General features: G+C 67.9%; 37 protein-coding genes (1 of these 37 cut by a window edge). 22 read left to right on the top strand and 15 right to left on the bottom strand.

What is annotated here, in order from left to right; all coding sequences use genetic code 11:
- The first annotated feature begins 323 nt into the window (after positions 1-323).
- From SB751_RS19810 to SB751_RS19780, 7 genes are all read left to right on the top strand, one after another.
- Positions 324-713: an OsmC family protein gene (locus SB751_RS19810; RefSeq protein WP_144203306.1), complete on the top strand. Its 390-nt coding sequence runs from the start codon at positions 324-326 to the stop codon at positions 711-713.
- 384 nt (positions 714-1,097) lie between these two features.
- On the top strand, positions 1,098-1,919 hold the full coding sequence (locus SB751_RS19805) for a hypothetical protein (RefSeq protein WP_144203304.1): 822 nt from the start codon (positions 1,098-1,100) through the stop codon (positions 1,917-1,919).
- A gap of 337 nt (positions 1,920-2,256) precedes the next feature.
- Positions 2,257-2,916 (top strand): response regulator transcription factor, encoded by a 660-nt coding sequence (locus tag SB751_RS19800; protein WP_144203302.1) that lies wholly within the window; start codon positions 2,257-2,259, stop codon positions 2,914-2,916.
- 20 nt (positions 2,917-2,936) lie between these two features.
- Positions 2,937-3,392 (top strand): Hpt domain-containing protein, encoded by a 456-nt coding sequence (locus tag SB751_RS19795; protein WP_410748310.1) that lies wholly within the window; start codon positions 2,937-2,939, stop codon positions 3,390-3,392.
- Positions 3,393-3,507: 115 nt separating this feature from the next.
- Positions 3,508-4,485, top strand: coding sequence for a DedA family protein/thiosulfate sulfurtransferase GlpE (locus SB751_RS19790; protein ID WP_211943573.1), 978 nt, complete (start codon positions 3,508-3,510; stop codon positions 4,483-4,485).
- A gap of 72 nt (positions 4,486-4,557) precedes the next feature.
- Positions 4,558-7,293, top strand: coding sequence for a hypothetical protein (locus SB751_RS19785; RefSeq protein WP_144203297.1), 2,736 nt, complete (start codon positions 4,558-4,560; stop codon positions 7,291-7,293).
- 118 nt (positions 7,294-7,411) lie between these two features.
- Entirely contained in the window at positions 7,412-8,428 is a 1,017-nt protein-coding gene (locus SB751_RS19780) for an LLM class flavin-dependent oxidoreductase (protein ID WP_144203294.1), read from the top strand.
- An 81-nt stretch (positions 8,429-8,509) separates the two neighbouring features.
- Here SB751_RS19780 and SB751_RS19775 read toward each other — a convergent pair whose 3' ends face one another.
- Positions 8,510-10,072, bottom strand: a complete 1,563-nt coding sequence (locus SB751_RS19775) for a methyl-accepting chemotaxis protein (protein ID WP_144203293.1) — start codon at positions 10,070-10,072, stop codon at positions 8,510-8,512.
- A gap of 136 nt (positions 10,073-10,208) precedes the next feature.
- Between SB751_RS19775 and SB751_RS19770 the strand changes: the two genes are divergently transcribed.
- Complete coding sequence (locus tag SB751_RS19770; protein WP_410748309.1) at positions 10,209-10,988, top strand: lipoate--protein ligase family protein; 780 nt, start codon at positions 10,209-10,211, stop codon at positions 10,986-10,988.
- Here SB751_RS19770 and SB751_RS19765 read toward each other — a convergent pair.
- Positions 10,985-11,695 (bottom strand): DUF3047 domain-containing protein, encoded by a 711-nt coding sequence (locus tag SB751_RS19765; protein ID WP_244844862.1) that lies wholly within the window; start codon positions 11,693-11,695, stop codon positions 10,985-10,987. The genes SB751_RS19770 and SB751_RS19765 overlap by 4 nt on opposite strands.
- A 342-nt stretch (positions 11,696-12,037) precedes the next feature.
- On the opposite strand from SB751_RS19765, the gene SB751_RS19760 reads away from it, so the two are divergent.
- The 3 genes from SB751_RS19760 to SB751_RS19750 all read left to right on the top strand — a co-directional run bounded on the left by SB751_RS19760 (position 12,038) and on the right by SB751_RS19750 (position 15,527).
- The gene (locus SB751_RS19760; protein ID WP_410748308.1) at positions 12,038-12,943 is read left to right on the top strand and encodes a polysaccharide deacetylase family protein; all 906 of its coding nucleotides are present in this window, start codon (positions 12,038-12,040) and stop codon (positions 12,941-12,943) included.
- 104 nt (positions 12,944-13,047) lie between these two features.
- Positions 13,048-15,153, top strand: coding sequence for an elongation factor G (gene fusA / locus SB751_RS19755; protein WP_144203287.1), 2,106 nt, complete (start codon positions 13,048-13,050; stop codon positions 15,151-15,153).
- 122 nt (positions 15,154-15,275) lie between these two features.
- Entirely contained in the window at positions 15,276-15,527 is a 252-nt protein-coding gene (locus SB751_RS19750; RefSeq protein ID WP_144203285.1) for a GlsB/YeaQ/YmgE family stress response membrane protein, read from the top strand.
- Here SB751_RS19750 and SB751_RS19745 read toward each other — a convergent pair.
- The 3 genes from SB751_RS19745 to SB751_RS19735 all read right to left on the bottom strand — a co-directional run bounded on the left by SB751_RS19745 (position 15,489) and on the right by SB751_RS19735 (position 20,958).
- On the bottom strand, positions 15,489-18,587 hold the full coding sequence (locus SB751_RS19745; RefSeq protein WP_211943576.1) for a transglycosylase domain-containing protein: 3,099 nt from the start codon (positions 18,585-18,587) through the stop codon (positions 15,489-15,491). The genes SB751_RS19750 and SB751_RS19745 overlap by 39 nt on opposite strands.
- 269 nt (positions 18,588-18,856) lie before the next feature.
- Positions 18,857-19,882, bottom strand: coding sequence for an aldo/keto reductase (locus SB751_RS19740; protein WP_144203281.1), 1,026 nt, complete (start codon positions 19,880-19,882; stop codon positions 18,857-18,859).
- 161 nt (positions 19,883-20,043) lie between these two features.
- Positions 20,044-20,958 (bottom strand): LysR family transcriptional regulator, encoded by a 915-nt coding sequence (locus SB751_RS19735; protein WP_144203279.1) that lies wholly within the window; start codon positions 20,956-20,958, stop codon positions 20,044-20,046.
- 102 nt (positions 20,959-21,060) lie between these two features.
- Here SB751_RS19735 and SB751_RS19730 point away from each other — a divergent pair, with 102 nt between their 5' ends.
- A complete protein-coding gene (locus SB751_RS19730) occupies positions 21,061-22,323 on the top strand; it encodes an SGNH/GDSL hydrolase family protein (RefSeq protein WP_250025721.1) in 1,263 nt (420 codons plus the stop codon).
- Positions 22,324-22,376: 53 nt separating this feature from the next.
- Here the strand turns inward: SB751_RS19730 and argG are convergent, their stop codons facing one another.
- On the bottom strand, positions 22,377-23,702 hold the full coding sequence (gene argG / locus SB751_RS19725; protein ID WP_144203275.1) for an argininosuccinate synthase: 1,326 nt from the start codon (positions 23,700-23,702) through the stop codon (positions 22,377-22,379).
- A gap of 285 nt (positions 23,703-23,987) precedes the next feature.
- Between argG and SB751_RS19720 the strand changes: the two genes are divergently transcribed.
- The 3 genes from SB751_RS19720 to SB751_RS19710 all read left to right on the top strand — a co-directional run bounded on the left by SB751_RS19720 (position 23,988) and on the right by SB751_RS19710 (position 25,365).
- Entirely contained in the window at positions 23,988-24,419 is a 432-nt protein-coding gene (locus SB751_RS19720) for a VOC family protein (protein ID WP_144203273.1), read from the top strand.
- A gap of 63 nt (positions 24,420-24,482) precedes the next feature.
- On the top strand, positions 24,483-24,686 hold the full coding sequence (locus SB751_RS19715; protein WP_144203271.1) for a SlyX family protein: 204 nt from the start codon (positions 24,483-24,485) through the stop codon (positions 24,684-24,686).
- A 91-nt stretch (positions 24,687-24,777) separates the two neighbouring features.
- A complete protein-coding gene (locus SB751_RS19710; RefSeq protein WP_144203269.1) occupies positions 24,778-25,365 on the top strand; it encodes a DUF1439 domain-containing protein in 588 nt (195 codons plus the stop codon).
- A gap of 6 nt (positions 25,366-25,371) precedes the next feature.
- Here SB751_RS19710 and SB751_RS19705 read toward each other — a convergent pair whose 3' ends face one another.
- Together SB751_RS19705 and SB751_RS19700 are read right to left on the bottom strand one after the other, a co-directional pair.
- Positions 25,372-26,202: an NAD-dependent protein deacetylase gene (locus SB751_RS19705; RefSeq protein WP_144203267.1), complete on the bottom strand. Its 831-nt coding sequence runs from the start codon at positions 26,200-26,202 to the stop codon at positions 25,372-25,374.
- Between the two features lie 10 nt (positions 26,203-26,212).
- Positions 26,213-26,419 carry an oxidoreductase-like domain-containing protein gene (locus SB751_RS19700; RefSeq protein ID WP_144203265.1) on the bottom strand — a complete coding sequence of 69 codons (207 nt, stop codon included), beginning with the start codon at positions 26,417-26,419 and terminating at the stop codon, positions 26,213-26,215.
- Positions 26,420-26,657: 238 nt separating this feature from the next.
- Here SB751_RS19700 and SB751_RS19695 point away from each other — a divergent pair, with 238 nt between their 5' ends.
- A complete protein-coding gene (locus SB751_RS19695) occupies positions 26,658-29,030 on the top strand; it encodes a patatin-like phospholipase family protein (protein WP_410748307.1) in 2,373 nt (790 codons plus the stop codon).
- A 271-nt stretch (positions 29,031-29,301) separates the two neighbouring features.
- On the top strand, positions 29,302-30,150 hold the full coding sequence (locus SB751_RS19690) for an IclR family transcriptional regulator C-terminal domain-containing protein (RefSeq protein WP_144203263.1): 849 nt from the start codon (positions 29,302-29,304) through the stop codon (positions 30,148-30,150).
- A 44-nt stretch (positions 30,151-30,194) separates the two neighbouring features.
- Here SB751_RS19690 and SB751_RS19685 read toward each other — a convergent pair whose 3' ends face one another.
- Positions 30,195-30,989 carry a flagellar brake protein gene (locus tag SB751_RS19685; RefSeq protein WP_144203261.1) on the bottom strand — a complete coding sequence of 265 codons (795 nt, stop codon included), beginning with the start codon at positions 30,987-30,989 and terminating at the stop codon, positions 30,195-30,197.
- A 193-nt stretch (positions 30,990-31,182) separates the two neighbouring features.
- Positions 31,183-32,052: a LysR substrate-binding domain-containing protein gene (locus tag SB751_RS19680; protein WP_144203315.1), complete on the bottom strand. Its 870-nt coding sequence runs from the start codon at positions 32,050-32,052 to the stop codon at positions 31,183-31,185.
- A 131-nt stretch (positions 32,053-32,183) separates the two neighbouring features.
- Between SB751_RS19680 and SB751_RS19675 the strand changes: the two genes are divergently transcribed.
- Positions 32,184-32,810, top strand: coding sequence for a LysE family translocator (locus SB751_RS19675; RefSeq protein WP_144203259.1), 627 nt, complete (start codon positions 32,184-32,186; stop codon positions 32,808-32,810).
- A 37-nt stretch (positions 32,811-32,847) separates the two neighbouring features.
- On the opposite strand, the gene thpR is transcribed toward SB751_RS19675, so the two are convergent.
- The 3 genes from thpR to SB751_RS19660 are packed head-to-tail and all read right to left on the bottom strand — an operon-like array spanning position 32,848 to position 35,501.
- Complete coding sequence (gene thpR, locus SB751_RS19670; protein ID WP_313819029.1) at positions 32,848-33,393, bottom strand: RNA 2',3'-cyclic phosphodiesterase; 546 nt, start codon at positions 33,391-33,393, stop codon at positions 32,848-32,850.
- Between the two features lie 21 nt (positions 33,394-33,414).
- Positions 33,415-33,966, bottom strand: coding sequence for a methylated-DNA--[protein]-cysteine S-methyltransferase (locus SB751_RS19665; RefSeq protein WP_410748306.1), 552 nt, complete (start codon positions 33,964-33,966; stop codon positions 33,415-33,417).
- Positions 33,963-35,501: a DNA-3-methyladenine glycosylase 2 family protein gene (locus SB751_RS19660; RefSeq protein WP_313819028.1), complete on the bottom strand. Its 1,539-nt coding sequence runs from the start codon at positions 35,499-35,501 to the stop codon at positions 33,963-33,965. Before SB751_RS19660 ends, SB751_RS19665 begins: the two co-directional genes overlap by 4 nt.
- A gap of 154 nt (positions 35,502-35,655) precedes the next feature.
- Between SB751_RS19660 and SB751_RS19655 the strand changes: the two genes are divergently transcribed.
- Complete coding sequence (locus SB751_RS19655) at positions 35,656-38,538, top strand: M16 family metallopeptidase (RefSeq protein WP_211943580.1); 2,883 nt, start codon at positions 35,656-35,658, stop codon at positions 38,536-38,538.
- Between the two features lie 153 nt (positions 38,539-38,691).
- Entirely contained in the window at positions 38,692-39,063 is a 372-nt protein-coding gene (locus SB751_RS19650; RefSeq protein ID WP_144203249.1) for a PHA-granule associated protein 4, read from the top strand.
- A 102-nt stretch (positions 39,064-39,165) separates the two neighbouring features.
- Here the strand turns inward: SB751_RS19650 and SB751_RS19645 are convergent, their stop codons facing one another.
- Positions 39,166-39,744, bottom strand: a complete 579-nt coding sequence (locus SB751_RS19645) for a hypothetical protein (protein ID WP_144203247.1) — start codon at positions 39,742-39,744, stop codon at positions 39,166-39,168.
- Between the two features lie 78 nt (positions 39,745-39,822).
- Complete coding sequence (locus SB751_RS19640) at positions 39,823-40,980, bottom strand: acyl-CoA dehydrogenase family protein (protein WP_144203245.1); 1,158 nt, start codon at positions 40,978-40,980, stop codon at positions 39,823-39,825.
- Between the two features lie 415 nt (positions 40,981-41,395).
- Between SB751_RS19640 and SB751_RS19635 the strand changes: the two genes are divergently transcribed.
- Both SB751_RS19635 and SB751_RS19630 read left to right on the top strand, forming a co-directional pair.
- Positions 41,396-42,709 carry an MFS family transporter gene (locus tag SB751_RS19635; RefSeq protein WP_144203243.1) on the top strand — a complete coding sequence of 438 codons (1,314 nt, stop codon included), beginning with the start codon at positions 41,396-41,398 and terminating at the stop codon, positions 42,707-42,709.
- 107 nt (positions 42,710-42,816) lie between these two features.
- A protein-coding gene (locus SB751_RS19630; RefSeq protein WP_144203241.1) for a LysR family transcriptional regulator crosses the window boundary here: on the top strand, positions 42,817-43,297 show its 5' portion. Its footprint extends 458 nt past the window's final position; 481 of the gene's 939 nt are visible here — the first part of the coding sequence; the start codon lies at positions 42,817-42,819; its stop codon lies beyond the right edge, outside the window.

The following is a 43,297-nucleotide window of genomic DNA, read 5'->3' as shown; positions in this document are numbered from 1 at the left end:
CGAGATTATGAAGAACAACCTGCGTTTCGTCAACAGGTCAGCGAAGTTTTTTTCGCTGCGGTCAGCGCTGCAAAACTGCTCAGCCCGACCACCCATCAACCCCGCAACCCTTGTCGCTGCTGCGTTTGCAGCGCGGTTTGTGTTGCGAGGGGGCGAATATTAAGGGAGCCAGCGCAGGCTGGCAAGGGGTTTGTCATCAAAACTTCAGATTTTTCTGGAAATGACGATCACGGCACCTCCTCGGCGCGATGTCGGCCCCCTATATATAGAATCATCAGTCCGGGACCGGTTCCCGCCCTCCCATCTCCTGAGGACAATCACCCATGACAATCGAAGCAACCTGGCTGGCCGCCTCGGGCGCGAGCGCCTGCGACCTGCGCAATGAGACCGCCACGTGGCGCGCGGACCTCGATGCCCCCGCAGGCGACCCGTCGCTGCCGAACCCCCACGATCTGCTCGACTCCGCGCTGGCAGCATGCACCACGCTCACGCTCCAGGTCTACGCCAAGCGCAAGGGCTATGACCTGCGCGAGGTACACGTCTCGGTCCGGCACGAGGAGGCACCAGGCACCTACAAGATGATCCGCACCGTCAGAATCGATGGCGAGCTGCCGCCGAACGTGCGCGAAGATCTGCTACGCGTGGCCAACAAGTGCCCGGTGCACAAATCGCTGTCCGCCCAGATTTCGATCGAGACCACGCTCACCGCCTGAAGGCGACGTCGTATTCATTGACCCGGCAAATGATAATGGTTATCATTTGAGTTCTCGGGTTTCTGACACGACCTGAGTCAGCAAATGGGTTACCGGACACGTTTCGTGTCCGGCCTTTTTTGCTGGCGGCTCCAGCGGCCGCTCCCCCCCGTCATCATCCTGACCCAACCGTCGCGCAACGTTGTCCTACAGCGCGATCCACATCCCGCGATCCCCTCATACGTAGGGCCATCTGGTCTCATTGGTTCGCTCGCCAACCAAGCCTGTGTTGTAACGCGCTCCGGACGCCACTTGGGCGCTTTCTTAGCCATGTACCGCGGCTTAACATGAAGCCAAAACAAGACATGGCAGCAAGCAGCAGGGAAGCATTGGAGCGGGGACATCTTGGCGAACTACATCGAAGAGTATTGCGCGCGCATCCGGCGTGGCGGCGCGCGAGCCATTGCGGACAAACCCGTGATGGTGGATCAGGACGGGACGTACACCATGGCTTACGTGCCGTTCGAGCATCGGAACGCCGGTGCGCGCCTGGTGCTGGTGAGCACCACGCCGGGCCACACCCACGTGCGGCTCGCCGCGTCGGTCACGGAGGAACTGCTGCTCGCGCATACGCCCGGGCGGAGCATCCAGCGCGAGAACAAACGGCGCGTGGAACTGGGCGGCCGGCTCGTACGGCCCAACCTGATCCGCATGCTCGACCACTTCCGCGTGCCCGAGCTGATCGGGCAACCGCACGCGGCCGCCTTGTGGAACGATGGCTTCGACGCCATCCAGCCGCTTGCGCTCCTGCCCCATGCCACCACGCGGCGCGGGCTCGCGTTCGACGGCCCGCTCGACGAACTGCTCGATGTGCCCATGCTCCGCACCGTCTTCGAGTCGCTCTTCCTCGCGCGGCTCGGGCAGTGCCATCGACGCGCGCTCTATATTGGTCTCGGGCGTACGGCGTGGGCGGGACTGCGGCATGCCGCCGGGCTGGGTCTGATCGATCGGAGCCAGATGCTGGGCATGATGCCGGTGCCCGCGCGCGCCGGCAGCATGGTCCGGTATTTCCTGCGCGAGATTTCCGCCCACGATCTGTCACCTAACGACCCCGTGCGCCACCGCATCGCGTGGCTGGACGCCGCGCACGCGGAGATGGAAGCCGGCGTGCGGCGCGTGCGGGCCGCGACGGGGCCGGCCAATCATCCGGATCGGCTCATCGCCTGACAGAGGAAGGTCGTGTGACGCTGGCCCCACCTAAGTAGGGATTAGCGTCGCCCTGAGGTGCCGATAACACTTCTTGAGGATTCTGACCTCCTCGCATTCCCGATTTGCGGCCCCCCATGTTGGTGGAGGGCCGCTATTTTTTTGGGATAACCCGTAGCCTATGGGTGACAAAAAATGTGACGCGAACATGATCTGGATCTAGTGCGGCCCAATTGGGGAAATTTCACACAGCGATTGCGGAAACTTCCCACAAACGGAGCGGCGCTATCTCCATATACTGCCCAGTCAGTGATGACCCCTGGCCCGCCCGCGTGGCGCGGCCGCAAGGCAGTAACGCATGACAACCATCCTGATCGTTGACGATCACCCCGCGCTGCGGCTTGCCATGTGCGCCCGTCTCTCGCAGCTGCTGGGCGTGAATGTGCTGCTCGAAGCCGACAACGGCCAGAGCGCCATCGAGGCAGTGCGTCGACACAAACCCGACCTCGTTGTGCTGGATCTCGACATCCCCCGCATGAGCGGGCTAGATGCCACGCCGCGCATGCGCGCGCTCCACCCGGGCGTGCGCATCCTGATCCTGACCGCCCAGAACCCCACGCCGTTCGCCGCGCGCGCCTACCAGGCCGGCGCGCAGGGCTTCATCAGCAAGACGCAGGACATGGACGCCATCGTCCGCTGCGTGGAAAGCGTGCTCGGCGGCTTTACCGTGTTCCCGAACGGCGCGAGCGCCAATCCCGCCACGGCCATCTCGTTCAGCGACTCCTCGCGCGAGTCCCGCATGGTCAGCGACGACGAAGGCCTGCGCAAGTTGTCGGACAAGGAAGTGGTCATCCTGCGCATGCTCGCGCGCGGTATGAGCAACAAGATCATCGGCAACGCGCTGTTCATCAGCAACAAGACCGTCAGCAGCTACAAGGCGCGCATCATGGCCAAGCTGCGCGCCGAATCCCTGGTCGATCTGGTCGACTTCGCCCGCCGTTGCCACCTGACGCCTTGACTCGCGCCATGACTCGCGCCATGACCCACGCCGGGGCCCGCCGGGTTCTGCCCCGCGCCGAACGCGAGGCCATGGGCACGGCGGTGGCCAACGCGGCGCGGGACGACCCCGCGCTCTACCGGATGCTGCTCGCGCGGCTGATCGAGACCAACGAGGCAGACATGGCCAACCTGCAGCGGACGGTGGCAACGGGCGACTGGACCGGCGTGCAGCGCGCCGTGCACCGCACCAAGGGCAGCGCCGCGCTGGCCCGCTGCCCGACGCTCGTGGCGGCTGGCAAGTCGCTGGAGTCCGCCGCGCGCCAGGGCAAACGCGCCGTGATCGATGCGCTACTGCCGCGCTATGTCGCCATCGTGACCGAATTCAACGACGCGCTGATCGCCCTGCAAGCGGCCGCACCCGGCGCCCCCGCCCACGCCGGCAGCCCGGATCCGGGCGATGGCACGTCGCCGTCCAGCCACATTCAAGGAACTTGATGACCCTGTCCGCATCATGGCAGTGCACGCCGCCCGTGGCGCTGGCACACTGTGGGTCCATCCGGCCGCCCCCCTTCTTTTCGCGCCGGACCCCTTTTCTGGCGGGAGACATGTCGTGGGTGATTTGCAGGCCTTGCTGGACAGCCACGGGCTGTCCCTGGTGTTCCTGAGCGTGCTGGCCGAGCAGGCCGGCCTGCCGGTGCCGGCCTATCCGATGATGTTCGTGGCGGGTGCGCTGTCGATGCAGGAGTCTGGTCCGTCGATTGGCGCCGTGCTGTTCGCGGTGATCTCCGCCTGCCTGATCGCCGATACGGCGTGGTACTTCGCCGGCAAGCGGCTGGGCCAGCCGATGCTGCGCACGATCTGCCGCGTCTCCCTCTCCCCCGACACCTGCATCCGGCAGACCCAGTCGCTGTACCTGCGCGTGGGGCCCCGCTCGCTGGTCTTCGCCAAGCTGCTGCCCGGCGCCGGGGCGCTCTCCACGGCCATGGCCGGCATGACCTCCACGCCGTTCATGACCTTCCTGTTCTACGACGCCCTCGGCGCGCTGGTCTGGGCCGGCGGGGCCCTGCTGGCGGGCGTGGTGTTCAGTGATTTCGTCGATACGATCCTGGCCGCGTTCAGCACCTACGGCCATATCGCCGTGCTGGTCGCGGGCGGCGCGTTCGCGCTGTTCATTGCCTGGCGCTTCTGGCTGCGCTGGCGCCTGCTGCGCCGCACCGGCCGGATTCCGCGGATGACGGTGATGGAGCTGGAGTCGCGCCGCTCGGCGGGCGCGCCGCCACTGGTGGTGGACGTGCGCGCGCATGGCGTGGCCCCCATCGAGCGGATTCCCGGCGCGCTGGTCATGGAGCTGCACGCGCCGCTGGAAGCCCTGGGCGAACATTCGCCCGAACATGACATCGTGGTCTATTGCGCCTGCCCTCATGAGATGTCCGCCGCCGTACTGGCGGAGCGGCTGCGTGTGGCGGGATACCGCCGCACCTGGGCGCTGGCGGGCGGGTTCGACGAATGGAAGCGCCTGCAGGGCGCCTTGTCGACCCAGTCCGACGAGGCCAGCAACGACCCCACCAAGCAAGCCGCCGCGCACTAATCCACCCGCAGTCCCCCCGGATCAACCGCCGCTTCCTATACTTGGCCCAGGCCATTGTGCAGGGAGGGCGGCATGCCAGGCGAAGACCCGGGTTGGGACGATGAAGCCGCGCGCGTGGCGCACCGCCGGCGCATGCTCGAGATTCCCCGGCACAACGCCGGCCAGACCTACGCGCTCGCCCTCTCCGGCGGCGGCATCCGCAGCGCCACGTTCTGCCTCGGCGTCATGCAGGCGCTGGCCGAAGCGCCGAATCCTGCCCAGACTCCCGCCCGAACACCCCTCGACACCCCGCCCTCCCCCACCGTGGCCGGCACCCAATCGCTGCTGGCCCAGTTCGACTATCTCTCCACCGTCAGCGGCGGCGGCTACCTTGGCGCGTTCTTCGTCAGCCTGTTCGTGCCCGGCCGGCTGCGGCGCGGCACCGGCGCCGTGCAGGCCGCGCAGGACGCCTACCGGACGATGCAATACGAACCGCCGGGCCGCATCCACACCTCGGTCTCCTATGCCGAGACACCGGGCCGGGCCGCCGTGGCGTGGCTGCGCGAGAACGGCCGCTACCTCACCCCCACCGGCGCGGGCGACAACCTCTACGCCGCCGCCGTGGTGGTGCGCAACTGGCTGGCCATGCAATATGTGATTGGCAGCGCACTACTGGTGCTGCTGGCCGCGCTGGCGCTGGGCCTGCACCTGGCCACGGGCGCGTGGCACGGACTGGCCCGCAACGAGATGGACCTGCTCTACGCCGCACGCCAGGCGTTCTACAACGAACGGCTGGCCATCTGGTGGAGTCCCCTGCTGTGGCTGCCGGTGGCGTCGGCGCTGCTGTTCGCCGTGCCGCCCGGTATCGCGTTCTGGCTGGTCTACCCGCGTTCGGACGACCCGCGCCAGCCTGTACGGGTGCTGAACAACGCCGTGCTGCTCGCGGCGCTGATCGGCGCGGCCTTCCTGGCCACCGCATGGTGGTTCCAGCGCCTGCAGCCGTCGCCCCAACTGGCGTACGCCTGCTTCGCCATCGGCATCCTGGCCTGGCTGGGGGTGGCGGCTTGCCTGGTCATGGTGATGCCGGCCCCGCGCTCGGTGACCATGTTCCGCGTGCGCGCCACGCGGGCGCTGCGCACGGCGATGGGGGTCACCGGCGCGCTGGCCGCGCTGGGCCTTGCCGATACCGCCGCGCGCACCTGCTATCTCTATAGCTATCTGGCCGAGCACCCGTGGGGCGCGCTCGGCCCGGCCGGCTCGCTGGGCGTGCTGGTCTGGCTGGTCCGCTATGGCGCCAATCTGCTCGATAACGGCCACAAGGGCGCCGGCGATTCGTCCTGGCGCGCGATGCTGGGCCGCCTGCCCGTCTCGCTGCTGGCCGGGACGCTGGCGGCGGTGCTGGCGCTGCTCGTCTTCGTGCTCTGGTCGTGGATCGTGCTCTGGGTGCGATGGGACGGCGGCGAGCCGGTCGACTGGCTCGTCTTCGGCAAAGCCTGGACCACGCCCGCACTGGCCGTGCTGACGGGGCTCGCGCTGGTCATGGCAATGGTGGTGGGGCGCTTCGCGGGCTTCCTGAACCTGTCCACGCTCCAGTCGTTCTATGCCTCCCGGCTCACGCGCGCGTACCTGGGCGCCTCCAACGGCAACCGCTTCACCGCCGCGGCGGACAGCCGGGAGACGCGCCAGCGCTTCAGCGTGGCCGAGCCCGCCCCGGACGACGCCCTGAGCCTCAACGACTATTACGATCCCCGCGTGCTGGCGCCGCTGCACCTGATCAACGTCACGCTGAACCTGACCGTCGATCCCGCCGAGCAGCTCGTGCAGCGCGACCGCAAGGGCAAGCCGCTCTGCGTCTCGCCGGGCCCCGCGCTGGCCCAGCCGGGCGCCCCGCAGCACCTGCCCGCCGACACCTACGTGCGATTCAGCGTCGATGGACGGCCTTGCTGCGCGATGTCGCAGGAACGCACCTTCCGCCGCCATCCCGGCGAGATGGCCCACGCGCGCACCGTGGGCGACTGGGTGGCGATCTCGGGCGCCGCCATCTCCACCGGCCTCGGCCGCGCCTCCACGCTGGGCACCTCGCTGCTGATGGGGTTCGCCAACCTGCGGCTCGGCGTCTGGTGGCCATCGCGGCTGGATAGCGGCGGCGCGCACGCCCCGATGCGCCGGCGCGGCACGGCAGGGCGCGCGCGGCCCACGCTCGGCGTGCTGACCGGGCTGTTCCGCACGCAGTACTACCTGGGGTGCGAACTCGCCGCGCGCTTCCACGGCACGCGCCGGGGCTGGCAGTACCTGTCCGATGGCGGCCATTTTGAGAACACCGCCGTCTATGAACTGCTGCGCCCGGAGCGGCGCGTGGCGCTGATCGTGCTGTGCGACTGCGGCTGCGACGCCGACTACCGCTTCAAGGATCTCGCCAACCTGATCCGGCTGGCCCGCATCGACTTCGGGCTCGAGATCGTCGTGGACACCGCCGCCGCGAGCGACCCGGTGCTCAAGACCGTGTTCGGCACCCTGGACGACTTTGCCGCCGATGCCAGCCCGGAAAGCCGGACGAAGGTCGGGCTGCTGCTCAATGCCTATGTGGCCGGCCAGGGTGGCGCGCCGGACGCCCCGCCGGTCACCCGCATCATCCTGCTCAAGCCGCGCCTCACGCCCACCGCGCCGGCCGATGTGCGCCAGTACGGCGCGGTCCATCGCGACTTCCCGCAGCAGGGCACCGCCGACCAGTTCTTCGACGAAGCGCAGTGGGAAAGCTACCGCGCGCTCGGGTTCGACATCGGCCGGCGCATTGCACAGGGGCCCATGGCGCAGCGGCTGTTCACCTAGCCCCCACGGTCAGCAGGGCTACTTGGCCGGCGCCAGCACGATTCGGCGCGCGTGACTACCATAGCCCCGTTTCCCTCTCCACATGGCGCGCCGGTCACCCCGGCCGCGTCCCGCATCCATGATTCCGTATTCCCTGCTCGACCTTTCACCGATCGTGGAAGGCAGCGATGCCGGCCAGGCCATGCGCAACACGCTGGACCTGGCGCAGCACGCCGAACGCCTTGGCTATCGCCGCTTCTGGCTGGCCGAACATCACAACATGCCCGGCATTGCCAGCGCCGCCACGTCCGTGCTGATCGGCTACGTGGCGAATGGCACGTCCACCATCCGCGTCGGCTCGGGCGGCGTGATGCTGCCGAACCACTCGCCGCTGGTGATTGCCGAGCAGTTCGGCACGCTGGCCGCGCTGTATCCGGGCCGCATCGACCTCGGGCTGGGCCGCGCGCCCGGCTCCGACCAGGCCACCGCGCGCGCGCTGCGCCGCCAGTTGAGCCACGACAGCGCCGACACCTTCCCGCAGGATGTAGAAGAGCTGCAGGCCTATTTCGATGAGGTGCGCCCGGGCCAGCGCCTGCGCGCGGTGCCCGGCGCGGGCCTGAAGGTGCCGCTGTGGCTGCTCGGCTCGAGCCTGTTCAGCGCGCAGCTGTCCGCCGCGATGGGGCTGCCGTTCGCGTTCGCATCGCACTTTGCGCCCGGCTTCATGCGCCAGGCCGTGGACCTGTACCGGCGCACCTTCCGCCCGTCCGAACAGCTGGACCGCCCGCACGTGATGCTCGGCGTCAACGTATTCGCCGCCGATACCGGCGACGAGGCGCGCCGGCTGTTCTCGTCGCTCCAGCAGCAGTTCCTGGCGCTGGTGCGCGGCACGCCGGGCCAGCTCAAGCCGCCGGTGGACAACATGGACCCGCTCTGGGACGCCAGCGAGGCCGACCACATCCGCCGCTCGCTGGCGGTCTCGGTGGTGGGCGACCCCGCTGCCGTGCGCGAGGGCCTGCAACGTTTCGTGGACGACCTGCGCCCGGACGAACTGATGCTGACCGGCCAGATCTACGACCACGCGGCGCGGCTCAAGTCGTTCGAGATTGCCGCGAAGGCGGTGCGCGCCCTCTCGCTCTCGCCCGCGCAACTGGCCTGAACCGTCAGCGCCAGCGCCAGCGCCAGAAAGCAAAAACCGCGGCCCCGGCCGCGGTTTTCGTTTCAGTACGAGCCGGATCGATCAGGCCGTCGCCAGCCGGAACGCCGACACCGCGCGCATCATCGACTGCGCCTGCTCGGCCAGCGAATGGGCGGCGGCGGCCGCTTCCTCCACCAGTGCCGCGTTCTGCTGCGTCACCGAATCCATCTGCGTCACGGCCTGGCCCACCTGCTCGATGCCGGTGCTCTGCTCGGCGGAGGCCGCGCTGATCTCGCCCATGATGTCAGTCACGCGGCGCACCGCGCCCACCACCTCGTGCATGGTCTCGCCGGCCTTGGCCACCAGTACCGAGCCGTTGTCCACCTGCGCCACCGAGTTGTCGATCAGCGTCTTGATCTCCTTCGCGGCGTTGGCGCTGCGCTGGGCCAGGCTGCGCACCTCACCCGCCACCACGGCAAACCCCCGGCCCTGCTCGCCGGCCCGGGCCGCTTCCACGGCGGCGTTCAGCGCCAGGATATTGGTCTGGAAGGCGATGCCTTCGATCACGCCGATGATGTCGACGATCTGGCGCGAGGCGTTGTTGATCTCGCCCATCGTCGCCACCACCTCGCTGACCACGTCGCCGCCCCGGTTGGCGATATCCGAGGCGTTCACGGCCAGCGCGCTGGCCTGCCGCGCGTTGTCCGCGTTCTGGCGCACGATGCCGGTCAGCTCTTCCATGCTCGACGCGGTCTGCTCAAGTGCCGAAGCCTGCTCTTCGGTGCGCTGGGAGAGGTCGGTATTGCCCGCCGAGATCTGATCCGTGGCCGTGGCGATGGAGCCCGCCGCGCCGCGAATCTCGCCCAGCGTGCCCGCCAGGCGGGTCTGCATGCGCTGCATGGCGGCCAGCACGCTGTGCTCGTCGCCAGCGCGCACGACCACTGGCACGGTCAGGTCGCCGCCGGCGATGCGCGTGACCGCTTCCACCGCGTAGGCCGGCTCGCCGCCGAGGCTGCGTTTGACGGTGCGCATCAGCCAGAGCATCACCGCCGCGATCAGCGCGCCAATCAGCAGCGTGCTGACCAGGGCGTTGATCAGGTTGGCGCGGAACGCGTCTTCCACATCGACCAGGAACACGCCGGTGGCCACGAACCAGTCCCAGTCCGCCACGTGGCGGCCATAGGTAAGCTTGCGCTGCGGGTTCTCGGTGCCGGGCAGACGGCCACGGTAGGTCGAGAAGCCGGCCTCGGGGCCGGTGGTGCGGCGCGCGCCCTCCAGGATGGCGCGGTAGACGTAGACGCCATCCGGGTCCTTGAACTCGCCGACCATGTTGCCCTCGGTCTGCGGCAGGCCCGGGTTCAGGATCACCTGCGGCTTGGAATCGACGATGAACAGGTAGCCGTTCTGGCCGAAGCGCATCGCGCGCAGCGCGTCCTTGGCGGCGGTCTGGGCGTCTTCCTTCGACATCTGGCCCTTGGCGGCGCGCGCCGCGTACATCTTGACGATGCCTTCGCCGGTGGCGACCAGCGACTGCAGGCTCTCGCGCCGCTCGCCCATCATCACGGACCTGGCGTGGAAGGCGTTCCAGGTACCCAGCGCGAGCAGCAGCAGCCACATGACGGCAAGCGCCGCCCAGAGTTTGGTGTTCAGTGTGAGACGGTTCATGGTCGGGAGTCTGTTGGGAATTCCCTGGGATTAACGACGCCACATCCCCATTCCCTTAGCTTCCGTTAGCAACGGGTGGCCAATATGCGCGATGATCGGGAAAATTGCGCAGCACTGTCCACCTGGAGCCCCTGCCATGACCGCTCAGCCGTCCGCCTTCTCCTTCATCGATCCAGACCCGACCGAGGCCGATCCGCTGCAGGGCGAACTGGCGCTGCTGGACCACGCCGCCCTGCGCGGCCCGGTGGCGCAGCTGTGGGAGGCGCCGCTGTCGCTGGTGATTCCGCGCAGCTACCTGCGCCAGCCCGGCATCGAGGCCGCCCGCGCGGACTTTGCCGCCCGGGGCTGCCCGGTCTGGCTGCGCATGTCCGGTGGCGGGCTGGTGCCGCAGGGGCCGGGCATCCTGAACGTGAGCCTGGCCTATGCGGTGCCGAAGGGCGCGGCCACGTGGATGGAGCCGGTTTATATCCACCTCTGCGAGGTGCTGGGCGCCGGGCTGCGCCAGCTGGGCGTGGAGACGCACTGGCAGGCGGTGGAGGGGTCGTTCTGCGACGGGCGCTACAACCTGGCCTGGGGGCCGGGCGGGGGGATGAGCGTTCTCGCGCGCAAGATCGCCGGCACCGCGCAGTACTGGCGCCGCGCGCCGGCCGCCGCGCAGTCGGCCGATGGCCAGCGCCATCTGGTGCTGGCGCACGCCATCCTGCTGGTGAGCGCGGACCCGGTCGAGATCAATGCCCGCGCCAATGCGTTCGAGGACGCCATCGGAAGCGGCCGGCACTACGACCCGGCCAAGGTGGTCAGCGTGCGCGAGGCCGCCGGCATCGAGGATGATCCGCAGCTGGCCCCGCAACTGACCGTGCGCGTGGCCGAGGCGATCCGCGCCGCCATCGCGCGCACGCCGCCGCCCGGCATCTAGCGCGCGGTAAAGCGGATGTCGCCGTACCAGGCGCGCGCGTTGGCGCCGGTGTTGTCGGTATCGGTCATCAGGCCATAACCCAGCAGCTTGCCCGGCTTCTCGCGGAAGACTTTCTGGAAGTCCGCACTCACATTGCGGCGCAGCTTCTGCCATTTGCCGGCATCGGCCGCCCCGCCCACCACAATCATCTGCACCCGGTTGGTATGCGGATTGGCGATGACCGTGCCGACCGGGGCGCTGTTGGTCCAGATATACATCAGCGTGGCGTAGGGCAGCTTGTCGCCGACCGCGCCCGAGATGGCCATGCCGGCGCGCTCGCCAATCGACAGGTTGCTGCTTTCGCCGTCGAAGAAGAACACCAGCCGCGCGGGGGCGTCTTCGCGCTTGGCGTCGCGGTTGTCGGCATCCGGGATCGGGCCGGCCACCTTCCAGCGCCATTGCACGACCGGCGTGGCGGCGAGGTCGACATCGCCCGCGTGGATCAGGCCGGAGGCCGCGCCGGCGGCGTCGGCCTCGAGCACCGTCGTACCTTGGTCGGCCACCAGCGTGTAGCGCGTGAGGGTTTTGCCGCTGACCACGGGCTTGTTCTGCCAGCCCTCCGGCAGCGCGCCGCCGGGCCGGCTGGCCGAGAAGGCAACGCCGGGGCCGTCGGCACGGGCCGCCGTGGCGAAGGTCATGCCCGTGGACGCCACCATGGCGGCCAGCATCAGCAATATGGGACGAGTAAGACGAAGGACCGGGGCGCGCATCGTGACCGCCTTTTTGTTGTGGTAACGGGGGAAGAACGGGTGAAATTCAGACTATTCGCATGGACAAGCCAGTCCATTGTAGAAAGCGCCGCTGCCACGCACCGTGCGGCGTAAGCCGAAATCGGCTTCGGACGGACACTGACAGGATCGGGCGCACGCCCGCCATAAGTACCGCATTCACCACTTCACATACCTGCTTACAAAGTGGGCCACGGCCGGGCCGCAGGCCGGTGGTATCGTGCTGCCTCGCGCGGTGCGGGTCTGGCCGCGCGCTGTCGTCTCCGCTCCCCTGATTCCCGCATGCGTGCTGCTGTCGTTCGATCCTTGTTGTCCGCCGCCCTGTTCCTGGCCGCGCCCGTGTCCGGGTTTGCCGATTGGGTCTTCCCCGTGGCCGAGGCCCCGGAGCCGCCCGCCAGCGCCACGCCGGTGGCGTTCGCCAAGCCTGCCGCCAGGCTGCCGCCGCTGCGCTTCCTGCTGACGTTCGACGATGGCCCCGACGCCGGCCCGGACGGCAGCACGCCGCTGATCCTGCGCCAGCTGGCCGACAACCCGATCACGCCCGGCATCAAGGCCATCTTCTTCGTCCAGACGGCGCATCCGCGCCGGGGCGGCGGCCCGGCAGGGCGCGCCCAGATGCGCGAGACCTGCGCCGCCGGCCACCTGCTCGCCGTGCACAGCGGCCTGGTGGAGGGCCATGTCTCCCACACCAAGCTGGCGCCAACCGAGCTGGCGGCGTCGCTGCGCGCGGGCGAGGCGGACATCGCCGCCCAGTGCCGCCAGGTGGCGCAACTGGTACGGCCGCCCAACTGGGCCTATAACGATGAGACGCGGGGCGTCTACCAGGGACTGGGCCTGGGCATGCTCATGGCCGACGCCAACGCGCGCGACGGCAAGATCTACGGCTGGCACATCAGCCTGCGGCGGCGCTCCCATATGGTGAGCGAGCTGGAGCAGGTGCGCGCGGCCATCGGCGCGCGGCGGCTCCAGCCGGTGAACGGCGTGGTGCCGGTGGTGGTGAGTTTTCATGACACCAACGACTACACGGCGTCGCACATGACCGAGTACCTCCAGATCCTCGTCGATGCCGCGCGCGAGAACGGCCTGCCGCTGGCCGATCCGCCGTTCTATACCGATGCGCGCGCCGCAGAACGCGCCGCTTTGGTGCGTGCCAGGGACGGCGACTACGCGCGGCAAAGCTGGCCCTGACCGGCGCCTGATCCGGCCGGGCCCGGTCGGCCATGCGGCACTGCACGAGGAATTCGTAGAAGTGCTACGCTAACGGCCCGTGGTGCCCTAACCGGAGAATCACCGTGCCCCGCAAGACCCCCATCGAACGCTATCGCAACATCGGCATCAGCGCGCATATCGACGCCGGCAAGACGACGACGACCGAGCGCATCCTGTTCTACACCGGCGTGAACCACAAGCTGGGCGAGGTGCACGACGGGGCCGCCACCATGGATTGGATGGAGCAGGAGCAGGAGCGCGGCATCACCATCACGTCGGCCGCCACCACGGCCTTCTGGAAGGGGATGGCCGGGAATTATCCCGAGCATCGCATCAACATCATCGACACCCCCGGCCACGTGGACTTCACCATCGAGGTGGAACGCTCCATGCGCGTGCTCGACGGCGCCTGCATGGTCTATGACGCCGTGGGCGGCGTGCAGCCGCAGTCGGAAACCGTCTGGCGCCAGGCCAACAAGTACAAGGTGCCGCGCATCGCGTTCGTCAACAAGATGGACCGCGTGGGCGCCGACTTCTTCCGCGTGCAATCCCAGATCGCCGACCGCCTGAAGGGCAACGCCGTGCTGATCCAGATTCCGGTTGGCGCCGAGGATCATTTCCAGGGCGTGGTCGATCTCGTGAAAATGCGAGCCATCGTCTGGGACGATGCGAGCCAGGGCGTGCGCTTCGAGTACACCGAGATCCCGGCCGCGCTGCAGGCCACCGCGCAGACATGGCGCGAGAAGATGGTCGAGGCCGCCGCCGAAGCCAGCGAGGACCTGCTGGAGCGCTACCTGAGCGGCGAGCCGCTGACCGAGGAAGAGATCAAGGCCGGGCTGCGCAAGCGCACCATCGCCGGTGAAATCGTACCGATGCTATGCGGCAGCGCGTTCAAGAACAAGGGCGTGCAGGCGATGCTGGACGCGGTGATCGACTACCTGCCGTCGCCGGCGGACGTGCCCGCCATCCTCGGCCACACCGAGGACGACAAGGAGGCCGAGCGCCACCCGAACGACGAGGAGCCGTTCTCTGCGCTCGCCTTCAAGATCATGACCGACCCGTTCGTCGGCCAGCTGATCTTCTTCCGCGTGTATTCGGGCGTGGTGAATTCGGGCGACACGGTCTACAACCCGGTCAAGTCCAAGCGCGAGCGGCTGGGGCGCATCCTGCAGATGCACGCCAACGTCCGCAACGAGATCAAGGAAGTGCGCGCCGGCGATATCGCCGCGGCCGTGGGCCTCAAGGAGGCCACCACGGGCGACACCCTGTGCGACCCCGACAAGGTCATCATCCTCGAACGCATGACCTTCCCGGAACCGGTGATCTCGCAGGCCGTGGAGCCGAAGACCAAGGCCGACCAGGAGAAGATGGGCATCGCCCTGAACCGGCTGGCCCAGGAAGACCCGTCGTTCCGCGTGGCAACCGACGAGGAGTCCGGCCAGACCATCATCTCGGGCATGGGCGAGCTGCACCTGGAAATCCTGGTGGACCGGATGAAGCGCGAGTTTGGCGTGGAAGCCTCGGTCGGCAAGCCGCAGGTGGCCTACCGCGAGACCATCAAGGGTGCGGCCAAGGACGTGGAAGGCAAGTTCATCAAGCAGTCGGGCGGGCGCGGCCAGTACGGCCACGTGGTGCTCAACCTCGAGCCGATGCCGCAGGGCGGCGGCTATGCCTTCGTCGACGCCATCAAGGGCGGCGTGGTGCCGCGCGAGTTCATCCCGGCGGTGGACAAGGGCATCAAGGAGACGCTGGAGGCTGGCGTGCTGGCCGGCTACCCGGTGGTGGACGTCAAGGCGACGCTGGTGTTCGGCTCGTACCACGATGTGGATTCGAACGAAAACGCGTTCCGCATGGCGGGCTCCATGGCGTTCAAGGAGGGCATGCGCCGCGCCAAGCCGGTGCTGCTGGAGCCGATGATGTCCGTGGAGGTGGAAACGCCCGAGGAATTCACCGGCAACGTGATGGGCGACCTCTCCTCGCGGCGCGGCATGGTGCACGGCATGGAAGACATCGCGGGCGGCGGCGGCAAGATCGTGCGCGCCGAGGTGCCGCTGGCGACGATGTTCGGCTACTCCACCTCGCTGCGCTCCCTCACCCAGGGCCGCGCCACCTTCACGATGGAGTTCAAGCACTACGCCGAAGCCCCGGCCAACGTGGCCGAGGCGGTGATCAGCTCGCGCAAGCACTGAGCACGGGTGTTCTCCCCTTCCCGGAGGGAGCGGGGAGAACACCATGCGCCACCCGTCATCGATTCATGGCATGATGCTCCGGCGGCCACACGCCGCCTCATCCACTGCTACGGGAGCGCACCATGATGGCATTCCTCGGTACTGTGCTGGTTGGACTTGTCGTGGGGCTCATCGCCCGCGCCATCAAACCTGGCGACGACAAGATGGGCTGGATCATGACCATCCTGCTTGGCGTGCTCGGCGCGCTGGCGGCCAGCTACATCGGCCGGTCGATGGGGTACTACCAGCCGGGCGAGGCCGCCGGATGGATTGCCTCGGTCATCGGTGCCATCGTGCTACTGGTGATATACGACCTGGTTCGCCGTAAGAACTGAACCCTCCTCCTTGCCGCAACGCTGCAGCGCGGTGGTGCTGCCCGGGGCGGCCATCGCCGCGACCTGCGGCGCCACCGAGCGCAGCACGCGTACGGCCAGCGCGCTCGTGAACGCGTAGCGCGCCGCGTACGGTTCGCGCACGTGGATCGTCACCGTGCCGAAATAGCGGTCTCCCAGCAGGAACACGAAGGTGGCCGACCGATTGACCGAGCGCGACGAAATCACCCGCCCGCCCGGGCCATAGGTCTGGAAGCGCTGGTCGCCCGTGCCGGTCTTGCCGCCAATCATCAGCGGCGCGCCGGGCTGCCCCGGCCGGCTGACCGGCGTGAAGGCCCCGCGGATCGACTTGGCCGTGCCGCTCTCCACCACATCGAACATCGAGCGCCGCACCAGCGCGGCAATCTCCGGCGCAATCAGCACCTTGCCCTGCCCCGGGCGCAGGGTGTACGTGGTGGCGTAGGGGGTGTCGGCGGCAAAAGCGAACGTACGGATCGTCGATGGCTGGGCATCCACGCCATTGCCGAGGATGATGCCGGCCAGCTCCGACAGCGCCGCCGGGCGGTCACCCGAAGCGCCAATGGCCGTGGCGTACGACGGCGTCAGCGAATCGAACGGATAGCCGAGCCGCTGCCAGCGCTTGGCCACCTTGTCGAACGCCTCTTTCTCCAGCAGCGTGCGGATGCGGGCGTCCTGCCCCAGCTTGCTGCGGGTCTTGAACAGCCACTTGTAGACGAATTGCCGCTCGTCCGCGCTGGCCTTGAGCACCTCGCTCAACGTGGCGTCGGGGTGGTCGCCCAGGTATTCCACCATCCACAGCTCCAGCGGATGGATGCGTGACAGGTAGCCCCTGTCGTTCAGGTCGAACTTGTCCTTGCCGTACTTTTCGTAAAGCTTGCGCAGATCCTCCTCGGATGGCTGCTTCTGCTTGGGCAGCCGCGCACGCACGGCGGCGGCGTAGGAGTCGAAGTCGGTGGCAGGCCGGGCACTCAGCAGCGTCACCGAGAGGCGCACGGCTCCCAGGTGCGGCGTCGGCTGCTTCACGCGGCCTAGCAGGATGTTCAGTCGCTCATCCGAGGTCTTGCCGCGATAGCGCTGCCAGAACGCCGTCATATAGGAACTGCCTTCCTCGTCGGCAAAACGCTCCAGGTACGGGCGGCGGCCCGGGTCGTTGCGGTCCTCCATCAGCGCGGTGGCTTCCGGGTGGGCCTGGTGGACTTCGTACTTCACGATGTCGCGCATCATCCGGATAAAGATGAGATTCACCGAATGCTGGAAGGCCATGCGCACCGTCATCTGGCGCTCGCCCTCCCATTTCTCGAAGTTCGTGAAGCTCTGCATGCCGCCGCCGGTGTAGAACGCCTCGCCGGCATTGCCCGAATACTTGCGCTCCATCGCGGCTTCGAGGATGGCCCCGCGTGACCGCTCGGCCGGCGTCCTGGCCTTGATCAGCGTGTCGATCACCCAGCGGGTCAGCGCGTCCTGGCGTGGCACCTGGATCGCGGCCAGCTCGGTCCGGCCCAGGTTGGCGTGGCGGTCGTAGATCTCGTTGATGACCTCCAGATAGGTGACCAGCGTGCGCAGCTTGGCGGTGGAGCCCAGGTTCAGCCGCGCCCCGGCGTTGATATCGAACGGCTGGTCGACGTTATCGGCCTGCACCCGCACCAGGCTGGCGTTGCCCACGCGCTCGAACAGCGTGAAACTGGCCACCAGCCGCGACGGATCGTCGCCCTCGCGCAGCAGGTTCTTGCCGTACAGGCCCATCTCGCGGGCATCGGCCTTGTTGCGGATGCGCAGCAGCGTGTCCGTGACCATGCGTTGCACTTCACGGTTGATGGTGCTGTCCACGGTCAGGTCGAGGCGATCCAGCGCGTAGCGGTTGTCCACGCCGAGCAGTTGCGACACATCGTTGCGCACCTGGTTGACCGCCTTGCGCGTCACCCAGGGCGCCGGATCGGGCCGCTGCGGCGGGGCTGCCTTGTCCAGCGACTGCGCCAGCGCCGCGTCGCGCAACTCCGGCGTGATGGTGTTGGCCGCCGCCAGCAGCCGCAGGTAGCTGCCGGTCAGTGCGTCCAGGTTGGTATCGTCGCGCCGCAGGTGATACGAGGGCCGGCGCTGCGAGACGATCAGCGCCAACGCGCGCTTGTATGCCTGGGCCTCGCGCGGGGTGGGGCGGCGCGGGTCCATGTTGCGGATCAGCGCATTGACTTCGCCGAAGTCCTCGCCGTACCAGACGTACAGCCCGTCACCAATGCCGTTGACCTCGCCATGTCCCACGCGCGCGGAGAGCGGCACCGTGTTCAGGTAGTCGAGCACGATGTTTTCGCGGGCGCGCTGGGTATCGGGGCCGTTGACATAGGCGCGCAGCGAGGCCGAGGTCATCTGGCGGAACTTGTCCGGAATCGACTGGGTCCGCCCCTCGGGCGAATGGCGGAATTTCTCGATCTGGGTGGCCAGCGTGCTGCCGCCGGCGGAGTCGTGGTGACGGTCGGCCAGCTTCACGGCCTGGTCGAGCACCGCGCGCGAGAACCGGCGCCAGTCCACGGCCGGATTCATCATCGGATACTCGGGATTGAGCAGGTTCTGGTTCTCGACGTAGAGCAGCGACGCCACCAGCACCTTCGGCACCCCGTCGAAACTATCGTACTGGCGTTGGGGATAGCGTTCGAAGGCCAGCGTCAGCGCGTTGCAGTCGCGCACGATCAGGCCCGCCTGGTTCTTCTCGCGGTAGGGCGGGAAGATGCCCTCGTCCATCAGCCGCACCAGGTCGGGCGACATGCGCACCTGCGCGGTGGTGGCAAACCCGTGCCGCAGCAGGCGCTCGCCGAACTCGGGCAGGCGCTCGTAGCCCAGGCGCTCGTCGTACGGACCGGAATGGGGATAACGGATGCTGTCGCTCGCGCCGGGCTGGAGTTCGTAGGTCAACGACTTGCCCAGCCGGCTCATGTACCGGGCCTGCCATTGCGACGTGCGAACCTCGTGCGTGACGAGGGTCACAACCAAGTAGGCGCCGCCACATACGGCAACCGCCAAGCCAGCGAGAATCCAGCGACGACGTGACACGTTTCGGCATCCGGTTGCGCTTGCGCCCACCCGTTCCGGGGCGCCACCAGCTTATACATTGCAGGCTGCCGCGCCAGCATCTGACGGGCGGCGGCCTGTATTGATATTACTAGCAACCAGCGTGGAGTGGCATGCCGAAGTGGGCTGGCGCACGCTTTCAAACGCGGAATTTCTTGCGGCGCCGTGCCCGGCGCGCAACAACGGCACCGCGAGCCGCCCGAGCGTCACACGCGGGCGGTGCGGGCCTTGTACTTCTTGCGCTGAGCGGCTTATGCGGATGCCACCGGACGGCCGCCGAACGGATAGTTCGGATCGGTATAGCCATGCGTGGAAGCATGGCCGCGCGGCACGAGCCCATCGACCAGTGCCTCTTCCTGCGCCGAGATCGCGACGTTCACCGCGCCGAAGTAGTCCTCGAACTGCGCCAGCGTGCGCGGCCCGGCAATGACGCTGCTGATGATCGGGTTGGCCAGCACCCAGGCCGTGGCGAACTGGCCCGGCGTGAGGCCGCGCCCTTCGGCATGCGCCTTGAGCTGCTGGGCGATGACCAGCGACTCCTCGCGGAACTCGGTCTCCATCATGCGGCGGTCGGCCCGGCCGGCGCGGCTGTCCGCGTCCGGCTTCTGGCCCGGCAGATACTTGCCGGTCAGCACGCCGCGCGCGATCGGGCTGTAGGGCACCACGCCCAGGCCGAAATGCTCACAGGCGGGCAGGATCTCCACTTCCGGCATCCGGTTCAGCAGGTTGTAGTACGGCTGGCAGGCCACCGGGCGCGGCACGCCCAGGCGGTCGCACAGGCTGGCGATCTCGGCAATGCGCCAGCCACGGAAGTTCGACACGGCCCAGTAGCGGATCTTGCCGGCGCGGATCAGGTCGCCCATGGCGCGCACCGGCTCCTCGAGGTTGGCGCCGGTGAAGTCGCGGTGCAGGTAGAGGATGTCCACATAGTCGGTAGCCAGCCGGCGCAGGCTGTCTTCCACCTCGCGCAGGATCCACGTGCGCGAATAGTTCGACTGGTTCGGACCGCTGCCCATCGGGTTGCCGAGCTTGGTGGCGAGCACCCAGTCGTGGCGGTCGGCAATCAGCAGGCGGCCCACCATCTGCTCGGAGCCGCCCTTGCTGTAGACATCGGCGGTGTCGATGAAATTGACGCCGTGGTCACGGGCGCTGGCCACGATGCGGGCGGCCTCGGCCTCGTCGGTCTGGTCCGCGAACATCATGGTGCCCAGGCACAGGGTGGAAACGTTCAGGTTGCTGGCGCCGAGGCGGCGGTACTGCATGGTGAAATCTGGCATGGCGAATTCCCAGGGTAGTCGAGGCCGAAGCAAGGGGTCTGGCGGCGTCTGCGCGACCGCCAGCGCGCATTGTGCGCCGATGTGGCGCGGCTTGCAGGCGACGCGGCGCTTGCGGCGCTTACGGGTGGCTTCGGGCGCTCTCGGGCGGCTTCGCGGTCGAGTCAGGCTTCCACGGGGTGGAATCCGGGCAACGCCGGCACGCGCTCGGCCAGGAAGGCCAGCAGCGCCCGTGTGCGCGCCGGCTGGTGGCGGCGCGACGGATAAACCAGGTAGGCGTCCTGCGCCGGGCCCTGCCAGCCGGGCAGCACCGGGGTCAGCGCGCCGGTGTCGAGCAGGTCCTGCACGAGCCAGGCCGGCGTCAGGCCAAACCCGGCGCCCGCCAGGAAGCTCTCGCGCATGGCCAGCGAATTGTTGGCGCGATAGCGGCACGGCGCGTCCACTTGGGCGACGTTGCCGTGGGCATCGGTCAGCACGATCTCATCGCCGGCGGCGAGCCAGGTGAAACGGAGCAGGTCGAGGTCAGCAAGGTCGGCCGGCTGCCGCACCGGGGCATGGCGCGCGAGGTAGTCCGGGGCGGCCACAAGGCCGCGTGGCGACACCGCGATGCGCCGCGCCACCACATTGGGCGGCAGCGACGCACCGAGCCGCAACGCCACGTCCACGCCCGCCTCCACCAGATCGACAAAACGGTCGTCGAAGATCAGTTCGACATCCACCTCCGGATACCGGGCAAGGAAATCGAGGATCAGCGCATTGAGCCGCAGCACGCCAAAGCTGACCGGCGCGCTGAGGCGCACCTTGCCCACGGGACGATCGGTCCGGCCGCGCGCATCGGCGGCGGCTTCGGCATAGGCATCGAGCACGGTCAGCGCATGGGCGTAGAAGCGACGGCCGGCCTCGGTCGGCTGCAGGTGGGTGGTACTGCGCTCGAGCAGCCGCACGCCAAGGTCCGCCTCCAGCGCCGCCACGGTCTTGCTGATGGTCGGCTGGGTGCTGTCCAGCTCACGCGCCACGGCGGAGAGGCTGCCCAGCTCTACCGCGCGCGTAAAGACGCGCATCGCCTTGAGGGTGTCCATGTCATTCTTTAATGGAATGAGTGATAGGCGATTTTGCCGCGTTCCCGCGTAAAGCGGAATGGGCGACAGTCAGGCCGTTCCAACTTTGACGAGAATTTTCTGATGCCTGCCCACTCGCTGCTTCGCATGATTGCCCTGGCGGGCTGGATCGCCGCCGCCCCCGCCGTGGCCGCCCCGCAATGGGTGCCGACCTGGGTGGCCAGCCAGCAGCCGGTCTGGCGACCCGACGAACTGCCTTTGCCTACCGGCCTGCCAGCCCGGCTCGAAGACCGCACGGTGCGGCAGGTCGCTCGCGTCAGCATCGGCGGAAGTCGGCTGCGCGTGGTGCTGTCCAACCAGTACGGCCGGGTGCCGCTCACAGTGGAGGCCGTCCGGCTCGCCCGCCATGCCGGCGGCGGCAGGATCGACCGCGCCTCCAACCACGCGGTGACCTTCGCCGGGCAACCCGCCGTCAGCATCCCGCCCGGCGCCACGGCGACCAGTGATCCGGTACCGCTGTCGTCACCGTTGCCGGCTCTGGCCGAGGTAGCGGTCAGCCTCCACCTGCCCGGACAGATGCGGATCGACACCTTTCACTGGGATGGCCGGCAGACGGCCTATATCGCCGATGGCCACCACGTTGCGGACACCGCCCTGCCCCGGGCCGAGCCTTTCCAGGCAAGGCTGCTGCTGTCCGCCATCGAGGTGGAAGCCCGCCAGCCGGCGCCGGTGGTTGTGGCACTCGGCGATTCGATCACCGAAGGCAATGGCGCCACGCCCGACGCCAACCGGCGCTGGCCCGATGTGCTCGCCGCCCGGCTGGCCGGGGACGGCATCGCGGTGCTCAATGCGGGCATCTCGGGCGGGCAACTGCTGCGCGCCGGCATGGGCGAGGCGGGCCGGGCGCGCTTCGAGCGCGACGTGCTCGATGTGCCCGGCGTGCAGGCGGTGATCGTGGCGCTGGGCATCAACGACATCGGCTGGCCCGGCTCGACCTTCCTGCCGACGACCCGCCTGCCCGCCGCCGCCGACGTGATCGCCGGCTACCAGTCCCTGATCGACCGTGCGCACCGGCGCGGGGTGCGCGTGATCGGCGCGACAATCACGCCGTTCGCGGGCGCGCTGGCCGTGGAGGGATCGCCGATCCACGGCTACGCCAGCCCGCAGAAGGATGCGCTGCGCCAGCAGGTGAACCACTGGGTCCGCACCAGCGGCGCCTTCGATGCCGTGGCGGACTTCGACACCGCCCTGCGCGACCCCGCCCACCCGGACGCCCTGCACCCCGCCTTCGACAGCGGCGACCACCTCCACCCGGGCGACCGCGGCTACGCGGCGATGGCCGGTGCCATCGACCCCGCCACGCTGCTACCCGCGCGCCAGCCATGAAAAAAGCCGGCAAGGTTGCCCTTGCCGGCTCTTCAGGTGATGCCTGCCCGCGCTCAGTCTTCGAGCTTCGGCAGCGCCGCGCTGGTCTTGGTCGACAGCAGGCCGCTCTTCGCGTACGTCTGGAGCTTCTCGCGGGTGTCCACGATGTCCAGCGTGCGCATGGTCAGCTGGCCGATGCGGTCCAGCGGCGTGAACATCGATTCGCCCTTTTCCATCGTCAGCCGTTCCGGCTTGTAGGTCAGGTTCGGCGACGTGGTGTTCAGGATCGAGTAATCGTTGCCACGGCGCAGTTCGATGGTCACCTCGCCGGTCACGGCGCCCGCCACCCAGCGCTGGGCGGTTTCGCGCAGCATGATGGCCTGCGGGTCGAACCAGCGGCCCTGGTACAGCAGGCGGCCCAGGCGGCGGCCGTTGTCGCGGTACTGCTCGATGGTGTCTTCGTTGTGGATGCCGGTGATCAGGCGCTCGTAGGCGATGAACAGCAGCGCGAGGCCCGGGGCTTCGTAGATGCCGCGGCTCTTGGCCTCGATGATCCGGTTCTCGATCTGGTCGCTCATGCCCAGGCCGTGGCGGCCGCCGATGGCATTGGCTTCCATGAACAGGTCCACGCTGTTGGCAAAGGTCTTGCCGTTCAGCGCCACGGGCTGGCCTTCCTCGAAGCGCACGGTCACTTCCTCGCGCTTCACTTCCACTTCATCGCGCCAGAACTGCACGCCCATGATCGGCTGGACGATGCGGATGCCCGAGTCCAGGTGCTCGAGATCCTTGGCCTCGTGCGTGGCGCCAAGCATGTTCGAGTCCGTCGAATACGCCTTTTCGGCCGACATCTTGTAGTCATGGCCGCTCTGGCGCATGAACTCGGACATTTCGGCCCGGCCGCCCAGTTCGTCGATGAACTGCTGGTCCAGCCACGGCTTGTAGATCTGCAGGCCCGGGTTGGTCAGCAGGCCGTAGCGGTAGAAACGCTCGATGTCGTTGCCCTTGAACGTGCTGCCATCGCCCCAGATATTGACGCCATCGTCCTTCATCGCGGCCACCAGCATCGTGCCGGTCACGGCACGGCCGATCGGCGTGGTGTTGAAGTACGTCACGCCGGCCGTGGAAATGTGGAATGCACCGCACTGCAGCGCGGCGATGCCTTCGGACACCAGTTGCGCGCGGCAATCCACCAGACGGGCTTCCTCGGCGCCATACGCCTTGGCGCGGCGGGGAATATCGTCGTAGTCCGGCTCGTCGGGCTGACCCAGGTTGGCCGTGTAGGCGTAGGGAATGGCGCCCTTCTGGCGCATCCAGAGGAGCGCGGCGCTGGTGTCGAGTCCGCCCGAGAAGGCGATTCCGACGCGCTGGCCGGAAGGAATGTGCTGCAGGATGGTAGTCATCGCCAGAAATCTAGGTGAATTTGTCGGCTCTTGGGGCGCTCCCGCGTGAAACCACCACGCGGCAGCCGATGCGGCGCCCGAACTCGTAACCTTGAATTGTGACACGCCCGGGCGGTAGCGCCAAACTGCGGGGCGTGTCGTCTATGCTAGCTCGGCCGGGCCACGAAAACGTGTCCGTCTGTGACGGACACGAAAAGTAACAATGTGGACGTTGTCCATTTTATTTGCTAGTCTCTTGTGGACGGCGTACACAAATCGCCGGCCAACGCCAACCAGGAGATGTCGATGTCCAAGAAAGTCCAGTCCTATCTGTTCTTCGATGGCCGCGCAGAGGAAGCGGCCGAGTTCTACAAGACCGCGCTCGGCGCCAAGGTGGAAATGCTGCTGCGCTTCCGTGACAACCCCGAGCCGCAGGACGCCAGCCCCGGTTGCGGGCCCGGTGCCGGCCATGACGACAAGGTCATGCACATGGCGCTGCAGATCGGGGACACCACGATCATGGCGTCCGATGGCGACTGCAAGGGCCAGGCCGCCTTCCAGGGCTTTGCGCTCTCCATCACCGTGCCGGACGCGGCAACGGTCGACAAGACGATCGCCGCGCTGGGCGCAGGCGGCAACGTGGTCATGCCGGCGATGAAGACCTTCTTCTCCGAGCGCTTCGGCATGGTGGCGGACAAGTTCGGTGTGACCTGGATGGTCCTGGTGGCGGGCGAATAAGCGCCGATGGCAGGGTCCCGGCACGGCCGTGCCGTAAAATGCGCGGCCAACCGGAGACATGCCATGGAATCCCGCCTGACCGACCTCGAGATCAAGGTCGCCTTCCAGGAAGACCTGATCGAGACGCTGAACCTGGCCGTCGCGCGCCAGCAGCAGCAGCTGGACCTGCTCCAGGCCCAGTTCCGGGCGCTGTACCAGCAGGTCCGGACCAGTGCCTCGACCGCCGCCGAGAGCAATCCGCAGCATGAGATTCCGCCGCACTATTGATGCGGCGCCCGTCGTGCGGCGTACTCATCACACAGGAACGATGCCCCCCGGGCCCGGTCTGACCGGCAACGATGCCAACCAAACCGAGCCCATGGCCCGTCCCTTGATCAATCGCGTCTTCCCCACCCGGCGCGCGCTGCTGGCCACCGCCGCAGTCGCCGCGCTGGGCAGCTTCGCCCTCGCCCATGCCGCCTATAACGTCTGGACCGGCGAATACACCTTCACCAAGGCCGAGTTGCAGAGTGCCGTCGAGAAGCGCTTTCCCGCCACGCTGCGCTATGGCGAACTGGTGAGCGTGCAGCTGTCGCACCCGCGCCTGGTGCTGGACGAGGCCACCAACCGCATCACCACGCAGATGGATGCGGCCGTCAGCAACACCATCCTGCCGTCGCCGCCGGTCAACGGCACGCTGGCGCTGAACAGCGGCGTGCGCTACGACGCCACGCAGCGCGCCGTGCTGCTGGACAATCCCACGGTCCAGCAGGTCCAGGTGCAGGGCATGAGCCAGTACAACGAGCAGCTCAATGCCATTGGCGCGGTGGTGGCCCAGCAGTTGCTGAAGGACTATCCGCTCTATACGTTCAAGCCCGAGGAGTTGCGCTTCAACGGCAAGGACGTGCAGCCGGGCGCGATCACCGTGGCGGCGGACGGCATCCGCGTGAAGCTGGATCTGCGCTGATCCGACCTAACCCGCGCCGGGTTCCAGCCCCAGCGCGGCGGCAAGCCCCGCCAGCGTCGGCCCGATCGGGGCGAGCACCTTGAGCGTCAGCAACGGATCGGCACGCGTGGTGCCCAGGTTCAGGGCGGCAATCGGCAAGCCATGCTCGTGCGCCCAGACGCAGAAGCGATACCCCGAGAACACCGTCAGCGACGAGCCGATCACCAGCACGGCGTCCGCTGCATCGAGCGCCAGCCGCCCGGCCGCCACGCGCTCGCGCGGCACCGATTCGCCGAAGAACACCACATCGGGCTTGAGCAGCCCTTCGCAGCGCTCGCACACGGGCACCGCGAAGTTGTCGAACAGCGGCGATTCCAGATGGGCGTCGCCATCGGCCGCCGGCAGCGCCGACACATCGCGGAATTCGGGATTGTGCTGCCACAGCCAGCGCTGGATGTCCGCGCGCGGGTAGCGCGTGGCGCAGGACAGGCAGATGACCTGGCCAATACTGCCGTGCAGTTCGATCACCCCTTGGCTGCCGGCGCGCTGGTGCAGGCCATCCACGTTCTGCGTGACCAACCCGGTCACGCGCCCGGCATCGCCCAGCTCCGCTACCACGCGATGGCTCACATTCGGCTGCGCGCCGGCCGCCACGGGCCAGCCCACCATGCTGCGCGCCCAGTAGCGCTGGCGCGCCGCGTGGCCGCTCAGGAAGGCGGTGATGGTCATCGGCGCGGAGCGCTGCCACCGGCCCTGCTCGTCGCGGTAGCCCGGAATGCCGGAATCCGTGCTGATGCCCGCACCGGTCAGCACGAACAGGCGCGGATGGCGCCGCACGAAGTCGAGAAGGTCTTCCACCGGCTGCAGGCTACGAAGTGGACGATGTGGAGGCGGATGGCGCCTCGGCGTGCGCCCCCTGGCGAGACTCCCACGCCCTCAGTTCCTGCCGGTAGCGCTCCATTTCGTCGTTGTAGTAGTCAAAGATGCACGGATCGCAGCCGCTCTGGCAGCACTCGTTGTCGCCAGGGCGCTCGGGCGGGAGCGGACGCGGATCGTCGGAAACTGGGGAAGACACGGCTCAAGACCTGAAGGAAATGTTACGGCGCCAGTATATGCCGCCTGCCAGGTTCGGGCCGGCGGCGGCAGGCGGACAGCCGCCCTCCCGGCGCCGCCCTGATCTGCATCGTTCCAATCCGATATTGAATTGTTTCGAAGGTGTTCCATCGCGCACACGGTTGCGGCGGCAGGCTGCTAGCCTTGTGGCAAGGTTGCCGCCGGCCACCTGTGAGGCGTGGATGATCGGATACGCTGCCATGCGCGTTGCGACGCGACTCCCTTTCCTGTGCAGCCTGCTCGCCGCGATGCTGGCGATGCTGGCGGTCGCGCCGGGCCCGGCCATGGCCGAGGAGCCGCCGCCGCAGGGCGGCACCCTCCGCCTGCCCTCCTACACTCCCAGCAACATCGTCCCGGCGCCGAATCCGCCGTTCCCCGCGCCCGCCCTCCTCGCCCCGGCCACGCCCGGCGGCTCGGTCGAAGGGGCCGCGGCCAAGGCCCACCCGGTGGGCCGCCCCAAGATCTGCCTGGTATTGTCCGGCGGCGGCGCGCGCGGTGCGGCCCATATCGGCGTGCTGAAGGTGCTCGAGGAACTTCGCGTGCCCGTGGACTGCATCGCCGGCACCAGCATGGGCTCGCTGGTCGGCGGTGCGTATGCCAGCGGCATGAGCATCCCGGACATGGAAGAACTGGTCGGCGGGCTGTCCACCAGCGCCATCTTCAAGGAACGGCCGCCGCGCCAGGACCTGGCCATCCGCCGCAAGCTCGATGACCACACCAACCTGTTCACGCCCGAGATTGGCGTGCGCTCGGACGGGCTGCTGCTGCCCAAGGGCGCGGTGTCCGGCGTGCAACTGGAGACGGTGCTGCGCAAGCTGGCCAACACCCCCGGCTATCGGAATTTCGATACCTTGCCGATTCCTTACCGCGCCGTGGCCACCGACCTTGTCGCCGGCACCGCCGTGGTGTTCACCGAGGGCGAGCTGGCGAACGTGATGCGCGCCAGCATGTCCGTGCCCGGCGCCGTGGCGCCCACCGAGTACCAGGGCAAGCTGCTCGTCGATGGCGGCCTGACCGACAACCTGCCCGTGGATGTGGCGCGCGCCATGGGCGCCGACATCGTCATCGCGGTCAACCTCGGCACGCCGCTGATGAAGCGCGAGGACCTGACCTCGCTGATCGGCGTGACCAGCCAGATGCTGAACATCCTGACCGAGCAGAATGTGCGCGCCTCGCTGGCGTCGCTGCGGCCCTCGGACATCCTGATCCTGCCCGAACTCGGCGAGTTCTCGGCCGGCGACTTCGACCACCTGCCCAAGACCATTCCGATTGGCGAGGAAGCCGCCCGGCGCCAGCACGCCCGGCTCGCCGAGCTGTCGATTCCGCCCGACGAATACGCCACCCTGCGCGCTGCGCAGCGCAATCTGTCACCGCCCGACCTGCGACCCGTGGACGAAATCCGCTTCGCGCCGATGGAGCGCGTGAGCCCCGCATTTGCCGCCGCGACGATGGAAACCCACCCCGGCGAGCCGATCTCGCAGGCTACGCTGGACCGCGACATGCGCCGGCTGTTCGGCACCGGCGACTTCGAGCACGTGAACTACCGCTTCCTCGAGGAACCGGGCAAGCGGGTGCTCGGCGTAGAAGCCATCGAGAAATCGTACGGGCCCAACTATCTGCGCTTCGGGCTCGGCCTCAGTTCCGACTTCCGGGGCGACGCCTACTTCAACCTGCTGGCCAGCTACCGCCGCACGTGGATCAACTCGCTCGGCGCCGAATGGCGCACGGACGCCCAGGTGGGCCAGACCTCGAGCCTGACCAGCGAGTTCTACCAGCCGCTGGATACCCGCCAGCGGTTCTTCATCGCCCCGCGCTTCGAACTCGAACGCCGCCCCGTCAACGTCTTCAGCGGCAGCCAGCGGATCGCCCAGTACGACCTGCGCCGCACGGACCTGGCGCTGGACGTGGGCACGCAGATCACCAAATATGGCGAGGGGCGCCTGGGCTTCGTGCTCGGCCACCAGAACGCGTCGCTCTCCACCGGGCCGGCGTTCCTCTCTCCGGGCAATGAAAGCACCGAGCGCCGCGCCTTCACGGCCCGGGTGCTGGTGGATCAGGTCGACAGCATCAACTTCCCGCGCTTCGGCTACGGGGCGACGATGAACGTCTACTCGTCGCAAGGCGCCCTGGGCGCCACCGACACCTATACCAAGGGCGACCTGACGGCCACCTATGCCCACTCCTTCGGCAACAACACCATCAACCTGGGGGTGCGGGCCGGCTCCAACCTGGGCGGGCCGGCACTGCCGCCGTATGCGATGTTCCAGTGGGGCGGCTTCCTGCAGCAATCCGGCTACTCCACCGGGCAGCTGATCGGCGGCAATATCCAGTTCGCGCGGTTGGTCTATTACAACAAGCTCGTGCGGCAGACCTTCCTCGAAGGGGTCTACGCGGGGTTTTCGCTCGAGGCGGGCCGCGTGGGCGCACCGCTGGTGCCGGGCAACCCCACCGGGCTGCTCAAGTCGGGGGCCGCCTTCCTCGGCCTGGACAGCCCGATCGGGCCGTTCTATCTCGCCTATGGCCGCGCGGCAGGCGGCAGCTACGCGTTCTACCTGTTCCTGGGCAAGCCCTAGGACCAATCCGACGAATTCCGGCGCAGCCGATGTGATGCCACTAGCGCAAAGTGCGCTACGGCCAACCCCCACCGAGGTGGCATGTCGGCAGGAAGTGCTGCTGCCTATACTGGCCTCGTCGTTGGGACCCCCGTCCCGGGCGACACCCCTTACCCAGTCGCCGCCCCAATCGGCGACATTTTTTTGGGCGAATCCCGGCAGGCCCCGCCGTGGGACGTTAAGATGCGCGATTATCGAACGCCCCCGCATCGCATTTCCTGCCGATTCCCCTATGGACGCCCCCGCTCCCATCAGTCTCAAGCCCGCACAGGCCGACTCCGTCCGCGCCGCCCGGCCGCCGGCCGACATCCTGTCCAGCTTTGCCGGCGATCCGAATTTCATGCTGTCGCTGGCGCGCGGCCTGACGGTGCTCGAGGCTTTCTCCGAGCGCAAGCGCCCACTCACTATCTCGCAGGTGGCACAGCGCACGCAGCTGTCGCGCGCCTCGGTGCGGCGCTGTCTCTATACGCTGGAGCAACTGGGCTACGTGAGCCAGCAGGACGGCCACTTCGCGCTGCGGCCGCGCGTGCTGCATCTGGGCCACGCCTATTTCTCCTCGACGTCGCTGGTCTCGGCGGCGCAACCCATCCTCGACAACCTCAGCACGCGCATCCACGAGACCTCGGCCCTGGCCATTCTCGACGGCACGGACATCCTTTACCTGGTGCGCTCGGAAGTGCAGCGTGTGCTGACTCATGCACTTGGAATGGGGAGCCGGCTGCCGGCCTATTGCACGTCCACAGGCCGGCTGCTGCTGGCCCACCAGCCCGAGGCGGTGCTCGAAGCCTTCTTCGAACATGCCGAGCTGCGCCCGCGCACCTTGCAGACCAAGATCTCGCGCCCGGAGCTGGAAGCGGCCTTCCGGCGCGCGCGGGAGCTGGAATATGTGCTGATCGACGAGGAACTGGAACCGGGTTTGCGGGCGATTGCCGTGCCGGTGCGGTCGCTCTCGGGCACCGTGGTGGCGGCCATCAGCGTCAGCGTGAAGGCCACCCGGGTGTCCGAGGCGGAGATGGTGGCGCGGCTGTTGACCCCCATGCGGGAGGCCGCCGCTGCCATCGGGAAGTTGATTGGGACCTGAGCGGGACCTGAGCGGTCCCGATCAGGGGGCTCAATCCCGAAAAATCAGCCCCGGTGTGCCAGTTCGAGCTGGAACACCAGCCGCTGGAGGAAGTTCTCCATGCGGCCATCCGGATTCAGGAAGGCGCAGCCGTAGTGGTGCACGGTGTTGTCGTCGAAGCCGACCAGCCAGTGGCCCACCACCTGCATGTCCAGTTCCAGCCGGCCCAGTTCGGCAAAATCCAGCACACACTTCTTGATGACCGTGCCCACCGGCAGCTGGTCAGCGCCCACCGTACGCGAGCGCAGGCCCGCGCCGGACAGCGACAGATCGGCGATATCGAGGTGCAGCGTGCGCTTGTCGGGCGTCTCCGGCAGATGGATCTGGCAGCGGTAACCCTTGGTCAGCAGCGTGCGCGCGCGGAAATGGCGGCGGCGCTGGAAGTGGTAGAGCTTGTCCGGGAAATCGGCGATGAAGGCCGGCCCGCCCTCGAAGCGCGTGGCGCCGGGCACGCCGACCACGAAGTTCACCGGCACGCCGCGCAGCAGCCCCGAGAACGCATTCTTGTCCGAAGCCATCAGCGCCTGGCGCTCCGCATCCGCGCGGCACCAGTCGAAGATAAAGGTGCGGTTGGCCGGATCCACGTGCAGGATCGACGTCACGATCTCGGAGCCCCGCGCCGAACGCACGTTCAGCAGGCACTTCTGCCAGGCCAGGTCGCGCAGCACCGTGCCGATCTGCGAGCTGTGGGTCAGGCGGTAGCGTTCATCCGACTGCGCGCCTTCCTGCTCGTCAGGTTCGCCCTCGATCTGGGACCGGTTTTGGGCCTGCTCGGACCCTCGGGAATCTTGGACACTCATGGGGAATACGCTACGTCGAAAGTGGTCACTCGCCGTCTTGCCTGGGGCGGGCAACGCTTTGTGGATCTGGCTGCGGCCAGCGCCGCATGGTAAGCGCCGCCCGGGGATGGCGCAAGGTCATGCCTTGGCCTTCGGCAAAATACGACGTAACTTTAGCAACCGACTTCCGGGGGGTAGCGGTTGCAGCGCCTTTTCAGCCGGATTCCATCTCCGTGCGTAGCCAGCCGTGCAGCGCCGCCAGCCGGGCATCCTGGGCGAACGGCGCCGGAGCAATCAGATAGTAGGACGACCCGTCCGCCACAAACCCCAGCGGCGCGGCCAGCCGGCCATCGGCCAGTTCATCGGCCGCCATCAGCCGCGACGCCATGGCCCAGCCCAGGCCCGCCGCAGCCGCCTGCAGGCTCAGGTAGAAGTGTTCATACCACTGGTCTGACCGGCCAATCTGGACGGCGGGACCGGCTTTTTCGCCCGCTTCAAACTGTTGCCAGCGCTGCCAGGCATCGGGCCGGGTGCGGGTGTGGAGGCGCGTGACCGCCGCCGGGTCAGCCGTGGCCAAATCCGGCCGGCAGACTGGCCCGACACACTCCTGCGCCAGTTCGCGCGTATGCCAGCGTGTATCGAACGGGAAATCGTTGCGGCGCAGCGCCACATCCACTCCGCTTTTCCGGAAATCTATCGGCCCGCCGGCCGCCATCAGGTGCAACGCGATGTCCGGATAGGCGGCGGCAAAGCGCGACAGCCGTGGAATCAGCCAGCGCATGGCGATGGTCGGCTCGCACGACAGCACCAGCGCGGCACGCGGCGCCGGCGCGCGGATCCGGGCGACCGCCTCGGCCAGCCCCGCCAGAGACTGCGTGGCGGCGGCGTGGAGCGTGCGGCCCGCCTCGGTCAGGAAGACGGCCCGGTTACGGCGCTCGAAGAGCGGCACACCGAGCGCCTCTTCCAGTTGGCGGATCTGACGGCTGATGGCGCCGTGGGTCAGGTGGAGTTCGTCGGCCGCGCGCACAAAGCTGCCAAGCCGTGCGGCGGCCTCGAAGAACCGGATCGCGCCCAGCCAGTGCATCGGCGGCAAATCGCTCATCTGTCAGGTTTCCTCACAGTTTTCGGCGAGTATATATCGGTTGTCTGGCCCTATCCTGTCTGGCGAGAATAGCGGCGCCATCCCACCTCTATCGAACCAGAAAACTCACTGATATGTCGCCCCTTGCCGAAGCGCTGGCCGTCGCCAGCATCACCCTCCTCGCCGTGATCAGCCCCGGGCCCGACTTCGCCATGGTCACGCGCAACAGCTACCTGTTCGGCCGCCGCACCGGGCTGCTGTGCGCGCTGGGCATCGCGCTCGGGGTGCAGGTGCACGTGTGCTACACCATGTTCGGCGTGGCGATGCTGATCGAGCACGCGCACGGCTGGCTGACGGCGGTGAAGCTGCTCGGCGCGGCCTATTTGATCTGGATCGGCATCAAGACGCTGCGCAACCGCACGCCCCTGACGGTGGATACACGCGAGGCGCCGGCGTTATCCAACTGGGCCTCGCTGCGGATGGGATTCCTGACCAATGCGCTCAATCCCAAGACCACGCTGTTCGTGGTCAGCACCTACACGCAGGTGGTGGATGCCCATACGCCGTGGGCGGTGCAACTGGGCTACGGGCTGTTCATGTCCGTGGCGCACTGGGCGTGGTTCAGCCTCGTGGCGTGGGGGTTCGGCGCGGCGCCGCTGCGCGCTGCCATGCTGCGCCGGCAGGGTTTGATCGACAAGACGCTCGGCTCGGCGCTGTGCGGGCTCGGGGTGGCGCTGGGGCTCAGCAACCTCGGGCGCTAGCGGCTACGACTAGCGACTAGCGACTAGCGGCTAGCGACTAGCGACTAGCGGCTAGCGGATAGCCGGCACGCGGCTCGTGGCGCGCGCCGTCCGGGCTCAGAAAACTCTCAAAGAGGACGAAGCGCTCGGCGGTCCACGCCGGCAGGGTCAGGTCGTGCTGCGCGGCGAGCCAGTCGCGCATCACCGCCTCCGGCAAGCCCGGACGGCAACGCGCCACGGTCAGGTGCGGATGAAAGCGACGGCGCTCGCGCGCGATGCCGATGTCGGCCAACGCAGCCTCGATGGCGTCGAACAGCGCGGTCAGGCGGTCATCGTGGGCCAGGCCGGCCCACAGCACGGCGCCCTGACCGCCCCGGAAGCGTCCGACGCCCTGAACCTGCATCGTCAACGGCGGCGCCTGGATGCCCGCCAGCGCCTTGCCGATGCGCGCGGCGCTGTCTTCGTCCTGATCGCCAAGAAAACGCAGCGTCAGGTGCAACTGCCCGGCTGGCACGGGCCGCACGCCGCGATGCACGGGCAGCGTATGCAGCAGGCCCGCCGCCACGGCGGGCGGCGTGTCGATGGCGATGAACAGCCGGGGCAAAGCGAGAAATCGGCCGACAGGTCAGCCGAACGCCAGCGCCGACTGCAACCCCTGCGCGCGCGGCGCCGGGACGTCGAGATCCACGCCCCGTACCCCCTCCAGTCGCAGCAGCGCCCGCTTGCGGTCCACGCCGCCGGCGTAGCCGGTCAGCGCGCCCGACGCGCCGAGCACGCGATGGCAAGGCACGATGACCGAAAGCGGATTGCGCCCCACGGCGCCCCCCACCGCGCGCGAGTGCGCAGGGGGCAGGCCGAGACCGGCGCCAAGCTGCCCGTAGGTCGAAGTTTCGCCAAATTCGATGTCGCGCAGCGCCTGCCAGATGCGCTGCTGAAAGGCGCTGCCGACAAAGCGGATGGGCACCGCGAAAGTCTGCAGCGTCCCATCGAAATAGGCGACCAGCTCTTGCGCCGCCTGCGCCAGCACGCGCTGGTCGGCCGCCGATGCGAGGCGCGTCGCCGGCGCGCCGGCGGGATAATACTTCTGCCCGGAGAAGAACATGCCGGTCAGCGCGCCTTCGTCGGCCCGCAATAGCATTTCCCCGAGAGGACTGTCGATGATCTGATAGCTGGTCATGCTGCCTGCTCCTTGCTGTGATCTTCGGATCGATCTGCTGATGGATCCGCCATCGGCTCGCCGGACGCCGGGGGCGTGCCATAGCGATGCCAGAGATGAATGGCCGCGTAGGCGCGCCACGGCGCCCACTGCGCGGTGCGGTCATGCATCGCCCGCACCGTGCTTACGGCGAGCACCTTGCGCAGCGCGTAGTCGGTGGCCGGAAAGGCGTCTGGCCAGCCCAGCGCGCGCATGGCGATGTACTGCGCGGTCCAGTCGCCGATGCCATCGACCTCGCGCAGCCGGGCCACGGTCTCCTCGGGCGGCGCGAGCGGATCGAGCGCGATCTCGCCTGAGACAATTCTTAACGCCAGCGCGCGGATCGTGCGCAGCTTGCCCGGCGTCACGCCGGCCTCGCGGTACACCGCGTCGGGCAGGTCGGCCAGCGCCTGCGCGGTCGGGAACACGTGGGTCAGCGGCGGCTGGCCGGCCATGGGGGGCAGTCCCGCGAGCGCCTTCGGCGGCAGGGGCTCGCCGGCCAGCGAGACCAGCCGCGTGAGAATCCGCCGCGCCTGGATCACGGAAATCACCTGGCCGACGATCGCCCGCACGGCAATCTCGAAACCATCGAACGTGCCCGGCAGGCGCATGCCCGGCACATCGGCGGCGAGGTCGCCCAGATGGCGGTCCACCACGTCCGGCCGGCAGCCCAGGTCGCATAGCCGCCGCACCTTGCCCAGCGATTGCGGAATCGCGTGGGCCAGCGTGCCGGAGAGTGTCACGCGCAGCACGGTGCGCTTCGGCACGTGCTCCAGCCGCACCCAGCCGAGGTGGCGCTGCGCGCCCACGTCCACGGCCAGCGTGCGGAGGTAGACATCGCCTCGTACTTGTTCGATGCCATCCACAACGCGCACGCCGAGGAAGGCGAGCAGCGCGGACCACGCCAGCGGCGGGCGGTAGCCCAACTCGAACACGAGCTGGTCGGCCATGCCTTCGGCGGCGCGGCGGCGCATGGCGAGCGGGGTCAGGCCATAGCGCTGGCGCAGCACGTCGTTGAAGCGTCGCACACTGCCAAAACCCGCCGCCAGCGCCACCTGCGTGACGGGCAGCGTGGTGTCGGTCAGCAGCCGCTTGGCGAGCAGCAGCTTCTGCGTCTGGGCGTATTCGAGCACCGAGACACCGAACTGCGCATCGAACAGGCGCCGCAAGTGACGTTCCGTCACACCGATGCGCCTGGCGAGTTGCGCCACACCGGCCTCGGCCATGAAGCCTTCGTCGATCAGCGTGGCCGCCGCCTGCGCGAGCCGCCCGGAAATATCGGCCAGCCCGTGCCCGGGCGCCAGTTCCGGCCGGCAGCGCAGGCAGGGGCGGAAGCCATGCTTCTCAGCCGAGGCGGCGGTGTCGTAGAACGTGCAGTTCTCGCGCCGGGGCGTGCGCACCGCGCAGATCGGCCGGCAATAGATGCCCGTGGACGACACGCCAACGAAAAAGCGTCCGTCGAAGCGCCGGTCGTGCGAGGCGACTGCCTTGTAGCAGGTGTCGGGATCGAGGTTCATGGGAAGCATCCTACCGCTTCCTGCGCCGGGAAATGCGCTGGAATCGGACATTCGCCTGAGACAAATGTCCCCGATTCTGAAAGTGCGGCCCCACGCGTTCCGGGACGGTGCGACGGGGCTAGAATCGCATCACTCTTCATCGTCCGAGGACGTCATGCTTCGCCGTCGTGCTGCCTTTGCCGCCTTTGTCGCGGTTGCTGTCTCGCTGGCCGCCGCCCTGCCGGCCCCGCCAGCCCTTGCTGCGCCTGCCCGCAGCGCCGCGCGTGCGCAGTCGCCTGCACCCGCCACCGTGCCGGGTGCCTCCCCCCTGATCCAGGCTACGCGCGTGGCCACCGTGGAGGGCATCACCGAATACCGGCTGCCGAACGGCCTGCGCATCCTGCTGGCGCCGGACGCCGCGCAGCCCACCACCACGGTCAACATGACCTATCTGGTGGGCAGCCGGCACGAGAACTACGGCGAAACCGGCATGGCGCACCTGCTGGAGCACATGCTGTTCAAGGGCACGCCGTCGCTGCCGGGCCGGACCATTCCCACGGAATTCGCGCGGCGCGGCATGCAGTACAACGGCACCACGTCGCAGGACCGTACCAATTACTTCCAGACCTTTGCCGCCAGCGAGGACAACCTCGACTGGGCGCTGAAGATGGAGGCGGACCGCATGGTCAACAGCTTCGTCTCGCGCACGGATCTGGACAGCGAGATGTCCGTGGTGCGCAACGAGATGGAGATCGGCGAGAACAATCCGATGCGGATGCTGCTCCAGCAGATGAACGCGGCGTCCTACCGGTGGCACAACTACAGCAAGGCGCCGATCGGCGCGCGCAGCGACGTGGAGCATGTGGGCATCGAGAACCTGCAGGCGTTCTACCGCCGCTACTACCAGCCGGACAACGCCGTGCTGGTGGTAACGGGGCAGTTTGACCCCACCACCACGCTGGCACGCATCGAACAGGCTTTCGGGCCGATTCCGCGCCCCACGCGCGTGTTGCCCTCCGAGTACACGGTGGAACCGCCGCAGGAGGGCGCGCGCGAACTGACACTGACGCGCCCCGGCGACAGCAGCATCGTCGCCGTGCAGTACCACGTGGCGCCCGGCGCCCACCCGGACACCGCCGCGCTGACCCTGCTGTCCCTGGTCCTCTCCGATACGCCCGGCGGGCGGCTGCATCGCGCGCTGGTGGACACCCACAAGGCCGCGTGGCAATCGAGCCGGTTCGAAGGCATGAAGGACCCCGGGCTGATCGTGTTCGCGGCGGGCACGAGCAAGGACCGCCCGCTCGACGCCGTGCGGGCCGCCCTGCTGGCCGAGGTGGAAGGGCTGGCGACGCGGCCAGTCACCCAGGAGGAACTCGACCGCGCGCGCCTGCGGGTGCGCAACGGCTACGAGCAGGTGCTGAACAATCCGGCGCAGTACGGCGTGCTGCTGTCCGAGGCCATCGCCAAGGGTGACTGGCGGCTGTTCCTGCTCGACCGCGACCGCGTGGAGGCCGCCACGCTGGCGGACGTGCAACGCGTGGCCGATCTTTACCTGCGGCCGACCAATCGCACCGTCGGGCAATTCCTGCCCGGCGACAAGCCGCAGCTTGCCAACGTACCGCAGGCGCCCGACGTGGCCGCGCTGGTGCGCGACTACGCAGGCCGCCCGACCGCCGCGCCGGTGCCGACGTTCGACCCGAGCCCGGCCAATATCGACGCCCACACGGTCCGCCAGACGCTGCCCAACGGCATGCAGTTGGCGCTGCTGTCCAAGCCCACGCGCGGGGAGGCCGTCAATGGCACGCTGATCCTGCGCTTTGGCAACACGCAGGCGCTGCAGGGTCAGACCTCGGTGGGATCGCTCGCGGCGGGCATGCTCGACCGTGGCGCGGGCGCGTTCGACCGCCAGCGCATTGCCGACCGCTTCGAGGCGCTCAAGGCCAGTGTGTCGATCTCGGGCAATGCCGAGCGGCTGACGGTGAGCTTCGTGACGCGCCGCCAGTACCTGCCTGACCTGATGGCGCTGCTCCGCACGGTGCTGCGCATGCCGACCTTCCCGGCCAGCGAGTTCGAGACGCTGCGCGCGAGCAGCGTCGCCGGTATCGAGAGCCAGCAACGCCAGCCCAATGCGCTCGCGCCGAACGCGCTGGGCCGCCATGGCAATCCCTACCCGCCGGACGACCCGCGCTACACCCCCACATTCGACGAAAGCGTGGCCGCGCTGCGCGCCGTCACGCCGGCGCAGATCCGCACGTTCCACGCGCGCTTCTACGGCGCCGAACACGCGCAGTTGGCGCTGGTCGGGGATTTCGACGCGGATGAGGCCGTGCGGCAGGCCACCTACCTGTTCGGCGACTGGCGGGCGCAGGTGCCGTACGAACGCGTGGACCGCCCCTTCTACGCGATTCCTGCCGCCAGCTTCACGCTGGACACGCCGGGGAAGGCCAACGCGGTCTATCTGGCCTCCCTGCCGATCGACCTCGTCAATGATTCCCCCGACTACCCGCTGCTGCTGATTGCCAGCCGGGTGCTGGGCGGCACCGGCATGCGCAGCCGGCTGGCGGACCGCCTGCGCCAGCAGGAAGGCATCAGCTACGGGGCGTCGAGTTCGATCTCGGTGGGTGCGCTGGACCGGGCCGGGCGCTTCGGCCTGTGGGCGGCCTACGCCCCCCAGAACCAGGCCCGGCTGCGCAAGGCCATCGACGAGGAAATGGCACGCTTTGCGCGTGACGGCATTTCCGACGCCGAACTGGCGGAGGCGGTCAGCGGCCTGCTCCAGCAAGGCATGATGAGCCGCACGCGCGACGGCGCGCTGGCCGGTGCGCTGGCCAACCTGCTGTTCCTGGACCGTACCATGGCCCATACCGCCGAAGTGGAGGCTCGCATTCGCGCCGCCACGCCTGCCGCCGTGAACGATGCCATTCGCCGCTACCTGACGCCAGCCGGGCTGACGCAGGCCTTCGCGGGCGACTTTGGCGCCACCACGGCGGCGACGGCGCCGGCCGGCATGCCGCCTCCGGGGGCGGCAATCGAGCCGCCAGACGCATCAAAGCCCTAGGAAGCTGGTATAAGGAAGAACGCCAATTCTGGCGAGACTGGCCCGGGGCCGGGGTTGTGGGCGGAAACGCCCGCGACTACCCCTTCCGCGTCCTTGTGACGGCCGGTCAATCACTGTATATTCGTACAGTATTCGTTGAGACAAGAGGTGTGGATGTCAATCGTGCGAGCTGGCAGCAAGTCGGAAGCGCTTCGGCTTCTGGCCTCCGAGCAGGTGCTGGCGCTTGAGCTGGATTACGAAACCGGATGGCAGGACGCCGTCGAGTTGGGCCGGCTCGGAGAAAAGCGCGGCATCAAAGTGCAATACCGCGGACAGGAAAGCATTGCTGTCCGCTCCCGCGAGGCCCTGATCGAAGGGCTCGCCAAACCTAAAGGCACGTTCCGGCAACGGAATCTCTATTGCCAGTTCGACCTCGGCACGCTTGCCGATCATGAATTGCTGGATCTGGAAGCCAAGGCGACCCGCCTGGGCGACTACATTCTCGCCGGCCATCTGCTGCGCGACGTGGACGGCGTGTGGCCGTGACGGGCAATTGACGGCCAAGCGGCCCATCGCGGCCGCACATGGCAAATGACGGCCTCGCGGGCCGTCATTTGCATTGAATCGACGTGGAAACCTGGCGGGACGCTACTGCCAGACGCGCGTCGCCCCAGCCCAGCGCGCGGCTGCGGAGGCGTGCATCACGGTGTGATCGGCTTCGGCGCCCGGTGCCAGCCCCGTCTGCGCCGTGTCGATCGAGGTCCGGCACAGCACCGCCGTGACAAGCGTCTTGATATGGCCGCGCGAGCCACCGGCCAGGGCGGCGAGGTGCGCGTGCCCGTCGAGCACGATCAGGCCGTCTCCGGCCTGCGGACGCAGCTCCAGTGCGTAGAGATGATCACATTCGCATTGCATGCGGCCACCCGATACCGCCACCACGATGGCATTCGGCAGCGCCAGTCCGCTCTCGCGCACGGTATCGCGCAGGCGGTCCAGATGCGCCTGCGCGCGGTAGTCACGTGCCGAGTGCGCGGGCGCGGGACCGTTGCTCAAGGCCATGAGGTCGTCGGGCGACACCATCAGCGTGTACGCCTGCAATGCGGTGCGGTAGGTAGCCACCACGGCGCGCAGCCGGTGCACATCGGCCGATTGGGTGGCCGCCACTGACGCCGCAGCCGTTACGGACAATCCCGGTGCCATCGGCACCGTTGCCTGGAACTTGCTCATCCTGCCTCCCCCTGCTTGTCGTCGCGCGCTTCTGTCGCGGGTTGCATGGCACCCGGCCCGGAGGCCGGGCGCTGGCCATCAGTCGCGCAGCAGTTGCTTGGCGATGATCAGCTGCTGGATCTGCGTGGTGCCTTCGTACAGGCGCAGCAGGCGCACGTCGCGGTAGAAACGTTCGGCCTTGTATTCGGCAATGTAGCCGGCGCCGCCGTGGATCTGCACGGCGCGGTCCGCCACGCGACCCACCATTTCGGTACAGAACATCTTCGTGCACGAAGCCAGCATGCTGACCTCGGGGTCGCTCTTGCCGGCAGGCTTGGCGTCGTAGCGCTGCGCGCAGTCGCGCACCATCGACAGGCCCGCGTACAGCTCGGCCTGGCTGTCGGCCAGCATGCCCTGAATCAGCTGGAAGTCGCCGATGGGCTTGCCGAACTGCTTGCGCTCCTTCGCATAGGCCACGGCGTCGGTAATCAGCCGGTGCGCCATGCCGCAGGCCAGCGCGGAGATATGCAGGCGGCCACGGTCGAGCACCTTCATCGCGGTCTTGAAGCCCACGCCCGGTACGCCGCCGATGATGTTGGCCGCGGGCACGCGCACGTTTTCCAGCACCACGTCGCAGGTCTTGGTGCCGCGCTGACCCATCTTCTTGTCCGGCTTGCCGAGCGAGATCCCCGGCGTATCGGCGGGCACGATGAACGACGAGATGCCCGACGCGCCCGGGCCGCCGGTGCGCGCCATCAGCGTGAAGGCGCCGGCACGCGGCGCGTTGGTGATGAAGCGCTTGGTGCCGTTGATGACGTAGTGGTCGCCATCCAGCTCGGCGCGCGTTTGCAGCGAGGCGGCGTCGGAGCCGGCGTTCGGCTCGGTCAGCGCGAACGAGATGATCAGCTCGCCGCTGGCGATCTTCGGCAGGTATTCCTGCTTCTGCGCCTCGGTGCCGTCCATCAGGATGCCCTGCGAGCCGATGCCAACGTTGGTGCCGAACACCGAGCGGAACGCAAACGCCGTATGGCCGAGGTCATAGACCACATCGCATTCCTGCGACATCGCCAGGCCAATACCACCGTAGTTCTCGGGAATGGAGATGCCGAACAGGCCCATCTCCTTCATGTCGGAGACGATCTCGGCTGGCACTTCGTCCAGTTCTTCCAGCGTGTCTTCCGCCGGCTTCAGCCGTTCGTCGATAAAACGCTGCACCGAGGCGCGCAGCAGGGAAAACGATTCGGCGTCGAGGGCCATGGCAAATCTCCGGGTCAATCCAGTACAGACAGTACCAACACAATGGGCGTCAATGGTACGCCGCCTGACCGATTTGACAATCCACGCGGGCTTGTACAGAAGGGATAAAACAATTTGACAATGAGTGGCCGCCATGCCGGCCATTTGATGCCACGCCTAGTGCGGCATGCAGAACAAACAATCCACCCTGCAGAACAATCGGCCGGAAACCCAATGCCGGCAAGTGGTGACGCATTCACCACGTGACTTATTCGCCGCTATCGACTGGGCAACCTCTGCGCGTTCGGAGTACGCTTGCCGGGCACAACCCACGGGTGGGTCCCGCGCGTCTGGCCCCCGCTTGCCAGCCTGCCGCCCGGCTCCGCCCGCGCCCCGTTCCCAGCGGCGCCCCTCGCCGCCAAGAAAGAGAAGGTCCATGACTCAAATCGCCTCAACCGCCGATACCTCCACGGCACCCTCCCCAGAGGAGACCAGGAAACGCGTCTTCGCGATTGTTGCCGCTTCGTCCGGCAACCTCGTCGAATGGTTCGATTTCTATATCTACGCGTTCTGCGCCATCTATTTCGCGCCGTCGTTCTTCCCGAAAGCCGACCCGACCGCCCAGTTGCTGAACACTGCGGGCGTGTTTGCCGCCGGCTTCCTGATGCGACCGATCGGCGGCTGGCTGTTCGGCCGCATCGCGGACCGCAACGGGCGCAAGAACTCGATGCTGATCTCGGTGGTGATGATGTGCTTCGGCTCGCTGCTGATTGCCTGCCTGCCGACCTACGCCACCATCGGCACCCTCGCCCCGGCGCTGCTGCTGCTGGCGCGACTGCTGCAAGGCCTGTCCGTAGGTGGCGAATACGGCACAACTGCCACCTATATGAGTGAAGTGGCGCTCAAGGGCCGGCGTGGGTTCTTCTCGTCTTTCCAATACGTGACGCTGATCGGCGGCCAGTTGCTGGCGGTGCTGGTGGTGGTGGTGCTTCAGCAATTGCTCGACGAGGCCGAACTCCGGGCCTGGGGCTGGCGCATTCCGTTCGTGATTGGCGCGATTACCGCCGTGGTGGCGCTGCTGCTGCGCCGCACGCTGCACGAGACCTCGTCGGCGCAAAGCCGCAACAGCAAGGAAGCCGGCAGCGTGGCGGAACTGTTCCGCAACCACAAGGCGGCGTTCTTCACCGTGCTGGGCTATACCGCCGGCGGTTCGCTGATTTTCTATACGTTCACCACGTATATGCAGAAGTACCTGGTCAACTCGGCCGGCATGTCGATCAAGACCGCCAGCTATGTCATGACGGGCTGCCTGTTCCTGTACATGTGCATGCAGCCGATCTTCGGCGCCTTGTCTGACCGCATCGGCCGCCGCAACAACATGCTGATGTTCGGCGCGCTGGGCGCGCTGGCCACGGTGCCGATCCTGACCGCGCTGCGCACCGTGTCGAGCCCGGAACTCGCTCTTGTACTGATCTCCGTGGCGCTGGCGATCGTCAGTTTCTACACCTCGATCAGCGGCATTGTGAAGGCCGAAATGTTCCCGCCCGAAGTGCGCGCGCTGGGCGTGGGCCTGGCCTACGCCGTGGCCAACGCCATCTTCGGCGGCTCGGCCGAGTATGTGGCGCTGGGCCTGAAGTCGATGGGCCATGAGACCACGTTCTACTGGTACGTCACGGGCATGATGGTGCTGGCGTTCTTCGTCAGCCTGCGCCTGCCGCGCCAGGCCAAGTACCTGCATCACGAGCACTGACCGTTTCCGCCCCTCCGGGGGTGGGCATGGCAAACTAAGGGGCCTCCGGGCCCCTTTTTCATTGGCGGGGCTTCGGGCCTCCTTCTCATCTCCGCCACCCCGCCGCCATGGATCTCAACGCCTTGCGCCTGTTCGTCGACATCGTCGATGCCGGCAACCTCAGCGCCGCCGCGCGCAAGCTCAAGATGACGCGCGCCAACGTCAGCTACCACCTGAAGGCGCTCGAAGAGGAGCTCGGCGTGCAACTGCTGCGGCGCACCACGCGGCACGTGGAACCCACGCCCGTGGGCGCCGGCCTGTACGAGCACGGGCGCAATATCCTGGGCGAGGTGGCCGCCGCCAACGCACTCATCAGCAGCATGGGCAAGAGCCTGCAGGGCCATGTGCGGCTGTCGGTGCCCACTGGCCTGGGCCACAGCCTGCTGTCACCGCTGCTGGTGCAGTTCAAGCAACGTTACCCGGACATCACGCTCGACGTGGTGTTCGACAACCGCATCCACAACCTTGTGTCCGAAGACGTGGAAGTGGCGCTGCGGATCATTTCCACGCCGCCAGACTCCGTGGTGGCCACCGAGATCGGCGAGGTGA

Source organism: Cupriavidus sp. SIMBA_020, assembly GCF_046535395.1.
Classification (GTDB): Bacteria; Pseudomonadota; Gammaproteobacteria; order Burkholderiales; family Burkholderiaceae; genus Cupriavidus; species Cupriavidus campinensis.
Note: the sequence above shows the minus strand (reverse complement) of the source record. Positions and strands in the feature narration are given on the sequence as shown.

Bases quoted from the DNA above. Each gene is read 5' to 3' on its own strand.
- SB751_RS19810 (WP_144203306.1), top strand. From the start codon at position 324: ATGACAATCGAAGCAACCTGGCTGGCCGCCTCGGGCGCGAGCGCCTGC.
- SB751_RS19800 (WP_144203302.1), top strand. From the start codon at position 2,257: ATGACAACCATCCTGATCGTTGACGATCACCCCGCGCTGCGGCTTGCC.
- SB751_RS19795 (WP_410748310.1), top strand. From the start codon at position 2,937: ATGACCCACGCCGGGGCCCGCCGGGTTCTGCCCCGCGCCGAACGCGAG.
- SB751_RS19785 (WP_144203297.1), top strand. From the start codon at position 4,558: ATGCCAGGCGAAGACCCGGGTTGGGACGATGAAGCCGCGCGCGTGGCG.
- SB751_RS19780 (WP_144203294.1), top strand. From the start codon at position 7,412: ATGATTCCGTATTCCCTGCTCGACCTTTCACCGATCGTGGAAGGCAGC.
- SB751_RS19775 (WP_144203293.1), bottom strand. From the start codon at position 10,072: ATGAACCGTCTCACACTGAACACCAAACTCTGGGCGGCGCTTGCCGTC.
- SB751_RS19770 (WP_410748309.1), top strand. From the start codon at position 10,209: ATGACCGCTCAGCCGTCCGCCTTCTCCTTCATCGATCCAGACCCGACC.
- SB751_RS19765 (WP_244844862.1), bottom strand. From the start codon at position 11,695: ATGCTGGCCGCCATGGTGGCGTCCACGGGCATGACCTTCGCCACGGCG.
- SB751_RS19760 (WP_410748308.1), top strand. From the start codon at position 12,038: ATGCGTGCTGCTGTCGTTCGATCCTTGTTGTCCGCCGCCCTGTTCCTG.
- SB751_RS19750 (WP_144203285.1), top strand. From the start codon at position 15,276: ATGATGGCATTCCTCGGTACTGTGCTGGTTGGACTTGTCGTGGGGCTC.
- SB751_RS19740 (WP_144203281.1), bottom strand. From the start codon at position 19,882: ATGCCAGATTTCACCATGCAGTACCGCCGCCTCGGCGCCAGCAACCTG.
- SB751_RS19735 (WP_144203279.1), bottom strand. From the start codon at position 20,958: ATGGACACCCTCAAGGCGATGCGCGTCTTTACGCGCGCGGTAGAGCTG.
- SB751_RS19730 (WP_250025721.1), top strand. From the start codon at position 21,061: ATGCCTGCCCACTCGCTGCTTCGCATGATTGCCCTGGCGGGCTGGATC.
- argG (WP_144203275.1), bottom strand. From the start codon at position 23,702: ATGACTACCATCCTGCAGCACATTCCTTCCGGCCAGCGCGTCGGAATC.
- SB751_RS19720 (WP_144203273.1), top strand. From the start codon at position 23,988: ATGTCCAAGAAAGTCCAGTCCTATCTGTTCTTCGATGGCCGCGCAGAG.
- SB751_RS19715 (WP_144203271.1), top strand. From the start codon at position 24,483: ATGGAATCCCGCCTGACCGACCTCGAGATCAAGGTCGCCTTCCAGGAA.
- SB751_RS19710 (WP_144203269.1), top strand. From the start codon at position 24,778: ATGGCCCGTCCCTTGATCAATCGCGTCTTCCCCACCCGGCGCGCGCTG.
- SB751_RS19695 (WP_410748307.1), top strand. From the start codon at position 26,658: ATGCGCGTTGCGACGCGACTCCCTTTCCTGTGCAGCCTGCTCGCCGCG.
- SB751_RS19690 (WP_144203263.1), top strand. From the start codon at position 29,302: ATGGACGCCCCCGCTCCCATCAGTCTCAAGCCCGCACAGGCCGACTCC.
- SB751_RS19685 (WP_144203261.1), bottom strand. From the start codon at position 30,989: ATGAGTGTCCAAGATTCCCGAGGGTCCGAGCAGGCCCAAAACCGGTCC.
- SB751_RS19680 (WP_144203315.1), bottom strand. From the start codon at position 32,052: ATGCACTGGCTGGGCGCGATCCGGTTCTTCGAGGCCGCCGCACGGCTT.
- SB751_RS19675 (WP_144203259.1), top strand. From the start codon at position 32,184: ATGTCGCCCCTTGCCGAAGCGCTGGCCGTCGCCAGCATCACCCTCCTC.
- SB751_RS19665 (WP_410748306.1), bottom strand. From the start codon at position 33,966: ATGACCAGCTATCAGATCATCGACAGTCCTCTCGGGGAAATGCTATTG.
- SB751_RS19660 (WP_313819028.1), bottom strand. From the start codon at position 35,501: ATGAACCTCGATCCCGACACCTGCTACAAGGCAGTCGCCTCGCACGAC.
- SB751_RS19655 (WP_211943580.1), top strand. From the start codon at position 35,656: ATGCTTCGCCGTCGTGCTGCCTTTGCCGCCTTTGTCGCGGTTGCTGTC.
- SB751_RS19650 (WP_144203249.1), top strand. From the start codon at position 38,692: ATGTCAATCGTGCGAGCTGGCAGCAAGTCGGAAGCGCTTCGGCTTCTG.
- SB751_RS19645 (WP_144203247.1), bottom strand. From the start codon at position 39,744: ATGAGCAAGTTCCAGGCAACGGTGCCGATGGCACCGGGATTGTCCGTA.
- SB751_RS19640 (WP_144203245.1), bottom strand. From the start codon at position 40,980: ATGGCCCTCGACGCCGAATCGTTTTCCCTGCTGCGCGCCTCGGTGCAG.
- SB751_RS19635 (WP_144203243.1), top strand. From the start codon at position 41,396: ATGACTCAAATCGCCTCAACCGCCGATACCTCCACGGCACCCTCCCCA.